This is a genomic window from Pseudomonas sp. MT3, assembly GCF_054720805.1.
Window position 1 is genome coordinate 57,672 of the sequence record NZ_JBTVPY010000025.1, and the last position, 42,031, is coordinate 99,702.

A 42,031-nucleotide genomic window follows, 5' to 3' on the forward strand; every position below is an offset into this window, starting at 1 on the left:
ATCGCCCTGGTTCGTGCTTTGCCGTCGGATTTCCTGGCCTTGAGAATGCGGTCAATGATCGGGATGAAGAAGGACAGGGACTTCCCCGACCCCGTACCGGTCGTGACGACATAGCTTTGACGTCCCTGGCCTTTGGCCAAGGCTTCCATCTGGTGTTTGTAAAGATGCAGAGGTTGTGGCGAACCTTCGGTTTTCCCGACCTGGAAAATGTCTGCGCAGGCAGAATCCAGGAGGCCCTGCTCCACCAGTTGCTGCACTGTGCCCTGACGTTGGTAGTTCGGGTTGATCTGCACCAGCGGCTCAGGCCAGTAGCGGCCCTGCGCGTACTGATGTTCTACCTCGGCCTGGATATCGGGTGCGGCGATACGAACGAAACTGCGGGAAAAGCTGCCATAGCGTTCGATGAGCTGGTCGCGGAATTGGAAAACGTTATCCATAAAGACTCCTCACTGATCCATCTTGCGGCTAGTCGCCAGAACCGCCGTACTACCGGAGGTGCCTGCCGTGATGCGCTTCCATTTCGCCCCACGCCCTTTGCCGGTCGATTCGATCAAACCCTCTGATTTCATCGCCCGCAGTACCAGTCGCACCATGTCCCGACTCACGCCCGGGCAAGCTTCTTCAATCTCGGAGATGGAAAACGGCAGGGCGCGCGCCAGGACTTCCGCGCGCACCCGGTCGCCTTTGCTGCCTCGGCCACGCTCGATGGTGCCGACACGCTCCTCGAACTCGCGGTAGGCCCGCAGCAAGGCCCCCCAGAAGTAGTCAAGCCAGGGTTTGACGTCGTGCTGCCCTTGATGCCAGCCCTGCGAACTGGCTTCCAGCGTCTCGTAATAGCCTTCCTTGGTTTCCTCGAAGATGCGTTCCAGGCTGATATAGCGGCCCACGGCATAGTCGAAGTGGTAGAGCAGCAATAGGGTCAGCAAACGCGACATGCGACCGTTGCCGTCGGGGAAGGGGTGGATGCATAGGAAGTCGAGCATCGCCAGGGGTACCAGCACCAGCGGATCGGCCAGATGTTGGTCCAGTGCGGTGGCGTAGTGCCGGGTCATATCGGCCATGGCCATCGGCGTTAGATGCGCAGCGACCGGTTGGAAGCGCAGCCGTGACGTGCCGTCCGGATGGCGTTCGATGATGTCGTTGTTGGTGGCTTTCCAGCGTCCGCCGGCCTGCGGCATGTAGCGATACAGCATGGTGTGCAATTGCAGCACCACGCCTTCGTTGAAGGTCATGTGCGCGGCCGATTCGTGGATCAACGCCAGGGCATCGCGGTAGCCGGCGATCTCCTGTTCGGAGCGACTCTTCGGTGCTGCATTGCGGATGACCAGGGACTTCAGCCGCGAGGGCGCGACGACGACACCTTCCAATCGGTTGGATGATTCGGTGGATTCGACCACTGCGATCTGGCGCAGGCCCTTGAGGGCTTCCGGAGACTGGGCGGCGTAGAGCTGTTGCTTGCCCTGATACTCGCCCAATGCGCGCAGTGTGGCGGCCTGGGTACCATCGAAGCGAAGCGCGGTGAGGTACTCGGGGGTAAGCGAGTGCATGGAAATGTAAGCTCAGGCTGTCTAAATGGGGCAATCATAGTCGTTAAATGGGGTATTGTCTTTTGTAATGCCTCATTAAAGTCGTTTGGTTACCCTGTTTCACTGCCATGGGCCTTGCGGAGAGGGAGGTCGCCCTGCCTGGCAGGGTGCGACCACGTGAATCACGGTCTATAAAGGGGCATTAGCGGCCTAAATTACCCTTTTTAATCATTGGATTGCCCCGTTTATAGGCTCCAGTCCTCTGCAAAGGCGAACAGCATTATTCGGTGCCGCTGTGCTCTGTCGCACTCAGGTAGCCCGCCCAAGCCTGTAGTAGCGACCTTCTCTGATCCAGCAGCAGCGCCTTGTTGTAGGTCGCCCGAACCTTGTTGCTTTCCACATGAGCAAGCTGCCGCTCGATGGCGTCGGGTCGGAACCCGTTTTCATTCGCCCAGGTCGAAAAGGTGGTGCGCCAGCAATGGGGCGTCGTTCCTCGGCCCAGGTTCATATCACGCATGGCGTAGGTAAGCCGGTTGGGCGTGCTGAAGCCTTTGCCGCTCCGATGAGGGAACAAGTAGCGTCCGCCACCCGTGATGCGCTGCAAGTCCTTCAGCACTGCAATGGCCTGCGTGGACAGCGGGCTGATGTGGTCACGGCGTGCCTTCATCTTGGCCGCAGGTCGACGCCACACGGCACCCTCAAAATCGAACTCTTCCCATTCGGCATCGGCAGCCTCCCCGGGACGGCAAGCGGTCAGCGCAATCAACCGCAGGCACAGGGCAGTTTCCGGATAGCCCCTGTAGCCGCGCAATGCCTGATAAAACCTCTGGATCTGATCGCGCGTCATCGCCGCCTTGCTTTCGCTGGCAGGCACGCGTAGCAGCCCGCGCAGGCTCGGGATCGGGTTGGCCTCAACCAGGCCACGCACGACCGCGAATTCGAAGATGGCCGAAAGATCGCCTTTGACATGGATCGCAGCCCACGCGCCATGAGTCTTACACTCTTCCAGCAGTGGGCGGATCTGCTTGACGCCAATGTCGCTCATCGGCATTCCGTCGAACTTGGGAGACAGGTACTTCCTGATGCGGGACTCTTTCGTGCGATAGGAGCTGTGCGCGAAGACAGGCTTGATCTCGGCCAGGTAGGCTTGCGCCACCTTGGCAAACGAGCTTTCACGGGCGCGCTTGCGTTCCTCCAGTGCTTCCAGGTTGCGTTGCTTGACCTGCTGCCGCTCATGGGCAGGGTGGATACCCTGCTTTACCAGAGAGCGTGCCCTTTCCCGGGCTGCGCGCGCCTCTGCAAGGCTTACCTGGGGAAAGCTGCCGATGGCAAAGAGGTTTTCCTTGCCTTGCAGGCGATACTTCCACCGCCAGAGCTTGCCGCCGGTAGGCTTGACCAGCAGGAACAAGCCACCGCCGTCTGAAAGTTTCCAGTCTCGATCAGCAGGTTTGACCGACTTGACCTTGGCATCGGTGAGTAGATTCTCGGGCATCGTTGGACTCCACTGCGGGGAAAGTACCCCCACGGTTGAACACGAGTACCCCCAACGCTACCCCCGATTTTTTCAGAACTCGATGAACAATAGGAACGCTCAGCAGACCGTATTGTTAGGCAAGCCATTGATTTAAAAAGGCCTTCCCATTCCATTGAGCGCTATTGAGCGCTCCTGAGTTCAGAAAAAATCGTCAGACGTTGAAGCGGAAGTGCATCACGTCGCCGTCCTTGACGATGTATTCCTTGCCTTCCAGGCGCCATTTGCCGGCTTCTTTCGCGCCCTGTTCGCCCTTGAACTGGATGAAGTCGTCGTAGGCGACGACTTCAGCGCGGATGAAACCCTTTTCGAAGTCGGTGTGGATCACGGCGGCGGCCTGAGGGGCGGTGGCGCCGACGCGGACGGTCCAGGCGCGGACTTCCTTCACCCCGGCGGTGAAGTAGGTCTGCAGGTGCAGCAGTTCGTAGCCGGCGCGAATCACGCGGTTCAGGCCGGGTTCTTCGAGGCCGAGGGCTTCGAGGAACATGTCCTTCTCTTCGCCGTCGTCCAGTTCGGCGATCTCGGCTTCGATCTTGTTGCAGACCGGTACGACCATGGCGCCTTCTTCTTCGGCGATGGCGCGCACGACGTCCAGGTGCGGGTTGTTTTCGAAGCCGTCTTCGGCGACGTTGGCGATGTACATGACCGGCTTGCTGGTCAGCAGGTGGAAGCCACGCACGGCGCGCTTCTCGTCATCGCTCATGTGCTTCATCAGCGAGCGGGCGGGCTTGCCTTCGCTGAAGTGGGGGATGAGCTTTTCCAGCAGGGTTTTCTGTGCGAGAGCGTCCTTGTCGCCGCCTTTGGCGTTGCGCGCGACTTTCTGCAGTTGCTTCTCGCAGCTGTCGAGGTCGGCGAAGATCAGTTCGAGGTCGATGATCTCGATATCGCGCTTGGGGTCGACGCTGTTGGAAACGTGGATGACGTTCTCGTCTTCGAAGCAGCGCACGACGTGGGCAATAGCGTCGGTTTCGCGGATGTTGGCGAGGAACTTGTTGCCCAGGCCTTCACCCTTGGAGGCGCCCGCTACCAGGCCGGCGATATCGACGAATTCCATCGTGGTCGGCAGCACGCGCTCGGGCTTGACGATCTCGGCCAGCGCATCGAGGCGGGCGTCGGGCATCGGCACGATGCCGCTGTTCGGCTCGATGGTGCAGAAAGGGAAGTTTTCCGCCGCGATGCCGGATTTGGTCAGGGCGTTGAACAGGGTGGACTTGCCGACGTTGGGCAGGCCGACGATGCCGCAGTTGAATCCCATGCTAGGTCCCTCGCGCCAGGTGGCGGAAAAGAGGTGTGATCAGGCCTTCTGGCTGTGCAGCTTCTGCATCGCGCGGGTCCAGTCCCCGTCGAGCATTTCCGGCAGCACGCCGAGGGCGGAGTCGATGCTGGTGTCGAGCAATTCCTGCTCGGAGCGCGGGGCGCGGCCGAGGACGAAGCCGGAGACCAGGCTGCTGTGCCCCGGATGGCCGATGCCAAGCCGCAGGCGATGGAAACCGTTCTGGTTGCCGAGTTGGGCGATGATGTCGCGCAGCCCGTTGTGCCCGCCGTGTCCGCCGCCCTTCTTGAGCTTGGCGACGCCGGGAGGCATGTCGAGTTCGTCGTGGGCCACCAGGATGGCTTCGACCGGAATGCGGAAGAATCCGGCGAGCGCCGCCACGGCCTGGCCGCTGCGGTTCATGTAGGTGGTGGGGATGAGCAGACGAACGTCGCGGCCCTTGTGGCTGAATTTAGCGACCAGGCCGAAGTACTTCTTGTCGAGAGACAGGTTCGCGCGTTGCGCGTCCGCCAGTCGCTCAACGAAAAGGGCCCCTGCGTTATGCCGGGTCTGGTCGTATTCCGGGCCTGGATTTCCCAGGCCAACGATCAGTTGTACGGCAGTCACGACGGGGCCCCTTCCTTAAAGGCAATGGTGCGCGCGATTACTCGGCAGCAGCTTCGCCTTCACCTTCTTCTTTCACTACGCGGGAAGCGTGGATGTTGGCGACGGCCAGGTCGTTACCGTGGGCCAGTTGCACCAGCTCTACGCCTTTCGGCAGTTTCAGGTCGGACAGGTGAACGATCTGGCCCAGTTCTACCTTGGCCAGGTCGACTTCGATGAATTCCGGCAGGTCTTTCGGCAGGCAGGAAACTTCGACTTCGGCGATCACGTGGGAGATCTCGCCGCCACCGGTCTTGACGCCAACAGCGGTCGCTTCGTTCAGGAAGTGCAGCGGAACGTGAGCGGTCAGCTTGTGGTCGGCAACGACGCGCTGGAAGTCAGCGTGCATGACGAAGCCTTTGGACGGGTGACGCTGCAGGGCCTTGATCAGTACGGTTTCCTTGGCGGAACCGACGTTCAGGGTGATCACGTGGCTGAAGGCAGCCTCGTTTTCCAGCAGCTTGGACACTTCGCGCAGTTCCAGGGTCAGGGATTGCGGGGCTTTCTCGCCACCGTAAACCACAGCCGGGATCAGGCCTTCGTTACGACGCAGGCGGCGGCTCGCACCTTTCCCCAGGTCGGAACGCTCTTGTGCATTCAGTACAAAATCAACCATTTCACACTCTCCAAAATGACAAGATCGCCCGGACGCTTGCGACCAGCGTTCGGGCGATTTTGCTAATGCCCCATCGGCGTGACGGGGCGCTTTACGTCAGCGCTGTCCCGCCTTAGCGGAACATGGCGCTGATCGATTCTTCATTGCTGATGCGGCGCATGGCTTCAGCGACAACCGGAGCGATGTCCAGCTGGCGGATGCGGCCACAGGCTTGCGCAGCAGCGGACAGCGGGATGGTGTTGGTCACCACCAGCTCGTCCAGTACGGAATTCTCGATGTTCTCGATGGCACGGCCGGACAGCACCGGATGGGTACAGTAGGCGATGACCTTGGCGGCGCCGTGCTCTTTCAGAGCCTTGGCGGCGTGGCCGAGGGTGCCGGCGGTATCGACCATGTCGTCGACCAGTACGCAGGTACGGCCTTCGACATCACCGATGATGTGCATGACTTCAGACTGGTTGGCCTTCGGACGACGCTTGTCGATGATGGCCAGGTCGACGCCCAGGGACTTGGCGACGGCACGAGCGCGCACTACGCCACCGATGTCCGGGGAGACGATCATCAGGTTCTCGAAGCGCTGGTCCTCGATGTCGTCGACCAGTACGGGCGAGCCGTAGATGTTGTCGACGGGGATGTCGAAGAAGCCCTGGATCTGGTCGGCATGCAGGTCAACGGTCAGCACGCGATTGACGCCTACGACTGTCAGCATGTCGGCAACGACCTTGGCGCTGATGGCCACGCGGGCGGAGCGCGGACGGCGATCCTGGCGGGCATAACCGAAGTAGGGGATGACTGCCGTGATACGAGTCGCCGAGGAGCGGCGGAAGGCATCGGCCATTACCACCAGTTCCATCAGGTTGTCGTTGGTCGGTGCGCAGGTCGGCTGGATCAGGAAAACGTCCTTACCACGAACATTTTCATTGATTTCGACACTGATTTCGCCGTCGGAGAATTTACCGACAGAAACGTCACCGAGGGGAATATGCAGCTGCCGTACGACACGGCGTGCCAGATCGGGGTTGGCGTTCCCCGTGAAAACCATCATTTTGGACACGCTGCGGTACCTGTGTCGGCTTGAGGGTAGGCCCGGTTGAGCCAGAAGAAAATGGCAGGGGCGGCTGGATTCGAACCAACGCATGGCAGGATCAAAACCTGCTGCCTTACCGCTTGGCGACGCCCCTGTATCGTACAACCGATTACATTACTTCTTCTCAGGCCAGGCTTTGCAGCTTGCGGTGCAACATCGAGATGTTACGCCCCTGGGCGACAAAACTCGGCAGAGTGGCCGGAAGTTGGCGGCGAACTTTATCAGCATCGCCTTGATTTGGGAAGCTCCCAAATACACAAGCTCCGGTGCCGGTCAATCTCGCTTCGGTAAATTTACCTAGCTGGATCAGTGCGTTACGTACATCCGGGTAACGCTTCTCGACGACCGGCTGGCAGTCGTTATGACCGTCCACCCCGAGAAGGCTGCGAACTTTAATGGGCGGAGTATCCCGTGTCAACTCGGGATCGGAGAAAACTTCTGCTGTGGAGACAAAGACTTGCGGTACGGCGACGAGGAACCAGGGCTCCTCCAGCGTGACCGGTGTGAGCTTCTCGCCGACCCCTTCGGCGAACGCGGCGCGGCCTCGCACGAACACCGGCACGTCGGCGCCGAGCGTCAGGCCCAGGGCAGCGAGGCGCTCTTCGTCCCAGTCGAGATTCCACAGGTGCTTCAGGCCGAGTAGGGTGGTGGCGGCGTCGGAGCTGCCGCCGCCGATGCCGCCGCCCATTGGCAGGCGCTTGTCCAGCCAGATATCGGCGCCCAGTCGGCACCCCGATTGCTCCTGCAGCCGGCGGGCGGCCTTGACGATCAGGTTGCTGTCGTGGGGAACGCCTTCGATCTCGGTGTTCAGGTGGATTTCGCCATCCTCGCGCAGGGCGAAGTGCAGTTCGTCACCGTGGTCGAGGAACTGGAAGAGGGTCTGCAGCTCATGGTAGCCGTCGGGGCGGCGGCCGTTGATGTGCAGGAACAGGTTGAGCTTGGCCGGCGCCGGCAGGGTCAGGCGGTCCCGCATGTCACTGCTGGCCCGCCTGGCTGGCGCCCAGTTGGCGCGGCTGCCAGGTCTTGACCACCAGGGTGACGTCCAGATCCTGGCCATGCAGCTTCAGGCGTTCGGGCAGCCAGTAGCCGTTCTGCTCGCTGTAGCGGGTGTATTCCACGTCCCAGCCGTCCTGTTCGAGCCTGGCCAGGTGGCTGTCGCTGTCCAGGGTCAGGCGGCTCTTGCTGTCCGGCGCGGGCAGGCCGCGAATCCACCAGAGCAGATGGGAAACCGGCAGGCGCCAGCCCATCTGTTGCTCCAGTAGCTCTTCGGGGGAGGCGGCCTCATAGCGGCCCTGGCCGGCGACTTCCAGGGTCACCGCGCCCTCGCGCCCGGTCAGGCGCGCCGCGCCGCGGCCCAGCGGACCGGACAGGCGGATGTCGTAGTAGTCCTGGCGCTGCAGCCAGAACAGGGTGCCGCTGCCGGAGTCCTTGGGCGCGCGAATGCCCACCTTGCCGTCGATCTGCCAGCCGTCGAGGGTGGCGATGCGCGCCTTGTGGGCGTTCCAGGCGGTAGCATTGCCCTGGCCTTCCAGGGACTCGTGGGTGCCGAGGCCGGAGCAGCCGGCGAGCAGGGCGAGGGTGGCGGCCCCGAGCAGATGACGTAAACGCATGGATCAGAGGGTTCCAGAGCCGGTCAGGCGCTTCATGGTGTCGCGCAGGACGGTGCTGTCGGGCTGGGCTTGCAGGGCGGCGGCCCACACCTTGCGGGCTTCGCTCTGCTTGCCCTGGGCCCAGAGCACTTCGCCCAGGTGGGCGGCGACTTCGTGGTCGGGGAAGCGTTCCAGCGCCTTGCGCAGGTAGGTTTCCGCTTCGCTGAGGTTGCCCAGGCGGTAGTTGACCCAGCCCAGGCTGTCGAGAATGGCCGGGTCATCCGGGTTCAGCGAGTGGGCCTTCTGGATCAGGTCGTGGGCCTCGCTGTAGCGGGTGGTGCGGTCGGCCAGGGTGTAGCCTAGCGCGTTGAGCGCCATTGCGTTGTCCGGCTCGCGCTGGATGATCAGGCGCAGGTCCTGCTCCATCTGTGACAGGTCATTGCGCTTCTCGGCGAGCATGGAGCGGGTGTAGAGCAGATTGAGGTCGTCCGGGAACTGCTTGAGGCCTTGCTGGATGGCGTTCCAGGCACGGTCGACCTGGTCGCGGTTGGACAGGCCCTCGGCCTCGATCAGGTACAGCTGGATGGCGTAGTCCGGCTGGCGATCGCGGGCTTCGGCGAGGCGGCGGGAGGCTTCGTCGATGCGCTTCTGGTCGAGCAGGATTTCGCTCTGGCGCAGTTGCGCCGGAAGGAAGTCGTTGCCGGGGCCGACCTGGGCGTATTCCTTGAGGGCGGTTTCCGGGTCCTTCTGCTCCTCGGCCAGGCGGCCCAGGTTGAAGTGGGCGGCGTCGACATGGCTGTCGCGCTCGACCAGTTCCTGCAGGTAGACCTTGGCCTCGTCCCAGGCCTGGGCTTCCAGGCAGACCAGCGCCAGGGAGAAGCGCAGGTCGTCGTCATCGGGGAACTGCTCGACCAGCGCGGAGAACTCGGCCTTGGCTTCGTCCAGGCGGTTCTGTTCCACCAGCAGGCGGGCGTAGGCGAGGTGTACGCGCTTGTCGTCCGGGTGTTCCTTGATGCCGTTCTTGAGCAGCGGTAGCGCTTCGTCGCTGCGCTTCATGCTTTGCAGCAGGCGCGCGCGCAGCAGCAGCGGGGCGACGTCGTGCTTGCTGGCGGCGTTGTCTTCCAGCAGGTGCAGGGCTTCCTGCGGACGGCCGTCCTGTTGCAGCAGCAGGGCCTTGCCGAACAGCAACTGGCCGTTGTCCGGGTACTTTTTCAACAGGCGATCGAAGCTCTGCAGCAGACCCGCGCGGGTGTCCGGGTCGGTCTCGGCGGCGGACAGCGCGAGGAAGTCGAAATGGGTGTCGCCCTGGCCGTTGAGGACTTTCTCCATGTACACCATCGATTCGTCGTACTGCCCGGTGCGCGCCAGCTGGATGGCGGCGGCGCGCTGGGCGTCGAGGTTGTCCGGTGCGGCCTTGGCCCAGATCAGCGAGGTATCCAGGGCTTCCTGGTCGGCGCCCAGGTATTCGGCGATGCGGAAGGCGCGCTCGGCGACCCCCGGGTCCTGGGTGGCGCGGGCCTGCTCGACGTAGTTGGAGAGGGCGATGTCAAAGCGGTTGCGCTGGCCGGCGAGCTCCGCCACCAGCAGCGAGTACAGGGTCTCTTCGCTGAAGGAGCCGTACTTCCGGTCCTTCTGGGCGGCGACGGCCTTGTCCTTCTCGGCGGAAGAACCATCCGGCGTTTTATGGGAAAGGGACTGGCAGCCGCCGAGCAGCAGCAGAGCAGTCAGCAGCGCAAGAGACTTGTTCATAGAGGAAGGACGGTGACCTAACCTGCGAAATGGGACCCATCATGACATAAGGAATGTGGCAATCCCAATGGGCAAGCGTGGCTTCGGGCCTTGTATACGATTTGCAGTGTGCGTTACGTCGCGGGTGGTTGTCCTTCACTGGGCGACGTAGGACAATTGCGGGCTTTCCGATCAGCTCAGCGACTCTGCATGGCCTTCATTGCCCTCGGTATCAACCACAAGACCGCGTCCGTGGCCGTGCGCGAGCGCGTGGCTTTTACTCCCGAGCAGATGGTCGAGGCCTTGCAACTGCTCTGCCGTCTGACGTCCAGCCGCGAAGCCGCCATCCTCTCCACTTGCAACCGCAGCGAGCTCTACCTGGAGATCGAGCATCCGGATGCCGGCGACGTGCTGGCCTGGCTGGCCGATTACCACAACCTGAGTATCGATGACCTGCGCGCTTGCGCCTACGTCCACCAGGACGACGAAGCGGTGCGCCACATGATGCGCGTCGCCGCCGGCCTGGACTCGATGGTGCTCGGCGAGCCGCAGATCCTCGGCCAGATGAAATCCGCCTACGCCGTGGCCCGTGAAGCCGGCACCATCGGCCCGATGCTCGGCCGCCTGTTCCAGGCCACCTTCAGTACCGCCAAGACCGTGCGTACCGACACTGCCATTGGCGAGAACCCGGTGTCCGTGGCCTTCGCCGCGGTGAGCCTGGCCCGGCAGATCTTCAGCGACCTGAGCCGCAGCCAGGCACTGCTGATCGGCGCCGGCGAGACCATCACCCTGGTCGCGCGCCACCTGCATGAGCAGGGCGTGAAGCGCATCGTGGTCGCCAACCGTACCCTGGAGCGCGCCAGCCAGCTGGCCGAGCAGTTCGGCGCTCGCGCCATCCTGCTGGCGGACATGCCCGACGAACTGGTCAACAGCGACATCGTCATCAGCTCCACCGCCAGCCAGTTGCCGATCCTCGGCAAGGGTGCGGTGGAGCGCGCGCTGAAGCAGCGCCGGCACAAGCCGATGTTCATGGTCGACATCGCCGTGCCGCGCGACATCGAGCCGGAAGTCGGCGAGCTGGAAGACGTCTACCTCTATAGCGTCGACGATCTCCACGAGGTGGTCGCCGAGAACCTCAAGAGCCGCCAGGGCGCCGCCCAGGCCGCTGAGGAGTTGGTGGGCGATGGCGTCGTCGATTTCATGGCGCGCCTGCGCGAGCTGGCCGCCGTCGACGTGCTGCGTGCCTACCGCCAGCAGGCCGAGCGCCTGCGCGACGAGGAAACCCAGAAGGCCCAGCGCCTGCTGGCCAACGGCGCCGACCCGATGGAAGTGATCGCCCAGCTCAGCCGTGGCCTGACCAACAAGTTGCTGCACGCGCCCAGCGTGCAGATGAAGAAACTCTCCGCCGAGGGCCGCATCGATGCGCTGGCCGTCGCGCAGGAACTGTTCGCCCTCGAGGAGGGCACTGACAAGCGATGAAAGCGTCCCTCCTGAAAAAGCTGGACATCCTCAGCGACCGCTACGAAGAGCTCACCGCGCTTCTGGGGGACGCCGAGGTGATCAGCGACCAGACCAAGTTCCGCGCCTACTCCCGCGAATACGCGGAAGTGGAGCCGGTCTTCCTTGCCTTCCGCGAGTTCCGCAAGGTGCAGTCGGACCTGGAGGGCGCCCAGGCGCTGCTCAAGGACAGCGACCCGGACCTGCGCGAGATGGCCGAGGAGGAAGTCGCGGAAGCGAAGACCGCACTGGTCGACCTGGAGGACCGCCTGCAGCGCATGCTGCTGCCCAAGGACCCCAACGACGGCCGTAACGTCTTCCTGGAAATCCGCGCCGGCACCGGCGGCGACGAGGCGGCGATCTTCTCCGGCGACCTGTTCCGCATGTACTCGCGTTATGCCGAGAGGCAGGGCTGGCGCGTGGAAATCATGTCCGAGAACGAGGGTGAGCACGGCGGTTATAAAGAGGTGATCGCCCGGGTCGAGGGCGACAATGTCTACGCCAAGCTCAAGTTCGAGTCCGGTGCCCACCGCGTGCAGCGCGTGCCGGAAACCGAATCCCAGGGGCGCATCCACACCTCGGCCTGCACCGTGGCGGTGCTGCCCGAGCCGGACGAGCAGGCGGCCATCGAGATCAACCCGGCCGACCTGCGGGTGGATACCTATCGTTCCTCCGGCGCCGGCGGTCAGCACGTGAACAAGACCGACTCGGCGGTGCGCATCACGCACATTCCCTCGGGTATCGTGGTCGAATGCCAGGAAGAGCGCTCGCAGCACAAGAACCGCGCCAAGGCGATGGCCTGGCTTGCGGCCAAGCTCAACGACCAGCAGCAGGCCGCCGCCCAGCAGGCCATCGCCAGCACGCGCAAGCTGCTGGTCGGTTCGGGTGACCGTTCCGAGCGTATCCGCACCTACAATTTCCCCCAGGGCCGGGTGACCGACCACCGCATCAACCTCACCCTCTATTCCCTGGGCGAAGTGATGGAAGGCGCGGTGGAACAGGTGATCGAGCCCCTGCTGCAAGAGTTCCAGGCCGACCAGTTGGCCGCGCTTGGTGATTGAGAGAGCGGGCGACTGAGAGAGCGACGATGGCAACCATCATGACCCTGCTCAACGAGGCGCAACTGCCGGACTCGCCCAGCGCGCGTCTGGACGCCGAGCTACTGCTCGCCGCCGCGCTGGGCAAGTCGCGCAGTTTCCTGCGTACCTGGCCTGAGCGTGTGGTCAGCCGCGAGGCTCGCGACCTGTTCGACAGCTTCCTCGCCCGTCGTCAGGCCGGCGAGCCGGTGGCCTACATCCTCGGCCGCCAGGGTTTCTGGAGCCTGGACCTGGAAGTTGCGCCGCACACCCTGATCCCGCGCCCGGACACTGAACTGCTGGTGGAAACCGCCCTCGACCTGCTGCCGGCCACGCCGGCCCGCGTGCTCGACCTGGGCACCGGTACCGGCGCCATCGCCCTGGCCCTGGCCTGCGAACGTCCGGGCTGGCAAGTGCTGGGGGTGGACCGCGTGGCCGAGGCCGTGGCTCTGGCCGAGCGCAACCGTGAGCGCCTGGATCTTGCCAATGCCGCCTTCCGTTCCAGCCAGTGGTTCTCCGAGCTGGCCGGCGAGCGCTTCTCGCTGATCGTCAGCAACCCGCCCTACATTCCCAGCGCCGACCCGCACCTCGCGCAGGGCGACGTGCGTTTCGAACCGTCGAGCGCGCTGGTCTCCGGGGCTGACGGCCTGGACGACATCCGCCTGATCGTCGAGCAGGCGCCCGCGCACCTGGAGAACGGTGGCTGGCTGATGCTCGAACATGGCTTCGACCAGGCCGACGCCGTGCGCGACCTGCTGCTGACTCGTGGCTTTGCACACGTGGAAAGCCGCCGCGATCTCGGCGGCCACCAACGTATCAGTCTCGGGAGCTGGACATGCTGAGCGATAACGAACTGCTGCGTTACAGCCGGCAGATCCTGCTCTCGCAGATCGACGTCGACGGCCAACTGCGCCTGAAGGAAAGTCGCGTGCTGATCGTCGGTCTCGGCGGCCTGGGCGCCCCGGTGGCGCTGTATCTGGCCGCCGCCGGCGTCGGCGAGTTGCACCTGGCGGACTTCGACAGCGTCGACCTGACCAATCTGCAGCGGCAGATCATCCACGACACCGACAGCGTCGGCGTGAGTAAGGTGGATTCCGCCATCGTGCGCCTGACCGCGTTGAACCCGGACGTGAAACTGCTCGCCCATCGCCAGGCGCTGGACGCCGATTCCCTTGACGCCGCCGTGGCGGCGGTGGACCTGGTGCTGGACTGCTGCGACAACTTCGGCACTCGCGAGGCGGTGAACGCCGCCTGTGTCGCCGCGAAGAAGCCGCTGGTGAGCGGCGCGGCGATCCGCCTGGAAGGGCAGCTCTCGGTGTTCGACCCGCGCCGCGAGGAAAGCCCCTGCTACCACTGCCTCTACGGCCACGGCAGCGAAGCCGAACTGACCTGCAGCGAGGCCGGCGTGGTCGGCCCGCTGGTGGGCCTGGTGGGCAGCCTGCAGGCGCTTGAAGCGCTGAAGCTGCTGGCCGGCTTTGGCGAGCCGCTGGTGGGACGCTTGCTGCTGATCGACGCCTTGGGTACGCGCTTCCGCGAACTGCGCGTCAAGCGTGATCCGCAGTGCGCCGTGTGCGGAGTGGCGCATGGCTGACGCCGCGCCCATCGGTGTCTTCGACTCCGGCGTCGGCGGGCTCAGCGTCCTTCACGAAATCCGTGCCCGGCTGCCCAACGAGTCGCTGATCTACCTCGCCGACTGCGGACACGTGCCTTACGGCGAGAAGACCCCCGACTACATCCGCGAACGTTGCCGCGCCATCGCCGAGTTCCTACTGGCCCGTGGCGCCAAGGCGCTGGTGCTGGCCTGCAACACCGCCACCGCCGCCGCTGCCGCCGACCTGCGCGAGCTGTACCCGCAGGTGCCGATCGTGGCGATGGAGCCGGCGGTGAAGCCGGCCGCCGAGGCGACCCGCAGCGGCGTGGTCGGCGTCCTGGCGACCACCGGCACGCTCAAGAGCGCACGTTTCGCCGCGTTGCTCGATCGCTTCGCGGGCGATGTGCGGGTGATCACCCAGCCCTGTCCGGGGCTGGTGGAGCGGATCGAGGCCGGCGACTTGAGCGGGCCGCAGACACGCGAGCTGCTGAGGCACTACGTCGAGCCGTTGCTTGCCGAAGGCTGCGACACGCTGATCCTGGGTTGCACCCATTACCCGTTCCTTCGTCCGTTACTGCGTGAGCTGGTTGCGGACGACATCTCGCTGATCGATACCGGCGCCGCCGTGGCGCGTCAGTTGGAGCGCCTGTTGCGGGTGCGCGAGCTGTTGGCGGAGGGGCCGGCGATGCGCTCCGAGTTCTGGACGAGCGGTCCAGTGGAGTCCCTGGAGCAGGTCATGCCGGTATTGTGGGGAAGCGACGAGCCGGTCAGCGCATTCACCGGCTGAAGGAAAATTTACCTGGAATCGACTTTGGTCTGTCGGCCAAGTTCGAGAAGTGGCCTTATAATAACTGGTTATTCGCGGGGATTTTTCATTCAGCTTTCTCATTAAGGATGTGTCGATGAAGAAACTACTCTCGCTGGCCGCTTTGGCCGCTCTCTCCCTGGGGCAAATCGTGAGTGCGCAGGCTGCCGGCCTGACCGGCGCCGTCGGTGCGACCGGCCAGGGCGACATGACCTATCGGCTGGGCCTGGGCTTCGACTGGGACAAGAGCTGGTGGGAGAGTTCCACAGGGCATCTGAGCGGTTATTGGGATGCCGGCTACACCTACTGGTCGGCTGGCGAGCGTGCCGGTGGCCGCCATTCGCTGTCGTTCTCCCCGGTATTCGTGTACGAGTTCTCCGGTGAGTCGGTCAAACCTTTCCTTGAGGCCGGCATCGGCATCGCCGCCTTCACCGGCTCGGAAGTGGGCGACCAGGACCTGGGTGGCGCGCTGACCTTCGAGGATCGCCTCGGCGCGGGCCTGAAGTTCAACGGCGGCCAGGCCGTTGGCGTACGCGCGATGCACTACTCCAACGCGGGTCTTGGCCAGCCCAACGACGGTATCGAGTCCTACAGCCTGTATTTCACGCAGCCTCTGTAACGGACCGTTGATGAAGAAGCCGGACCCTGGGTCCGGCTTTTTTGTGTCCGCTGTCTGTAGGCGCGGCCCTTATTCGCGAAGAGCGAGGTGCCTGGCTTCGGGCTGCTGGTGAGTCCGCTCCTGCAGGGGGACGGCGGTAAATCAGAACGGCTTGGTCGGCAGGTATTTGCCATCCAGGGTGATCACCGCGCGGGAGCCGCCTTCCGGATCCTCGACCTTCTTGACCTCCAGCTTGAAGTTGATGGCGCTGATGAGGCAGTCGCCGAATTTCTCGTGGACCATCGCCAAGGGGGACCCGGAGCTTACCGCCATCGAGCTGGACCCGATGCGGCTGCGGCGCGCGGCGGTGCTGATGCAACGCAAGGGGGGCCTACCAGACCTTCGCCGCGCGCGCCTTCATCGAGGTGGCGGTGGCGGCCCGACAGGAAAAGGCCTGAGCGAGCCGGCTTCCCTGGAGCGTCAGCGCTGCGCGCAGAGGCTTTTGAAGGCGTCCAGCGCTCGCGCCCGCGTGGCGGAAAGATCGACCATCGGCTGTGGATAACCTGCCGCGCCGAACAGCCCCAGCCGTGACGGATCGTGCACCGCGCGGCCTTCCACCCCGGCCAGTTCCGGCAGCCAGCGGCGGATGAAGCGACCGTCCGGGTCGAAGCGCTCGGATTGAGCGATTGGATTGAAAATGCGGAAGTAGGGCACCGCGTCGGTGCCGGTGGACGCGCTCCACTGCCAGCCGCCGTTGTTCGCCGCCAGGTCGCCGTCGATCAGGTGGCGCATGAACCAGCGCTCGCCTTCGCGCCAGTCGATCAGCAGGTTCTTGGTGAGGAACATCGCCACCACCATGCGCAGGCGGTTGTGCATCCAGCCGGTGGCGAGCAGTTGGCGCATCGCCGCATCGATCAGCGGGAAGCCGGTGCGGCCCTGCTGCCAGGCTTCCAGGTCGTTGCGGTCGTGGCGCCAGTTCAGCCTTTCGGTGTCCTCGCGGAAAGGGCAGTGACGGCTTACACGCGGGAAACCGACCAGGATGTGCTTGTAGAACTCGCGCCAGAGCAGTTCGTTGATCCAGCTGAGCGCGCCGCTGCTGCTCTTGCCGTGGTTGCTGGCCAGTGCCGCGTGCAGGCACTGGCGCGGGGAGAGCACTCCGGCGGCGAGGTAGGGCGAGAGTTGGCTGGTGCCTGCGCTGGCGGGGAAGTCGCGGCGTTGGTGATAGACCCCCAGGTGTGCGTCGGCGAAGGCGTCCAGGCGGTCGTGGGCCTCGGTTTCGCCCGCCGGCCAGTGCTCGCGCAACTGGGGTGTCGGTGTTTCGAAGCCCTCGAGGCATTTGGGCAGCGGATCGCTGGCCAGACCAAGCGGCGCTTGCGCGCCCGGCACCGCCTGCAAGGCAGGGATACCCAGCTTGAGCCGCTGGTAGCAGAGCGTGCGGAACTGGCTGTAGACCCGGAAGTAGCCGCCACCCTTGGTGAGCAGGGTGCCAGGGGCGAACAGCAGTTGGTCGAGGTAGCTGCGCAGGTCGATGCCCTGGCTGGCCAGCTCGCGCTTCACGGCGGCGTCCCGGCGGGCTTCGTGCAGGCCGTATTCCTCGTTGACGTGCACCGTCTCGATGCCATGCCTGCGGCAGAGTTCGGCCAGCACGCGGGGGACATCGCTCCAGCGATCCGCCGTGCGCACCAGCAGCGGGATATTGAGTTCGGCAAGCCCGGCGCGTAGCTCACGCAGGTTGCGCAGCCAGAAGTCCACCTTGCAGGCGGCATCGTCGTGCATGTGCCATTGCCCGGGGCTGAGCAGGAATACAGCGATGACCGGCCCGCGTTCGGCTGCGGTGGCGAGTGCGCTGTTGTCGCGCAGGCGCAGGTCGGTGCGCAGCCAGACGAGCTGTCGCCTCATGCCAGCTCCCCGTTGAGCAGGCCGAGTTCGCGCAGGCATTGCAGGGCGCCGACCGGGTCCTGCGCCAGGTGCAGCGGCGCCGCGACCTCGGCCAGTTGTTCCTGGTGGATGCGCGCGGCGGCTCCGGCCAGCAACCGGGGGCACTCGACACCGGCCAGCAGGCGCGGCAACTGGGCGAGATTGAGCGTCTGGCTGGAGTACAGCAGTACCGCGCGTGGCTTCAGGCGTTCCACCGCCAGGGCCAGTTCACCGGGCGGCAGCGGCCAGTCGAAGACTTCCAGCGGGCAGCCGGCGCTGCTGGCCAGCCAGGCGCTGAGCCAGAGCCCCGGTTCCAGCGGGAGTTCGGAGTGGTTCATCAACAGTAGCGGCGCGCCGCGCTGCTGGCGGTTGTGATGGTAGAGGCGGGTACCGAACTTGCTGCGCAGCCAGCCGTGGAAGAATACCCGCTCCAGTTGCGCGCCGAACTGACCCTGCCAGCGTCGTTCCAGTTGCTCCAGCAAGGGCAGCATCAGGTGTTCGCAGAGGGTATGCGCGGGGTAGATCGCCAGCGCGCCGTTGAACAGTTCGTCGAGCTGGCGCTCGCTGATCCGGCCGATGGCGTCGATGCAGTGTTGCAGCAGATCGTCCCAGGGGGAGGCGTCCGGCGCGACGGAGGCCGGGGCGGGGTTGTCCAGCAGGGCGCGGACCTTGCTCACCGCCACGCCCCGGCCCAGCCAGGTGAGGATGGCCTGGATACGCGTGATCTGCGCCTCCGAGTAGAGACGATGCCCCTTGGGCGTACGCTGCGGCGCCACCAGCCCGTAGCGCCGTTCCCAGGCGCGCAGGGTGACGGGGTTGACCCCGGTGCGCCGCGCCACCTCTCGGATGGGCAGCCAGCCGTCGGCCAGGGCCTGGCGGTAATCGTCGTCCGTTTCGCGGTGCGGGTGATCGGGATGCATGGGCTCGGATGTCGTGTCAGGGAGTGGCGCGTGGGCCCGGGCCTTCTGGCTGCCGTTGCAGGTAGGCCTGGTCCTGGAGGTAGGGATGGGGATATCGACGAAAGTGCTGTTTCAGCAGGCTGAGCGGTGCCGCCAACGGGACTACGCCACAGCGGTACTGGTCGATCAGGTGCTGCAGCTCCGACTTCTCCAGGGCGGGCAGGTCGCGCTTGAGGTAGCCGGCCAGGTGCTGCAGCACGTTGCTGTGGGTACCACGGCTGGCGCAGCTCGCCAGCGCCTGCATGAAGTCCCGGATGTAGCGGGCGGCAAAGCTGTCCAGCGGCTGGCTGCTGAGGGTCGCCAGGCGCTGGCCGAGCAGACGGTACTGGCGCGGGTTGTGCGCCATCAGCTGGTACTTGTAGCGCGAGTGGAAGGCGATCAGGCCGGCACGAGTGAGGCCTTGCGTACACAGGGCCTGCCAGGCGGCACAGGCGAAGACGCGGGTGAGGAAGTTCTCGCGCAATACCGGGTCGTCGAGCCGGCTTTCCTCTTCCACCGGCCGCTCCGGGTGCGTCGCGTGCAAGGCTTCGTTGTGCGGCGCGCCTGACGGCTGGCGCGTGACGATATAGCCGCAGACGTTCTGCAACGGTGCGGCCTGTGGCGGATCGCCGGCGTCTACGATTTCCGGGGGCAGCGGAACGAAGTCGAAATGTCGGCCAAGCACTTCCAGGCACAGGCGCGGAGCCTGGTGTTCGCTGAGTGCGTTCAGCAGGTCGAGGCTGATGGCGAGCTGGGGTCTGGGCGTGGGAACAGGCATCTGGGCTGACCGATTTCTTGTACAAGACAAATTGTGTTGTACAACTCTTGATAAGCATAGGTGCGTGTCAGCTCCCACGCAAAGGCAGGGCGAGCAGGCGATGGGGCAGGCGCTGTTCTGCTCCCTCTCCCAAGGGGAGAGGGAGCGAGGATCAGAGGTGTTCCAGCAGGCGGCGAGCGGCTTCCAGGCCGCTCAGCCAGGCGCCTTCGACACGGCCGGACAGGCACCAGTCGCCGCAGGCGTAGATGCCCAGGTCCGCATCGGCCAGGGCGCCGAACTGGTGGGCTTCCATTGGCCGCGCATAGAGCCAGCGGTGGGCGAGGGCGAAGTCGGGGGCGTGCACGGCGCAGCCGATCAGCTCGGCGAAGGCGCCGCGCAGGTGCTCGATCACGCTTTCCTTGGGCAGGTCGATGTGCTGCTTGCTCCAGCCGCTGGCGGCGTGCAGCACCCAGGTATCCAGCTGTTCGTCACGGCCCGGCTTGGAATGGTTGCTGGCCAGCCAGGACAGCGGGCCTTCATGGACGAAGCAGCCTTGCACCGGCGTGTCCAGCGGTTCGCGGAAGGCCAGGGCGACCGCCCAGGTCGGCTCCATTGGAATGCTCGCGGCGGCGGCGGCCAGCTTCGGCGCACTGGCCAGCAGCGCGGCGGCCTGGGGCGCCGGGGTGGCGACCAGTACGCGGCTGTAGGGACCGTGGGTCTGGCCTTCGGAGTCCTGCAGGTGCCAGTGCTCTTCGCCGCGGTAGACCTCGGTGATGCGACAGGTGAAGGTCACCACCTGGCCCTGCAGCAGCGCGCGGGTGATCGCGCTCATTCGCGGCGTGCCGACCCAGCGCGGCTGTTCGTCCGGCGAGGGGCTCAGTTCGCCGTCGCGGTATTGGTACAGGGCCGGGTCCCATTCGGCGACCCAGCCGTGTTCGCGCCATTTCTGGATGGCGTCGAGGAAGCGTCGATCGCGGGCGGTGAAGTATTGCGCGCCGAGATCGAGGGCGCCGGCTTCGCTGCGCTTGCTGGCCATGCGGCCGCCGCTGCCGTGACCCTTGTCGAACAGCTGGACGTCCTGTCCGGCGTCCCGCAGGGCGTGGGCGGCCGAGAGTCCGGCGATACCGGTGCCAATGATGGCAATGGGGGCGCTCATGACGTGCCTCGTTGGTTGTGTTTTTCAGAGTAACGAGCGCGCATGGCTTGTACAAATGATTTGATCTGTACAATCGTCTGACTGCCATTGCACCCGTGATCGGCAGGGGGCCGATCATCGGAACCTTCTCCGCCTCATCGGTTCCTTCATGAATGGGCGCGGCCGGTCCCGGCAAATACAGCGTAGACGCTCAGCGTTGTCCGGGCAGGTGCGAGCGCCGCTGTTTCGTCCAGACTGATGGTAGGTGGAACACGCTGACGAGGAGTTCGCCATGCATATTCTGTTGACCGGTGGTACCGGGCTGATAGGTCGCCGCCTGTGCCGCCAGTGGAGTGCCGCCGGGCACCGCCTGACCGTGCTCAGTCGCCAGCCGCAGCGGGTCGCGGCGTTATGCGGTGAGACGGTGCGCGGGATCGCCGATTTCCAGGACTACGGCGATGGGCCGTTGGACGCGGTGGTCAATCTGGCCGGCGAGCCGATTGCCGACAAGCCCTGGAGCGCGAAGCGCAAGGCGCTGCTGTGGGGCAGCCGGGTCGGGCTGACCGAGCGTCTGGTGGCCTGGTTGGAAACCCGGAGCCAGCGTCCCAGCGTGCTGATCAATGGTTCGGCGGTGGGCTGGTACGGCGATGCCGGTGAACGTCCGCTGGAGGAAAACAGCGCGGCGGCCGGCGAGGATTTCGCCAGCGAACTGTGCCTGGCCTGGGAGCAGATCGCCCGGGAAGCCGAGGCGCTAGGCGTTCGCGTGGTGCTGGTGCGCACCGGGCTGGTGCTGGCGCCCGAGGGCGGCTTTCTCAAGCGCCTGCTGCCACCGTTCCGCATGGGGCTGGGCGGCCAGTTGGGGGACGGCCGGCAGTGGATGTCCTGGATCCATATCGAAGACCAGATCGCCCTCATCGATTTTCTTTTGCAGCGGGCCGATACCGAGGGTCCTTATAATGCCTGCGCGCCGCAGCCGGTCCGTAACCGGGACTTTACCCGCGAGCTGGGGCGCGCGTTGCACCGGCCGACCGTACTGGGCGTGCCCGGTTTCGCCTTGCGCCTGATGCTCGGCGAGCTGTCGGTATTGCTCCTGGGCGGGCAGCGCGTGGTGCCGCGCCGTTTGCTCGACGCGGGCTTCACGTTCCGCTTCACCGAGTTGCCGGACGCCCTGGCGGACGTGTTGCGCGAGCGTTGAGCCGCCGCCCTGCGGCAACGGCGACAGGCCGTGCGGCAAACCGCTGCGTGTAAACTGCGCAGCCCCACCGGGCCCGCCCGGCGAGATCGTGAACCGATTCCAAGGACATTGCATGACCCAAAACGCCCTCCTGCTGGTCAACCTGGGCTCTCCGGCTTCCACCCAGGTCGAGGACGTGCGCCGCTACCTCGATCAGTTCCTCATGGACCCCTATGTGATCGACCTGCCGTGGCCGATCCGCCGCCTGCTGGTGTCGCTGGTCCTGCGCAAGCGTCCCGAGGAGTCGGCCCATGCCTACGCATCGATCTGGTGGGACGAGGGTTCGCCGCTGATCGTGCTCAGCCGTCGCCTGCAGGAGGCGATCCGTCCCCACTGGCCGCACGGTCCGGTGGAGCTGGGGATGCGTTATGGCGAGCCGTCCATCGAGTCGGCCCTGCTGCGCCTGAGCCAGCAGGGCGTCACCCAGGTGACCTTCGCGCCGCTCTACCCGCAGTTCGCCGACAGCACCACCACCACCGCCATCGAGGAAGCGCGCCGGGTCATGCGCGAGCGCGGCCTGAAATTCGAATTGAAGGTGCTGCCGCCGTTCTACGCCGAGGCGGAGTACCGCCGGGCGCTGGTGGACAGCGTGAAGCCCTACCTTGCGCAACCCTACGACCACCTGCTGCTGAGCTTCCACGGCCTGCCCGAGTCGCACATCCGCAAGCTGGTGAAGGACAAGGGCCACGACCTCACCGCCAGCTCCAGCCGCGGTGTGCACGAGGACGTCATGGCGGTCTGTTACCGCAGCCAGTGCCTGCGCACGGCGGAGGATTTCGCCGTGGGTGCGGGGCTCGAGGACGGGCGCTGGTCGGTGTCCTTCCAGTCGCGCCTGGGCCGCAACAAGTGGATCGAACCCTATACCGAGGCGCAACTGGACAGGCTCGGCAAGCAGGGGGTGAGGCGCCTGCTGGTGATGTGCCCGGCCTTCGTCGCCGACTGCATCGAGACCCTGGAGGAAATCGGCCAGCGTGGCAGCGAGCAGTTCCGCGCGGCGGGTGGGGAAGAACTGGTGCTGGTGCCCTGCCTGAACGATCAGGCGCTGTGGGCCAAGGCGCTGGCGAAACTGTGCGAGCGGATGCCGACGGTGATCTGAGCGCAGGCTCAGCTCTTTGTAGGACCGAGGGGGCGCCCAGCCCTTGCTCGCGAACCCGCTTGGCACCGGAGCCGCCGGATAGTCTGTTCGCGAGCAAGCTCGCTCCTGCAAGTGTTTCCAGCAAAACCCCTCGGCCAATCCTTGACCGCCCATCCATCAGCCAACGGCCAACGCTCGCATTCAGAGACCTGATAGTGCGCGCGCCGCTCGTCCTCAGTGCCTACCCTGCGCTTCTCCCCATCGCCATCGCCGCGTTGGCGGCATTCAGGAGCCCGGCATGCACAACAACAATAACGGCTACCCCTCCAGTGCCGTGGCCTGGTCCACGGTTGCGATCCTCATGGTCGCCTATGTCCTGTCCTTCATCGACCGGCAGATCCTCAACCTGCTGGTCGGCCCCATCCGTCGCGACCTGGACATCAGCGACACGCAGATGAGCCTGCTGATGGGCCTGTCCTTCGCGCTGTTCTACACCTTGTGCGGCATCCCGCTCGGGCGCATGGCCGACAGCCGCAGCCGGCGCGGGCTGATCACCGTCGGCGTACTGGTCTGGAGCGCCATGACCGCCGCCTGTGGCCTGGCCCGGCAGTATTGGCACTTCCTGCTGTTCCGCGTCGGCGTCGGCGTGGGCGAGGCGGCGCTGTCGCCGGCGGCCTATTCGCTGATCGCCGACAGCTTCCCGGCCCAGCGCCGCGCCACCGCCATCAGCGTGTATTCGATGGGCATCTACCTCGGCTCGGGCCTGGCCTTCCTGCTCGGCGGACTGGTGATCAAGTTCGCCTCGGCCCAGGGCGACGTGCACCTGCCGATCCTCGGCGAAGTGCGGCCGTGGCAACTGATCTTCCTGCTCCTGGGCGCCGCCGGTGTGCTCTTCACCCTGCTGATGCTGGCGGTGAAGGAGCCGACCCGGCGCGGCGCGGGGGCCGGCGTGGTGGTGCCGATGAGCGAGGTGGGCGCCTACCTGCGCGCCAATCGCAAGACGGTGATCTGCCACAACTTCGGCTTCGCCTGCATTTCCTTCGCCAGCTACGGCAGCGGCGCCTGGATACCGACCTTCTTCGTTCGCACCTACGGCTGGGATGCCGGCCATGTGGGCGTGGTGTACGGCAGCATCGTCGCGGTGTTCGGCTGCCTGGGCATCGTCAGTGGCGGTCGCCTGGCGGACTACTGGGCCAAGCGCGGACGTACCGACGCCAACATGCGCGTAGGCCTGCTGGCGGCGATCCTGGCGATCCCCTTCACCCTGGTCTACCCGCTGCTGGACAGCGGCAATGCCGCGGCGGCGCTGATGGCGCCCATCGTGTTCTGCCTCGGCATGCCGTTCGGCGTCGCACCGGCGGCGATCCAGGAAATCATGCCCAATTCCATGCGCGGCCAGGCTTCGGCCATCTACCTGTTCGTGGTCACCCTGCTGGGCCTGGGTGTCGGCCCGACCGCCATTGCCCTGGTGACCGACTATGTGTTCGCCGACGATATGGCGCTGCGCTACTCGTTGCTCATCGTGAGCCTGGTGGCGCTGCTGGCCGGTTCTTTCCTGCTGGCGCGGGGGCTCAAGCCCTATCGCGACAGCGTGGAACATCTCAAGAGCTGGAGCCTGAAAGGGGAGAGTCCCAGCGGCGCGATGCAGCGCCAGCCGGCGTGATCAGGGCATTGCTGCCCCGGATGATCCGTAGGAGCTGGGGGCGGGCCATATCCGCCTCCAGAAAGGAGCCCCGCATCAGCGGGGCTTTTTCGTTCAGTGCGCCGAGGCCGGGGCGTTGTCTCCGACGGGCTTCGGGTCCGGCTTGGCCAGCAGCGTGTACACGCACGGCAGCACGAACAGGGTGAACAGCGTGCCCACGCTCATGCCGGTGGCGATCACGATACCGATGTCGAAGCGGCTCACCGCGCCGGCGCCGGTGGCGAGCAGCAGCGGGATTACCCCCAGCACCATCGCGGCGGTGGTCATCAGCACCGGGCGCAGGCGGATCGCCGCGGCTTCCTCCACCGCCTCGCGCACCGACAACCCGCGCTCGTGGCGCAGCTGGTTGGCGAACTCGACGATGAGGATGCCGTGCTTGCTGATCAGGCCGATCAGCGTCACCAGGCCCACCTGGGTATAGATGTTCAGGCTCGACAGGCCGAGGAACAGCGGGATCAGCGCGCCGCAGATCGACAGCGGCACGGTGACCATGATCACCAGCGGATCGCGGAAGCTCTCGAATTGCGCCGCCAGCACCAGGAAGATCACCGCCAGCGCGAGGGCGAAGGTGACCATCAGCGCGCTGCCTTCCTGCACGAATTGCCGCGAGGCGCCGGCGTAGTCGAAGGAGAAGCCGCGCGGCGATTCCTGCTCGGCGATGCCGCGCACCGTGTCGATGGCCTCGCCCATGCTGACCATCGGCACGCCGGAGATGATCGCCGAGTTGAGCTGCTGGAACTGGTTGAGCTGGCGCGGCCGCGCGCGCTCGTGGAAGGTCACCAGGGTGGACAGCGAGATCAGCTGGCCGCCCCGGCTCTTCACGTAGTAGTTGCTCAGCCAGCCCGGGTTGTCGCGGTAGGCGCGCTCGACCTGGGCGATCACCTTGTAGCTGCGCCCGTCGATGGTGAAGCGGTTGATCTCGCCCTCGCCCAGCAGCGCGCCCAGGGAGACGCCCAGGTCCTGCATGGTGACGTCCATCTGCGCGGCCTTGGCACGGTCGATGTCGACCACCAGTTCCGGCTTGTCGAACGCCAGGTCGAGGTCGAGGAAGGCGAACTTGCCCGATTCCTCGGCGCGTTTCTTCACCCGCTCGACCACCTGCAGCAGCGACTGGTAGTCGCTGGCGGTGTTGATCACGAACTGGAACGGCAGGCCCTCGCCGGTGCCCGGCAGCGACGGAAGGTTGAAGCCGAAGATCTGCAGGCCGGGGATCTTGTCCAGTTCCGCCTGTACCGCCGAGAGCAGCTCCATCTGGCTGCGCTCGCGCTCGTCCCAGGGCTTGAGCAGCATGCCGCCGATACCGGTCTGCACGCCGTTGTAGCCGTTGATCTGGAACGCCGAATAGTACTCGGGGAACTTGCGGAAAATGTCCTCGAACTCGGCGGTGTACTTGGATAGGTAGTCCAGGTTCGCGGTCTGCGGCGCGTTGGCCATGATGAAGACGATGCCCTGGTCTTCCTCCGGGGCCAGTTCCTTGTGGGTGAGCATCATCAGCAGCGGGATGATCGCCAGCACCAGCGCGGCGAAGACAATCACCACCGGACGGCTGTTCAGGGTGCCGTGCAGGGCGCGCTGGTAGCGCACCTTCAGGCCCTCGAAGATCAGGTCCAGGCGATGGGCCAGGCCGCTGGGGTTCTCGTCGTGGCGCAGCAGGCGCGAGCACATCATCGGCGACAGCGTCAGGGCTACGATGCCGGAGATGATCACCGCACCGGCCAGGGTGAAGGCGAACTCCTTGAACAGCGCGCCGGTGAGGCCGCTGAGGAAGCCGATGGGCGCGTACACGGCGGCCAGGGTGATGGTCATGGTCACCACCGGCACGGCGATTTCCCGCGCGCCCTCGATGGCGCCCTGGAACGGCGTCTTGCCCTCCTCGATGTGGCGGTGGATGTTCTCCACCACCACGATGGCGTCGTCCACCACCAGGCCGATGGCGAGCACCATCGCCAGCAGGGTCAGTAGGTTGATCGAGTAGCCCATCATCTGCATGAAGAACAGCACGCCGATCATCGACAGCGGGATGGTCACCACCGGGATGATCACCGAGCGCAGCGCGCCGAGGAACAGGAAGACCACCACGATGACGATCAGGATCGCCTCGCCCAGGGTCTTCACTACCTCGTCGATGGACGCCTGGATGAAGCGCGTGGCGTCGTAGGCGATGGATACCTGCAGGCCCGGCGGCAGTTGTTCTTCCAGTTCGGGCATCTTGGCGCGGACTTCCTTGATCACGTCCAGCGGGTTGGAGCTGGGCGTGCCCTTGATGCCGATGTACACCGAGGGGATTCCGTTGAACGAGCTGACCGCGTCGTAGCTCGCCGCGCCTAGTTCGATGCGCGCCACGTCGCTCATCAGCACGCGGCGGTCGCCCTCGGTCTTGAGCGGGATGGCGGCGAAGGCTTCCGGGGACTTCAGGTCGGTGGAGGCGTTCACCGAGGTGACCACCAGCTCGCCCTTCACCTCGCCGGCGGCGGAGAGGAAGTTGTACTGGCGCACCGCGTTGTCGATGTCCCCTGCGGTGATGCCATAGGCGGCCATCTTCACCGGGTTCAGCCACAGGCGCATGGCGAAGACCTGGTTGCCGAGGATCTCGGCCTCGGCGATGCCCGGCAGGGTGGCCAGCTTGGGCTGTACCACGCGCGACAGGTAGTCGGTGATCTGCGGGTTGTTCATCTGCTCGCTGAAGAAGCTGATGTACATCAGCGCCGAGGCGTCGGCGGCTTCCTTGTCCAGCACCGGGTCTTCGGCGTCGGGCGGCAACTGGGTCTTCACCTCGCCGATCTTCGACAGCAGCTCGGTCACCAGGCGGTCGGTGTTGGCGCCGATGTGCGCGTAGATCGAGATCACCGAGTAGTTCTGCCGGCTCACCGAGGTCATGTAGTCGATGCCTTCGGCGCTGGCCAGGCTCTGCTGCAGCGGCTGGGTGATGTAGCCCTGGATGGTCTCGGCGTTGGCCCCGGCGTAGAAGGTGGTGACGGTGATCAGCGCGTTTTCCATCTGCGGGTATTCGCGGATCACCAGCTTGCTGAAGGCCTGCATGCCGAGCAGGACGATCAGTAGGCTGACCACGGTCGCCAACACCGGGCGACGGATAAAGGGATCGGTGAACATGCTCTCAATCCTTCCTGGTCGGATTGGCTGCGCGTCGGCCATGCCGTGTGGCTCTGGCTCGCGAAATCCGTTGACTCTCGTTGCCCTCGCCGGGGGCGAGGGCACTGCTGTCTCTTACTGTGCGTCCGGAACGATCGCCACCGGCGTGCCGCTGTCGAGCTTGAGCTGGCCGGAGGTGACGACTCGCTCGCCGGCCTTCAGGCCCTCGACGATCACCACGCTGCCTTCGCGGCGCTCGCCGGTCTTGACGAAGCGGCGCTCCACAGCCAGGGCCGGTTCGCCCTTGTCGTTGGTCTGCACCTTGCCGTCCTTGTCCTTCTGCGGGCCGACCACGTACACCGAGTTGCCGTAGAGGGTGAAGGCCACGGCGGTTTCCGGGACCACGATGCGCGGCGCGCTGTCGGGCAGTTGCACCTCCAGGTTGGCGAACATGCCCGGCAGCAGCTTGCCGTCGGGGTTGCCCATGCTGGCGCGGACCAGCAGGTTGCGGGTTTCGTTGTCCACCCGCGGGCTGATCGCCTCGATGCGCGCCTCGAAACGCTGTCCGGGGTAGGCCGCGACCCGCACGCTGACGACCTGGTCGGGCTTGAGCAGGGGGAAGTCCTGTTCCGGCAGGAAGAAGTCGACCAGCAGGGTGGAGAGGTCCTGCAGGGTGACGATCTCGGTACCCGGCGAAACATAGTCGCCCACGTCCACCCGGCGGATGCCGGCGGTGCCGGCGAAGGGCGCGAGGATGCGCTTCTTCGCCAGCGCCGCGCGCAGTTGCGCCACGGTGGCGGTGGAGCGGTTCAGTTGCGCGGCGAGGCGGTCGTAGTCGCTCCTGGAAATGGCCTGGCGGTCGATCAGGTTGCGGCCACGGTTGTACTCCACCTGGGCCAGGCCGAGGTCCGCCTCGGCGCTGCGCAGGGTGGCCTGCTCGACGTCGTCATCCATCTGCAGGATGGGCTGGTCCTGCTTCACCTTGTCGCCGGAGATGAACTGGATGCTGCGCACGATGCCCGAGACTTCGGCGGTGACCGTCACACCCTGGATGGCGCGCAGGGTGCCGATGGCCGGCAGGCGGCTTTGCCAGTCACGCTGCACGGCGTCGGTCGCGGTGACGCTGACCGGTGGCCGCGGAGCCGAGAACAGGGCGATCTGTTTCTGGATGGAGAGGTACTTCGAGCCGGCGAGCACCGCAATGATGACGGCAACCACGCCCAGCATGATCAGCATGCGGCGCAACATCTTCCTGTTCCTTGGTACGTGCCTGGCAGCAATCCGCCGCGCTGCGCTCGTCCAGGGGCAGCCGGACGGCCTTCCGTTTCGCGGGGTGTCGATCAGGCTCTGAAGCCGATACGGGGGACGCCCCGTTGCGGGGCGCAATCCGGCACCTTATTCCTAGTTTCCCGGGGAGTCAAAGGTCCGTCATTACAAGACGCTTCCCGTCGATGTCGATTTACCGGCGAAGTACTGCGCCGAAACGGTGCGTCGCGAAGAAGGGGGCCACATCCGTATGGCTGAAACGTCAGGCGCTGAGCGTGTGGAGAATGTCGGCGAACTCGCCGGACGGGCCTTCCTCGGCGCGGGCCGATGCGTGGCGATCGTTCGGAGCGGGAGTTCAGGCCAGGTGCAGGTGGTTGTCCCAGAATGCCGGCGGCAGTTCCAGCGGAGTGCCGGCGATGCGTTCGCTGCGGCAGTCGTAGACGCGGCAGCGGCCTTGCCCGGAGGTGACGACGAAACCTTCCTTCACTGCGCCGACCCCGGCGCAATCGGGCAGTGGCGCGTCCAGGCGCACGGCGCCCGTGTCCAGGTCCCAGATGAAGAAACGGTTGCCGCGCGGCGCGGTCAGTGCCACCAGGCGCAGGTCGCTGTGGATGGCGACGCTGGCGGTGTACTGGGTCATCGCCAGACGCTGCCCGTCGGCCAGCGGGAAGGGCTGGAAGGCTTTGCCGGGACGCTTGATGGCGAGCAGGTCGGCGTGGTCGTGGGCATCGCCCATGTACTGCTGGCCGGCGACGATGGTGCCGTCCGCGGCGATAGCCAGGTGGCGCACGCTGTTCATCTGCTGGGGCAGGGTTTCCTTGGAGATCAGGCTGCCGTCGCGACGCATCAGCACCAGGCTCGGTTCCATCGCGTCGAGGTTCATCTCCACGCGGCTTTCGGCTTCGGTGCGGATGCCTCCGTTGGCGACCACCAGGGTCTCGCCGTCGGGCATCCACGACACCTGGTGCGGGCCGAGGCCGTGGGTCGAGACTTCGCCGGCATGCGCGAGGCGTTCGCCGTCGAAACGGTACACGCCGAGCATGCCGCGCCCCGGATCGGTGGTGTCGTTCTCGGTGGCGTAGAGCCACTCGCCGTCCTTGTGCCAGACGCCGTGGCCGTAGAAGTGGCGGTCGGCCTGCGAGTCGAGGGTCTGCAGCAGGCGGCCATCGTCCAGGTCGATCAGGTAGCTCTGCCGGCCCGGCCGGCGGGCGACGAACAGTGCCAGCGGCAGGCTGGGGTGCTGGACGATGTCGTGGCAGCGCAGGCCCACTTGCGTGGCGAACACGCGGCTGCCATCCAGGCGGTAGCCCACCGCGTAGTGCTTGCCATCCGCGTCGTCGCGGGCGGACAGCAGCAGGGGCTCCCTGCCCTTGCGCGACAGCGTCCAGCCGCCGAAGGTCAGGGCGCCGAGCAGCAGGCCGCCCAGGCCGATCACGTGACGTCGCAACATGGCGTTCACCTCGTTGGTTCTCGATCAGTCGCCGTCGTTGGCGTTGAAGCCCAGCTGCACACCGAGAGCTTTCGCCAGATCGCCTTCATGCAGGCGGTGGACGATGTTGAGGCTGTCGTACAACTCGTTCAGTTGCTTGAGGCCGGCGTCATCCTTGAGCAGTTCGCTCAGCGGCCGGTCGATGGCCTTCAGCTTGCCGTGGGTATCGGCGTAGGCCGCGTCGATCTTGCCCGCCAGGTCTTTCTGCTCGGCCGGCAGCAGGACGCGCAGGCCCTTGTTGTCGGTGCCGTTCCACAGCGCCTGGGCACCGGTCAGGCTGGCGTCGAGACTCGCCAGGGAGGCATCGCTGCGCCAGCCCTCGGCCTGGAACGGCTGCGGGATGCCCTTGCTCTGGCGGCCCAGTGGGGTGCCGAGTTTCTTCTTCAGCATGTCCAGCGCGGTGACCTGCACACGCAGCAGTTCGGCGATGGCTTCGTGGGCGTCGGCGTAGCGCTCGTTGGGGAACTTGGAGAGCTGGGCGAGCATGCCGCCGTCCTGCTTCCACTGCGCCAGGATGTTCTCCGCCAGGGCCTGCTGGTGGTTGCCGATGGCTTCCAGCAGCGGGCAGTAGCGCGCCTTGGTCTCGGCGTTGGCCAGGTCGATCCTGGCGTCGTAGAGGATGTATTCGTAGGCGGTCAGACCCTGGACCACGACGCTGGACTTATCCAGGGTCGCCGGAGAAATCGCGTTGCCGCTGTTGAGCAGTTGCTCGACCTGGCGCGCCACGAGGTTCTTCTTGTCCGGCCAGAACTGCACCTGCCAGGCGCGGTTGCCCTCGGCCAGCGGGCCGACCAGCAGCGGCTGCAGCTCGGCCCAGGCCTTCTGCGCGGCCATGAAGTCGGCGCGGGCCTTGGCCAGGTCCTCGTTGCCCTGGCAGTAGGCCAGGGCGCTGGCGGCCAGGGCGCGGTCGGCGTCCACCCAGCGGCTGTAGGTCGGCAGGATCACCTGCTGGGCCAGCGTGGCGCTGGTGGTGGCCTGCGGGTCGGTGGGCGCGCAGGCGCCCAGGGCGATGGCGAGGCTGGTGATCAGTAGACGGGGGCGGAACATGTTCGGCTCGGCTCCTTAGAGTGAGTTCAGGAACGCCAGCAGGGCATCGCGCTGCCCGGCGTCGAAAGTCAGTACGCGCTGCTTGGCCGCTTCGGCTTCGCCGCCGTGCCAGAGCACGGCTTCGAGCAGGTTGCGGGCGCGGCCGTCGTGGAGGAACTGGGTGTGGCCGTTGACCGTTTCGGTCAGGCCGATGCCCCACAGCGGCGGCGTGCGCCAGTCGCGCCCGCTGGCAAGAAATTCCGGGCGATTGTCCGCGAGACCGTCGCCCATGTCATGCAGCAGCAAATCGCTGTAGGGACGGATGACCTGGTTGGCCAGCTCCGGCTCGGCGGCGTTGGGCCCGGTGGTGAATTTCGGGGTGTGGCAACTGCTGCAGCCGCTGTCGAAGAACAGCCCCTTGCCGGTCAGCACCTGCGGGTCGTCGACCTTGCGCCGTGCCGGCACCGCGAGGTTGCGGGCGTAGAAGGCGACCTGGTCGAAGATGCGCTGGCTGACTTCCGGCTTGCCGCCATCGAGGGCGTTGCGGCAGTCGACCTGGGCCTCGGTGCAGTCATCGGTGGGGATCAGGTCGCTGGTCAGACCCATGTCACCGGAGAAGGCGTGGGCATTCTGCTGGGCGACGTTGGGCTGCCCGGCCTTCCAGCCGAAGCGGCCGAGCGCGGTTTGATTGCGCGCATCGTCCCAGACCTGGTTGGCGTGGCCACGGATTCCGTCTCCGTTGCCGTCGTCCGGGTCGGCGTTGGCGAGGATGTCCTCCTCGCGGATCGATTCCAGCAGGCCCAGGCCGATCATCGGCGGGGCGATGCGTGCGGAGAACAGGGTGTTGGTCTGCATCGGGCCGTAGCCGAGGTTGCTGATGCGCAGGGTCGGCTTGCGCAGCTCGACCACGGTGCCGTCCTTGAAGGTCACCGGCACCGGCTGGTAGTCCACCCGCACCTTGCCTTCGGGCGCCACGCCGGGGATCGCCGAATCCTGCAGTTGGCCGCCGTACACCGGCTCGGGCACCACGCCGAGGCGCTTGAGGGTGCGCGCATCTTCCGGTCCGGCCGGGATCGACAGGCGCACCAGCATGGAGACGGCGTTGACGTCATTGGGCTCCGGCGGGTGGCCGCGACCGTCCTTGATGTGGCAGTTCTGGCAGGCGTTGGTGTTGAACAGCGGGCCCAGGCCGTCACGCGCGGTGGTGGTGGACGGGGCGATCACCCAGGGGTTGCGGAAGAAGCTGTTGCCCACGCTGAAGTCCAGGCGGCGGCTCGGCGTGAGGTTGGCCGAGGGCATGGAGTAGGCGTTGCGATCACTCTGGCCGACCGTGGCGGCGCCGCCGGAAAGCGCTTCGCCCGGCTCGGCCACGGCATGCCGGGAGGTCTCCGGCTTGCATGCGGCAAGGGCGAGGACGGAAAGCAGCGGTACGAGCAGGGCGGCGCGACGGTGGAGCATCGACTTCAGTTCCAGAACGTGAAATGGCAGCGCGCCATCTTATCAGGGGCGTCAAATGCAAATATGAAAAATTTGTATTTGAGAATCGACCCCTTTCACCCGCGAAAACGACAAAGCCCCGCATGGCGGGGCTCTGTCGGGGCCGGACCGGCGCTGCGGCGTGGAGCCGCAGCGCCGACCTGTGCGGATCAGAACTGGTGATCGGCGGTGTCCGGCTTCAGGTCCTGCACGCCAACGGCGGCCGCGGCCTTCTCGATGGCGCCGGTCTGCTTGACCAGCGAGGCGATGGCGTCGCGGATCTTCTGCTGATCGTCCTTGGCGTCCGGGGCGATCATCTGGTCGAAGTGCACGCCGTCCTTCTCGGCACGGTCGACGATGGCCTGCATCTTGGCCTCGGTGGCTTCCAGGTCGGCCTTCACGTCGCTGTCGGCCTGGGCGTTGGCCTTGGCCACCAGGTCGGACAGGCTCGGGCCCTTCACGACGCTGCCGTCCACACGCGTGTACTCGCCGGTGTAGATGTTGCGGATGCCCTTGGCATCGAAGAACAGGGTGTGGTGGGTGTCGTCGCTGAAGCAGTCGTGCTCGTCTTCGGTGGAGTTGGCTTCCAGGGCGACTTTCATGCGCTCGCCGGCCAGTTCGCCCAGGGACAGGCTGCCCAGGCCGAAGAACATCTTGCGCAGGTTGTTGTCGGCGCTGTCGGCTTCCAGCTTGGCGCGGTAGTTGTCGGCCACGCCGGCTTTCCAGTTGCCGACCATCTCTTCCATCTGCGCGACCAGCAGGTCGGTGACGGCCTTCAGATAGGCGGCGCGACGGTCGCAGTGACCATTGCTGCAGTCCTTGCCCTGGACGTAGTCGGTGTACTTGCGGTCGCCCGGGCCCGGCTGGGTGCCGTTCAGGTCCTGGCCCCAGAGCAGGAACTCGATGGCGTGGTAACCGGTGGCGACGTTGGCCTCGGAGCCGCCCAGCTCGTTCAGGCTCAGCAGCTTCTCGCCGGTGATTTCCTTCACGTCGATCTTGTCTTCGCCGACCTGGATCTCGGTGTTGGCGACGATGTTGGCGGTGGCGCCGGCGTTGCCTTCGGCGTGCTGGTAGTCCTTGGCGACGTAGTCGATCAGGCCTTCGTCCAGCGGCCAGGCGTTGACCGCGCCTTCCCAGTCGTCGACCACGGCGTTGCCGAAGCGGAAGCCTTCACTCTGCGAGTAGGGCTTGCGCGCGGCGAGCCAGGCTTCGCGGGCGGCCTTCAGGGTCTCTTCGCTGGGCTTGGCGATCAGCGCGTCGACGGCGGCCTGCAGGGTCTTGGCGGTGGTCAGGGCATCGCCGAAGGTGGCTTCGGCGATGTCGGCATAGTTCTTCACTACGGCCTTGACTGCGGCTTCGTCGACCTTGGCGGCCGCGGGGGCGTTGCTCTGGGCACTGGCTGCCGGGGTGGCGGCCTGGTTCGCGGGGGCTTCGGCTTTCTTGTCATCGCCACAGCCGGCGAGGGAGATGGCGATGGCCAGCAGGCTGGCAGTGGCCCAGGGCATACGTGTCATGACGGATTCCTTTGGTGTGTAGGAGGCGCGCGAAATAGGCGTGCGAAAGTAAAACCGCAACATAATGCGAAAGATTTTCATTTTTGAAAAGAGCTGGTTCGAGGGAGCTTTTCGTCGTGGGGCCAGCACGTCGCCAGCAGGGCGGTGAGCGTCGCCTTGGCCGCGGGGTGTTTGCTTTTCGTAGGAGCGAGCTCGCTCGCGAACCGTGTTTCCCGGTGGTTCCGGCGTCTGGGCGGTTCGCGAGCAAGCTCGCTCCTGCAGGGCATGGCGTCGACGCTGGGGCGTCGATCGACTGGGGATAAGCGAACGGGGTGGCGTCAGTGGCGCTCGACCGAGCCGCCGGAGCCGCCGCCGGCGGCTTCGGCCAGGCGCCGTGCCTGCTTGAGGTAGAGGGTCAGCTCGCGCGCCGGCAGCGGCTTGCTGTACAGATAGCCCTGACCCTCGTGGCAACCCTGGGCGATGATGTAGGCCTCCTGTTCGACCGTCTCCACGCCCTCGGCGATCACTTGCATGCCCAGGCTCTTGCCGAGCTGGATGATGGCGCGAACGATGGTGGCGTCGTCGTCGTCCAGCAGCAGGTCCTGGACGAAGCTCTTGTCGATCTTGATCTTGTCCAGCGGCAGGCTCTTGAGATAGCTCAGCGACGAGTAGCCGGTGCCGAAGTCGTCGATGGCGATCAGGGCGCCGGCGCGGCGCAGGCTGAGCAGGTGCTGGGCGGCGGTGGAGATGTCTTCCATCAGACCGGTCTCGGTGATTTCCAGCTCCAGCGAGCGCGGCGGCAGGCGGTGCATCTGCAACAGGTTGCTGACCACCCGTGGCAGGGCGTTGTGGCGCAGCTGCACGGTGGACAGGTTGACCGCCAGGCGCAGGTCGTCGAAACCCTGGTCGTGCCAGTCGCGCAGTTGCCGGCAGGACTGGTCGAGCACCCACTCGCCGATGCTGAAGATGCTGCCGTTCTGCTCCGCCAGCGGAATGAACAGGTCCGGCGCGACCCAGCCCTGGGTCGGGTGCTGCCAGCGCAGCAGTGCCTCGACGCCGATCACGCGGTGATCGCGGTAATCCACCTGCGGCTGATAGACCAGATGCAGTTCGCTGCGCGCCAGGGCTTCGCGCAGGTCCTTTTCCAGCTCGCGGCGGCGGCGCATCTCGCTGTCGACGCTGGCGATGTAGAACTGGTAGCGGTTGCGCGAGCGGCTCTTGGCCAGGGTCATGGTCTGCTCGGCTTTCTGCAGCAGCTTCTCGGTGGTTTCGCCGTCCTCGGGGAACAGCGTGATGCCGATGGTGGCGCGCAGGTGTACCAGGTGCTGGTCCAGCTCGAAGGGCGCTTCCAGGTCGTCGAGGATCTGCTGCGCCAGTTCGGCGGCTTCGTAGGGCTGCTCGATGTCGGCCTGGACCAGGGCGAACTGGTCGCCCCCCAGCCGCGCCAGGGCGCCCAGGTGCGCGCTGCGGGTGCGCAGGCGGTCGGCGAGGGCGATCAGCAACTGGTCGCCGAACTGGTAGCTGTACTGTTCGTTGATGCCCTTGAAGTCATCCAGGCCCAGGCACAGTACGGCGACGCGGCGTTGCAGGCGCGAGGCGTCTTCGAGGATCTGGTCCAGGCGCTGCTGCAGCAGCTTGCGATTGGGCAGGCCGGTGAGAAAGTCGTATTGGGAGATGCGCAGCAGGCTGTCTTCGGCCTCGCGGCGCAGGTGGCCGTTGCGCTCGATGGAGGCGAGCAACTGGTTGGCGGTGTTGACCCACAGGCCCAGCTCGTCCTTCTCGTGGCCCTGGAGCATCGGCAGCTTGTGCTGGCTGGGGCGGTCCGGGTTGATCGAGGCCAGGTGCTCGATGATCTTCGACAGCGGCTTGGTCAGCAGCCAGTGGTAGACCATGAACAGCACCAGGCTCATGGCCAGGGCGCGGAGGATGCCGGAAAGGAAGATGATCCCCGAGGTGGTGACGAAATCCTCGCCGTAGGGCGCGGTGTCCAGGGTGATCTTCAGGTCGCCGTAGTATTCGTTGGAACCGCCGCGGCTGGCCAGGCGGATGGCGTAGTTCTGCTCGGCGCCCAGGATCGGGTCGGTCAGCCAGCGGGTGGAGGAGTCCAGTAGCGGGCGGGACTTCTCCGCCAGCATGGGCTCGTCGGGATGGCCGATGGCGGCGTAGCGCACGGCTTCATGCTGGAACAGGCCTTCGAGGACCTGCATCGCCATGTCGCGGTCCAGGCTGTAGACCGCCTGGGTGGAGGGGTCGCGGACCATCGCCAGGATGCGCTGGGCGTCGTTGTGCACCGCCTGCCGGGCCTTGTACGCATCGAAGACGATCTGGGCACAGCTCAGTACCACCCCGACCACGAGGGCCGCGAGCAACACCATTCGCAGCAGCTTGAGGGAAAGGCTGTGCCGGGGGTCCAGTTTCAAGGGGCTTTCCTTGTTCATCGCCTGGGGCGAAAGACTGGTCTGAGTATTGGCAATTGGAGCTATGGCGTCAAAGGGCCATCGTTGCATTTTTGACAGCCCCGACTTTCTAGGTTAGTCGACCCCCGTGTCTTGCGCGTGCAGAACGAAGAAACCCGGCACAGGGCCGGGTTTCCAGGGTCACGCTGGGGGCGATCAGGCAGCGAAGTTCTTCGCTACGAAGTCCCAGTTCACCAGGTTCCAGAACGCTTCTACATACTTCGGACGCAGGTTGCGGTAGTCGATGTAGTAGGCGTGTTCCCACACGTCGCAGGTCAGCAGCGGGGTGTCGCCGCTGGTCAGCGGGCAGCCGGCGCCGATGGTGCTGGCCAGGGCCAGGGAGCCGTCGGCCTTCTTCACCAGCCAGCCCCAGCCGGAGCCGAAGGTGCCGATGGAGGTCTTGCTGAACTCTTCCTTGAACTTGTCGAAGGAACCGAAGGCAGCGTTGATGGCATCGGCCAGGGCGCCGGTGGGCTGGCCACCGCCGTTGGGGCTCAGGCAGTTCCAGTAGAAGGTGTGGTTCCACACCTGGGCTGCGTTGTTGAAGATGCCGCCCGAAGAGGTCTTGACGATGTCTTCCAGGCTCTTGCCTTCGAACTCGGTGCCCGGGACCAGGTTGTTCAGGTTCACGACGTAGGTGTTGTGGTGCTTGTCGTGGTGGTATTCCAGGGTTTCCGCGGAAATGTGCGGCTCAAGGGCATTCTTCGCGTAAGGCAGCGGCGGCAATTCGAAAGCCATGTTCTCTCTCCTATCTCACTCAGTCTGGGCTAGCGCGGCGAACGCGCGACCGGTACACGGGGCCGGTTCGGTGTTTGTCGCGGCATACGGGCGTTGCGGCAATGCGTCCGCGAAGGAACAGGACCGCGCACCCGTTGCGTCCGGCAGGCTTGAGCCCGCCGGCGCCGCGAAGATCGGATCATAGCACCCGACCTGTGGCATATCCACGCAGCATCTGTAGGGGCAAAGGCCGTGCAACCGGCGCTGCTCTGGCGTTCGCCCCTCACTATGCACTGACCGGGATGACGGATCGTCGTTCGGAGTTTTTCCCGTTGCGCGTGCTCAGCCGGCGAATACCAGTTGCGCCGCCATGCCCAGCATCATCACCGCCACCATCAGGTCCACCAGGCGCCAGGTGGTGGGCCGCGCCAGCCAGGGGGCGAGCCAGGCGGCGCCCAGGGCCAGGGTGAAGAACCACAGCAGCGAGGCGCTGGCCGCGCCCATCGCGTAGGCACCGGGCGCCGCCTGCTGGGCGCCGAGGGAGCCGATCAGCAGCACGGTGTCGAGGTAGACGTGCGGGTTGAGCAAGGTCACCGCCAGCGCCGCCATCAGCACGGTACGGCGCGAGCGCGGGCCCGTATCCCCGGCATCGGCCATCGCTTCCGGGGCGATCGCCCGGCGCAGCGCCTTGAGCCCGTACCAGAGCAGGAAGGTCACCCCGCCCCAGCGGGCTATGGCCAGCAGCGTGGGGTTCTCGGCGAGGATCTTGGCCAGGCCGAACACTCCGGCGCTGACCAGGATGGCGTCGCACAGCACGCACAGTGCCGCCACCGACAGGTGGTGTTCGCGGCGCAGGCTCTGGGCGAGGACGAAGGCGTTCTGCGCGCCGATGGCGATGATCAGGCCGGCGGCGACCAGCAGGCCGTTCAGGTAGCTCTGCCACATGGCTCAGACCTCTCCCTTATCGACAGCGGGGGGATTGGCCGCGAGGACGCGCAGCACGTCCAGCGCGCGCGGGCCGTCGGCGTGGGCGACGAACAGGTGGTCGTGGTACCAGGCGGCGACCACGTTGCAACTGATCCCGGCTTTCGCCAGGGCGGTCGCCACGGCGGCGGTAAGGCCGATCGCCTGCAGCGCCGAATGTACTTCCAGGGTCAGCCAGGCGGCGACGTAGTCGAAGACCAGTCCGGCCTCTTCGGCCTCGGCGCGCGGCAGGATCAGCGTCAGCCCTTCGCGCTCGCGGAAGCTGCCCAGTGGCTGCACGCCGGCGGGCCATTGGCCGTCGGGCAGGGTGCAGAACACGTACTCGCCATCGTTGAGTACCGGGGTCATGCCGCGCAGCAACGCGGCCAGGGAGGTTTCGCCAGCCATTGGGGAGGTCCATCGAAGAGGGGATTTGCTGGCGATTGTGGGGAGTGTGGCGGTATAAGAAAAACCAATGTTGCTGATATCTCATTAGGAAAACTGATCATGTTCGACTACAAGCTGCTCGCCGCCCTGGCCGCCGTGGTGGAGCAGGGCGGTTTCGAGCGCGGCGCCCAGGTGCTGGGGCTGTCGCAGTCGGCGATTTCCCAGCGCATCAAACTGCTCGAAGCGCGCGTCGGCCAGCCGGTGCTGGTGCGCTCGGCGCGGCCGCAGCCGACCGAACTGGGCCGGCGCCTGCTCAACCATGTGCAGCAGGTGCGCCTGCTGGAGGGCGACCTGCAGCAATGGGTGCCGGCGCTGGACGACGGCGCGGCGCCCGAGCGCCTGCGCCTGGCGCTGAACGCCGACAGCCTGGCGACCTGGTGGGCGAAGGTGGTGGGGGACTTCTGCGGCGAGCGCCATGTGCTGCTGGACCTGGTGGTCGAAGACCAGGAAGTCGGCCTCAAGCGCATGCGCGCCGGCGAGGTGGCCGGTTGCGTCTGCGCCAGCCCGCGTCCGGTGGCCGGGGGGCGTTGCGAGCCGCTGGGCGCCATGCGCTATCGCGGGTTGGCCAGCCCGGAATTCATCGCGCGGCACTTTCCACGGGGTGTCACGCCGCAAGGGCTGATGCGTGCGCCGGCCATCGTCTACGGCCCGGACGATCAGTTGCAGCACCGTTACCTGAAGAGCCTCGGCCTCGACGGCCACTTCAGCTACCACCTGTGCCCGTCGTCCGAAGGCTTCGTGCGCATGACCAGCGGCGGCCTCGGCTGGGGCCTGGTCCCCGAGCAGCAGGTGGCGGCCGAACTGGAGCGCGGCGAACTGGTGGAAATGCTGCCGGGGCAGGTGATCGACGTGCCGCTCTACTGGCACCACTGGCGCAACGGCGGCGAACTGCTCACCGCCCTGACCGGGCACCTGCGCCGGCGCGCGCCGGGGCTGCTGGTGCCGATCAGCCCCGAATGACGACCTTGCCGCTGCCCGGCAGTTGCTCGATGCAGCGCGGGCCGAACAGCTTCGATGGCGTGAAGTAGCCGGCGGACTCGGGCTGGGCGAGCAGGTGGCGCACGGCGAACAGCACGCCGTGAAGAGTCACGTCGTAGCCGTTGGCGGTTTCCAGCCGCGCGGTGCGGCGCTCGCCACGGGCGTTGCGAACTTCGCCCCAGACCCAGGTGCGCAGCTTGCTGCGGGCCAGTTCGTCGGGGCCGTGGACACGCCTGTCCACCTGTTCCTTGAGCCATTCCTGCACCCGCTCGCGGCCCAGCAGCGGGCGCAGCCTGTCGATCAGACGCATGCCGACGGCGGCGGCGGGCGGTACCGGCAGGTAGACCTCGATGTCGCTGATGCCGGTGGAGTAATAGGCGGTCGCCACGTCGCCCCAGGGGATGGTCACGGCATGCTTGAGGCCACGGCCGAAGTCGATGTCGCGGCGCTTGTAGCCCAGCGGCACGTCGCGCAGGCGTCCGGCCTCGCGCACCTTGCCGCCGAGCTTGAGGGCTTCCACGGTGGTCTTGGCGGTGCCCGGCGACAGCCCGCTGCCGCTGTCGAAGCCCAGGGCCAGGTGCGTCGCTTCCGGCATGGCTTCCTTCAAGCAGGCGGCGACGCAATCGGTGGGGATCACGTCGAAGCCCACGCCGGGACACAGCGCGATGCCGGCCGTGCGGGCGACCTCATCGAGGCCGTGGGCGTATTCGAAGACAGAGATCTCGCCGGTGATGTCCACGTAGTGCGTGCCGCTGGCGATGCACGCCTCGATCATCGGCGCGGCGGTGGCGGAGAAGGGGCCGGCGCAGTTGGCGACCACCGCGACATCCGCCAGCGCGGCCTGGGCGGCGGCGCTGTCGTTCAGGTCGAAGACGCGGCATTCGAGGCCCAGCGCGCTGCCCAGGGCATGCAGGCTGGCCGGATTGCGCCCGCCCAGGAGCGGCGTCAGGCCCTCGCGTTGCGCCTGTTCGGCCACCAGCCGACCGGTGTAGCCGTTGGCGCCGTAGATCATCCAGTGGGACGTGCTCATGCTGTGCTCTCGTTGAAATCCAATCCCTAGAGCGTAGTTCCTTCGCTCACCGGCCTGTCACCGATCATACGTTGTGCAACCCTGGCGCCGCCGTGCGGTCTGCAAGGACTCGTTTCTGGCGTGCAAGGCCAGAGTGGCGCGGTGCGACGGCTGCTAGAGTCGCCGCACTGGAAGAACAGGAGTGGCGTGCATGAAGATTCTGATCACCGGAGCCAGCGGGTTCGTTGGCGGGCGCTTTGCCCGTTTCGCCCTGGAGCAGGGGCTGGCGGTGCGGGTGAACGGACGGCGCGCCGAAGCGTTGCAACCGCTGGCGGCGCGCGGCGCCGAGTTCATGGCGGGCGACCTCGCCGATCCGGCGCTGGTGCGCGCGTTGTGCAGCAATGTCGATGCCGTGGTGCATTGCGCCGGCGCGGTGGGCGTGTGGGGCAGCCACGAGTACTTTCACCAGGCCAACGTGAGCATGACCGAGTCGGTGGTCGAGGCCTGCCTCAAACAGAAGGTGCGCCGGCTGGTGCACCTGTCGTCGCCGTCGATCTATTTCGATGGCCGGTCCCATGTCGGCATCACCGAGCAGCAGGTGCCCAAGCGCTTCGCCAACCACTACGGTTCGACCAAATACCAGTCCGAGCTGGTGGCCCTCGGCGCCCAGGAGTTCGGCCTGGAAGTGCTGGCGCTGCGTCCGCGCTTCGTTACCGGCGCTGGCGACACCAGCATCTTCCCGCGGATGATCGCCGCGCACCGCAAGGGGCGCCTGCGGATCATCGGCCAGGGGCTGAACAAGGTGGACTTCACCAGCATCCAGAACCTCAACGACGCGCTGCTCGCCAGCCTGACGGCGGACGATGCGGCGCTCGGCCAGGCCTACAACATCAGCAACGGCCAGCCGCTGCCGCTGTGGGATGTGGTGAACTACGTGCTGCGCCGGCTGGACCTGCCGCCGGTGACGCAACACACGCCTTATCCCCTGGCTTACACCCTGGCGCTGCTCAACGAGGGCGTGTGCACGGTGCTGCCGGGACGCCCGGAGCCGACCCTGCACCGCCTGGGGATGGCGGTGATGGCCAAGGATTTCTCCCTGGACATCTCCCGTGCCCGCCGGTACCTCGACTACGACCCGCAGGCGAGCCTGTGGGATGCGCTGGATGAGTTCTGCGACTGGTGGCGGTTGCGCGGGGCGTAGCGCTCCTGCGCCATCTGTTATCCCGCTGCGAGAGCAGTTCTTGGCGCAGGACTTTCCGTGTAGGAGATTCTATGTCTACCCCGCCGTATCGGCCGCAGGCCGA

At 65.9% G+C, this 42,031-nt stretch carries 35 protein-coding genes, 1 tRNA gene and 2 pseudogenes (1 of these 38 running past the window's edge); 11 read left to right on the top strand and 27 right to left on the bottom strand.

What is annotated here, in order from left to right:
• The 11 genes and pseudogenes from ACYCAX_RS22060 to ACYCAX_RS22110 form a co-directional block, all read right to left on the bottom strand.
• Positions 1-437: the 5' end (the start) of a DEAD/DEAH box helicase gene (locus ACYCAX_RS22060; protein WP_460248834.1), read on the bottom strand. It extends 4,837 nt beyond the left edge of the window; only the first 437 of its 5,274 coding nucleotides appear in the window; its start codon is at positions 435-437; its stop codon lies beyond the left edge, outside the window.
• A gap of 9 nt (positions 438-446) precedes the next feature.
• Positions 447-1,547, bottom strand: a complete 1,101-nt coding sequence (locus ACYCAX_RS22065) for a Fic family protein (protein WP_425202430.1) — start codon at positions 1,545-1,547, stop codon at positions 447-449.
• A 259-nt stretch (positions 1,548-1,806) separates the two neighbouring features.
• The gene (locus ACYCAX_RS22070) at positions 1,807-3,018 is read right to left on the bottom strand and encodes a tyrosine-type recombinase/integrase (protein ID WP_460248835.1); all 1,212 of its coding nucleotides are present in this window, start codon (positions 3,016-3,018) and stop codon (positions 1,807-1,809) included.
• Positions 3,019-3,211: 193 nt separating this feature from the next.
• Positions 3,212-4,312, bottom strand: coding sequence for a redox-regulated ATPase YchF (ychF, locus tag ACYCAX_RS22075; RefSeq protein ID WP_460248836.1), 1,101 nt, complete (start codon positions 4,310-4,312; stop codon positions 3,212-3,214).
• A 39-nt stretch (positions 4,313-4,351) separates the two neighbouring features.
• The gene (gene pth, locus ACYCAX_RS22080) at positions 4,352-4,936 is read right to left on the bottom strand and encodes an aminoacyl-tRNA hydrolase (protein ID WP_294981154.1); all 585 of its coding nucleotides are present in this window, start codon (positions 4,934-4,936) and stop codon (positions 4,352-4,354) included.
• Positions 4,937-4,973: 37 nt separating this feature from the next.
• Positions 4,974-5,588: a 50S ribosomal protein L25/general stress protein Ctc gene (locus tag ACYCAX_RS22085; protein WP_015478850.1), complete on the bottom strand. Its 615-nt coding sequence runs from the start codon at positions 5,586-5,588 to the stop codon at positions 4,974-4,976.
• Positions 5,589-5,700: 112 nt separating this feature from the next.
• A complete protein-coding gene (locus ACYCAX_RS22090) occupies positions 5,701-6,642 on the bottom strand; it encodes a ribose-phosphate pyrophosphokinase (protein WP_015478849.1) in 942 nt (313 codons plus the stop codon).
• 52 nt (positions 6,643-6,694) lie between these two features.
• A tRNA-Gln gene (locus tag ACYCAX_RS22095) sits at positions 6,695-6,769 on the bottom strand.
• A gap of 30 nt (positions 6,770-6,799) precedes the next feature.
• Positions 6,800-7,648: a 4-(cytidine 5'-diphospho)-2-C-methyl-D-erythritol kinase gene (gene ispE, locus ACYCAX_RS22100; protein WP_460248837.1), complete on the bottom strand. Its 849-nt coding sequence runs from the start codon at positions 7,646-7,648 to the stop codon at positions 6,800-6,802.
• Between the two features lies 1 nt (position 7,649).
• The gene (gene lolB / locus ACYCAX_RS22105) at positions 7,650-8,285 is read right to left on the bottom strand and encodes a lipoprotein insertase outer membrane protein LolB (RefSeq protein ID WP_460248838.1); all 636 of its coding nucleotides are present in this window, start codon (positions 8,283-8,285) and stop codon (positions 7,650-7,652) included.
• 3 nt (positions 8,286-8,288) lie between these two features.
• Positions 8,289-10,056, bottom strand: a pseudogene (locus ACYCAX_RS22110) (tetratricopeptide repeat protein).
• A 146-nt stretch (positions 10,057-10,202) separates the two neighbouring features.
• Between ACYCAX_RS22110 and hemA the strand changes: the two are divergent.
• The 6 genes from hemA (at position 10,203) to ACYCAX_RS22140 (ending at position 15,580) form a co-directional block, all read left to right on the top strand.
• On the top strand, positions 10,203-11,471 hold the full coding sequence (gene hemA / locus ACYCAX_RS22115) for a glutamyl-tRNA reductase (protein ID WP_015478845.1): 1,269 nt from the start codon (positions 10,203-10,205) through the stop codon (positions 11,469-11,471).
• Complete coding sequence (prfA, locus tag ACYCAX_RS22120; RefSeq protein ID WP_460248839.1) at positions 11,468-12,550, top strand: peptide chain release factor 1; 1,083 nt, start codon at positions 11,468-11,470, stop codon at positions 12,548-12,550. Before hemA ends, prfA begins: the two co-directional genes overlap by 4 nt.
• 26 nt (positions 12,551-12,576) lie before the next feature.
• Positions 12,577-13,407, top strand: a complete 831-nt coding sequence (gene prmC, locus ACYCAX_RS22125; RefSeq protein ID WP_460248840.1) for a peptide chain release factor N(5)-glutamine methyltransferase — start codon at positions 12,577-12,579, stop codon at positions 13,405-13,407.
• A complete protein-coding gene (locus ACYCAX_RS22130) occupies positions 13,401-14,156 on the top strand; it encodes a molybdopterin-synthase adenylyltransferase MoeB (protein WP_294977688.1) in 756 nt (251 codons plus the stop codon). The genes prmC and ACYCAX_RS22130 overlap by 7 nt, the downstream gene beginning before the upstream one ends.
• Entirely contained in the window at positions 14,149-14,943 is a 795-nt protein-coding gene (gene murI, locus ACYCAX_RS22135) for a glutamate racemase (protein WP_460248841.1), read from the top strand. The genes ACYCAX_RS22130 and murI overlap by 8 nt, the downstream gene beginning before the upstream one ends.
• A gap of 115 nt (positions 14,944-15,058) precedes the next feature.
• Positions 15,059-15,580, top strand: coding sequence for an acyloxyacyl hydrolase (locus tag ACYCAX_RS22140; protein WP_460248842.1), 522 nt, complete (start codon positions 15,059-15,061; stop codon positions 15,578-15,580).
• 141 nt (positions 15,581-15,721) lie between these two features.
• Here ACYCAX_RS22140 and ACYCAX_RS22145 read toward each other — a convergent pair.
• From ACYCAX_RS22145 to ACYCAX_RS22165, 5 genes and pseudogenes are all read right to left on the bottom strand, one after another.
• Positions 15,722-15,877: pseudogene (locus ACYCAX_RS22145) on the bottom strand (cyanase); the annotation flags it as partial.
• Between the two features lie 162 nt (positions 15,878-16,039).
• A complete protein-coding gene (gene phrB, locus ACYCAX_RS22150) occupies positions 16,040-17,458 on the bottom strand; it encodes a deoxyribodipyrimidine photo-lyase (protein WP_460248843.1) in 1,419 nt (472 codons plus the stop codon).
• Positions 17,455-18,396: a MerR family transcriptional regulator gene (locus ACYCAX_RS22155; RefSeq protein WP_015478836.1), complete on the bottom strand. Its 942-nt coding sequence runs from the start codon at positions 18,394-18,396 to the stop codon at positions 17,455-17,457. The genes phrB and ACYCAX_RS22155 overlap by 4 nt, the downstream gene beginning before the upstream one ends.
• 16 nt (positions 18,397-18,412) lie before the next feature.
• Positions 18,413-19,192 (bottom strand): YbgA family protein, encoded by a 780-nt coding sequence (locus tag ACYCAX_RS22160; protein ID WP_460248844.1) that lies wholly within the window; start codon positions 19,190-19,192, stop codon positions 18,413-18,415.
• A 151-nt stretch (positions 19,193-19,343) separates the two neighbouring features.
• On the bottom strand, positions 19,344-20,327 hold the full coding sequence (locus tag ACYCAX_RS22165) for an NAD(P)/FAD-dependent oxidoreductase (RefSeq protein ID WP_460248845.1): 984 nt from the start codon (positions 20,325-20,327) through the stop codon (positions 19,344-19,346).
• A 271-nt stretch (positions 20,328-20,598) separates the two neighbouring features.
• Here ACYCAX_RS22165 and ACYCAX_RS22170 point away from each other — a divergent pair, with 271 nt between their 5' ends.
• The 3 genes from ACYCAX_RS22170 (at position 20,599) to ACYCAX_RS22180 (ending at position 24,278) form a co-directional block, all read left to right on the top strand.
• Positions 20,599-21,501 carry a TIGR01777 family oxidoreductase gene (locus ACYCAX_RS22170; protein ID WP_460248847.1) on the top strand — a complete coding sequence of 301 codons (903 nt, stop codon included), beginning with the start codon at positions 20,599-20,601 and terminating at the stop codon, positions 21,499-21,501.
• A gap of 112 nt (positions 21,502-21,613) precedes the next feature.
• Positions 21,614-22,636: a ferrochelatase gene (gene hemH / locus ACYCAX_RS22175; RefSeq protein ID WP_015478832.1), complete on the top strand. Its 1,023-nt coding sequence runs from the start codon at positions 21,614-21,616 to the stop codon at positions 22,634-22,636.
• Between the two features lie 277 nt (positions 22,637-22,913).
• Positions 22,914-24,278, top strand: a complete 1,365-nt coding sequence (locus tag ACYCAX_RS22180) for a spinster family MFS transporter (RefSeq protein WP_015478831.1) — start codon at positions 22,914-22,916, stop codon at positions 24,276-24,278.
• A 93-nt stretch (positions 24,279-24,371) separates the two neighbouring features.
• On the opposite strand, the gene ACYCAX_RS22185 is transcribed toward ACYCAX_RS22180, so the two are convergent.
• The 10 genes from ACYCAX_RS22185 to ACYCAX_RS22230 all read right to left on the bottom strand — a co-directional run bounded on the left by ACYCAX_RS22185 (position 24,372) and on the right by ACYCAX_RS22230 (position 38,701).
• Positions 24,372-27,428 (bottom strand): multidrug efflux RND transporter permease subunit, encoded by a 3,057-nt coding sequence (locus ACYCAX_RS22185; protein WP_460248848.1) that lies wholly within the window; start codon positions 27,426-27,428, stop codon positions 24,372-24,374.
• Between the two features lie 114 nt (positions 27,429-27,542).
• On the bottom strand, positions 27,543-28,655 hold the full coding sequence (locus ACYCAX_RS22190; protein ID WP_460248849.1) for an efflux RND transporter periplasmic adaptor subunit: 1,113 nt from the start codon (positions 28,653-28,655) through the stop codon (positions 27,543-27,545).
• 373 nt (positions 28,656-29,028) lie between these two features.
• Positions 29,029-30,123: a DUF1513 domain-containing protein gene (locus ACYCAX_RS22195; RefSeq protein ID WP_460248850.1), complete on the bottom strand. Its 1,095-nt coding sequence runs from the start codon at positions 30,121-30,123 to the stop codon at positions 29,029-29,031.
• Positions 30,124-30,147: 24 nt separating this feature from the next.
• The gene (locus tag ACYCAX_RS22200) at positions 30,148-31,209 is read right to left on the bottom strand and encodes an imelysin family protein (protein ID WP_460248851.1); all 1,062 of its coding nucleotides are present in this window, start codon (positions 31,207-31,209) and stop codon (positions 30,148-30,150) included.
• Positions 31,210-31,224: 15 nt separating this feature from the next.
• A complete protein-coding gene (locus ACYCAX_RS22205; protein ID WP_015478826.1) occupies positions 31,225-32,646 on the bottom strand; it encodes a di-heme oxidoreductase family protein in 1,422 nt (473 codons plus the stop codon).
• Positions 32,647-32,834: 188 nt separating this feature from the next.
• On the bottom strand, positions 32,835-34,178 hold the full coding sequence (locus ACYCAX_RS22210; protein WP_460248852.1) for an imelysin family protein: 1,344 nt from the start codon (positions 34,176-34,178) through the stop codon (positions 32,835-32,837).
• A 317-nt stretch (positions 34,179-34,495) separates the two neighbouring features.
• Positions 34,496-36,577 carry a putative bifunctional diguanylate cyclase/phosphodiesterase gene (locus ACYCAX_RS22215; RefSeq protein WP_015478824.1) on the bottom strand — a complete coding sequence of 694 codons (2,082 nt, stop codon included), beginning with the start codon at positions 36,575-36,577 and terminating at the stop codon, positions 34,496-34,498.
• A 192-nt stretch (positions 36,578-36,769) separates the two neighbouring features.
• Positions 36,770-37,351 (bottom strand): superoxide dismutase [Fe], encoded by a 582-nt coding sequence (gene sodB, locus ACYCAX_RS22220; protein WP_152225940.1) that lies wholly within the window; start codon positions 37,349-37,351, stop codon positions 36,770-36,772.
• 321 nt (positions 37,352-37,672) lie between these two features.
• Positions 37,673-38,275 (bottom strand): LysE/ArgO family amino acid transporter, encoded by a 603-nt coding sequence (locus ACYCAX_RS22225; protein ID WP_015478822.1) that lies wholly within the window; start codon positions 38,273-38,275, stop codon positions 37,673-37,675.
• 3 nt (positions 38,276-38,278) lie between these two features.
• Positions 38,279-38,701: an ACT domain-containing protein gene (locus tag ACYCAX_RS22230; protein ID WP_460248853.1), complete on the bottom strand. Its 423-nt coding sequence runs from the start codon at positions 38,699-38,701 to the stop codon at positions 38,279-38,281.
• A gap of 93 nt (positions 38,702-38,794) precedes the next feature.
• On the opposite strand from ACYCAX_RS22230, the gene ACYCAX_RS22235 reads away from it, so the two are divergent.
• Entirely contained in the window at positions 38,795-39,700 is a 906-nt protein-coding gene (locus tag ACYCAX_RS22235) for a LysR family transcriptional regulator ArgP (protein WP_086009622.1), read from the top strand.
• On the opposite strand, the gene ACYCAX_RS22240 is transcribed toward ACYCAX_RS22235, so the two are convergent.
• A complete protein-coding gene (locus tag ACYCAX_RS22240) occupies positions 39,687-40,748 on the bottom strand; it encodes a saccharopine dehydrogenase family protein (protein ID WP_015478819.1) in 1,062 nt (353 codons plus the stop codon). The two genes, ACYCAX_RS22235 and ACYCAX_RS22240, sit on opposite strands and share 14 nt — an antisense overlap.
• A gap of 190 nt (positions 40,749-40,938) precedes the next feature.
• Here ACYCAX_RS22240 and ACYCAX_RS22245 point away from each other — a divergent pair, with 190 nt between their 5' ends.
• Positions 40,939-41,928: an NAD-dependent epimerase/dehydratase family protein gene (locus ACYCAX_RS22245; RefSeq protein WP_460248854.1), complete on the top strand. Its 990-nt coding sequence runs from the start codon at positions 40,939-40,941 to the stop codon at positions 41,926-41,928.
• The last annotated feature ends 103 nt before the right edge of the window (positions 41,929-42,031 follow it).

What these genes read in the sequence shown, in the direction of transcription:
- ACYCAX_RS22065 (WP_425202430.1), bottom strand. Translation starts at nt 1,547, where the DNA reads ATGCACTCGCTTACCCCCGAGTACCTCACCGCGCTTCGCTTCGATGGT.
- ACYCAX_RS22070 (WP_460248835.1), bottom strand. Translation starts at nt 3,018, where the DNA reads ATGCCCGAGAATCTACTCACCGATGCCAAGGTCAAGTCGGTCAAACCT.
- ychF (WP_460248836.1), bottom strand. Translation starts at nt 4,312, where the DNA reads ATGGGATTCAACTGCGGCATCGTCGGCCTGCCCAACGTCGGCAAGTCC.
- ACYCAX_RS22085 (WP_015478850.1), bottom strand. Translation starts at nt 5,588, where the DNA reads ATGGTTGATTTTGTACTGAATGCACAAGAGCGTTCCGACCTGGGGAAA.
- ispE (WP_460248837.1), bottom strand. Translation starts at nt 7,648, where the DNA reads ATGCGGGACCGCCTGACCCTGCCGGCGCCGGCCAAGCTCAACCTGTTC.
- lolB (WP_460248838.1), bottom strand. Translation starts at nt 8,285, where the DNA reads ATGCGTTTACGTCATCTGCTCGGGGCCGCCACCCTCGCCCTGCTCGCC.
- hemA (WP_015478845.1), top strand. Translation starts at nt 10,203, where the DNA reads ATGGCCTTCATTGCCCTCGGTATCAACCACAAGACCGCGTCCGTGGCC.
- prfA (WP_460248839.1), top strand. Translation starts at nt 11,468, where the DNA reads ATGAAAGCGTCCCTCCTGAAAAAGCTGGACATCCTCAGCGACCGCTAC.
- prmC (WP_460248840.1), top strand. Translation starts at nt 12,577, where the DNA reads ATGGCAACCATCATGACCCTGCTCAACGAGGCGCAACTGCCGGACTCG.
- ACYCAX_RS22130 (WP_294977688.1), top strand. Translation starts at nt 13,401, where the DNA reads ATGCTGAGCGATAACGAACTGCTGCGTTACAGCCGGCAGATCCTGCTC.
- murI (WP_460248841.1), top strand. Translation starts at nt 14,149, where the DNA reads ATGGCTGACGCCGCGCCCATCGGTGTCTTCGACTCCGGCGTCGGCGGG.
- ACYCAX_RS22140 (WP_460248842.1), top strand. Translation starts at nt 15,059, where the DNA reads ATGAAGAAACTACTCTCGCTGGCCGCTTTGGCCGCTCTCTCCCTGGGG.
- phrB (WP_460248843.1), bottom strand. Translation starts at nt 17,458, where the DNA reads ATGAGGCGACAGCTCGTCTGGCTGCGCACCGACCTGCGCCTGCGCGAC.
- ACYCAX_RS22155 (WP_015478836.1), bottom strand. Translation starts at nt 18,396, where the DNA reads ATGCATCCCGATCACCCGCACCGCGAAACGGACGACGATTACCGCCAG.
- ACYCAX_RS22160 (WP_460248844.1), bottom strand. Translation starts at nt 19,192, where the DNA reads ATGCCTGTTCCCACGCCCAGACCCCAGCTCGCCATCAGCCTCGACCTG.
- ACYCAX_RS22165 (WP_460248845.1), bottom strand. Translation starts at nt 20,327, where the DNA reads ATGAGCGCCCCCATTGCCATCATTGGCACCGGTATCGCCGGACTCTCG.
- ACYCAX_RS22170 (WP_460248847.1), top strand. Translation starts at nt 20,599, where the DNA reads ATGCATATTCTGTTGACCGGTGGTACCGGGCTGATAGGTCGCCGCCTG.
- hemH (WP_015478832.1), top strand. Translation starts at nt 21,614, where the DNA reads ATGACCCAAAACGCCCTCCTGCTGGTCAACCTGGGCTCTCCGGCTTCC.
- ACYCAX_RS22180 (WP_015478831.1), top strand. Translation starts at nt 22,914, where the DNA reads ATGCACAACAACAATAACGGCTACCCCTCCAGTGCCGTGGCCTGGTCC.
- ACYCAX_RS22185 (WP_460248848.1), bottom strand. Translation starts at nt 27,428, where the DNA reads ATGTTCACCGATCCCTTTATCCGTCGCCCGGTGTTGGCGACCGTGGTC.
- ACYCAX_RS22190 (WP_460248849.1), bottom strand. Translation starts at nt 28,655, where the DNA reads ATGTTGCGCCGCATGCTGATCATGCTGGGCGTGGTTGCCGTCATCATT.
- ACYCAX_RS22195 (WP_460248850.1), bottom strand. Translation starts at nt 30,123, where the DNA reads ATGTTGCGACGTCACGTGATCGGCCTGGGCGGCCTGCTGCTCGGCGCC.
- ACYCAX_RS22200 (WP_460248851.1), bottom strand. Translation starts at nt 31,209, where the DNA reads ATGTTCCGCCCCCGTCTACTGATCACCAGCCTCGCCATCGCCCTGGGC.
- ACYCAX_RS22205 (WP_015478826.1), bottom strand. Translation starts at nt 32,646, where the DNA reads ATGCTCCACCGTCGCGCCGCCCTGCTCGTACCGCTGCTTTCCGTCCTC.
- ACYCAX_RS22210 (WP_460248852.1), bottom strand. Translation starts at nt 34,178, where the DNA reads ATGACACGTATGCCCTGGGCCACTGCCAGCCTGCTGGCCATCGCCATC.
- sodB (WP_152225940.1), bottom strand. Translation starts at nt 37,351, where the DNA reads ATGGCTTTCGAATTGCCGCCGCTGCCTTACGCGAAGAATGCCCTTGAG.
- ACYCAX_RS22225 (WP_015478822.1), bottom strand. Translation starts at nt 38,275, where the DNA reads ATGTGGCAGAGCTACCTGAACGGCCTGCTGGTCGCCGCCGGCCTGATC.
- ACYCAX_RS22230 (WP_460248853.1), bottom strand. Translation starts at nt 38,701, where the DNA reads ATGGCTGGCGAAACCTCCCTGGCCGCGTTGCTGCGCGGCATGACCCCG.
- ACYCAX_RS22240 (WP_015478819.1), bottom strand. Translation starts at nt 40,748, where the DNA reads ATGAGCACGTCCCACTGGATGATCTACGGCGCCAACGGCTACACCGGT.
- ACYCAX_RS22245 (WP_460248854.1), top strand. Translation starts at nt 40,939, where the DNA reads ATGAAGATTCTGATCACCGGAGCCAGCGGGTTCGTTGGCGGGCGCTTT.